We start from the raw sequence: 57,671 nt of genomic DNA on the forward strand, positions 1-57,671 counted from the left end.
CCGACGCCACACTCCCGAAAAGGCGGCCCCCACACCAGAAACAACCACCGCCCCCGCCACACCAACGCCCCCGCAACCACCCCCCACCCCCGACCACCGCACCGACCCCAGCCCCCCACCCGCAGCCCCCAGCCCGGCCCGTCAGTCCGGCCTCCGCTCCTCCACGTTGCGCATCATGCGGCGCAGGACTCTGACCGTCGTGGCGTAGTCCCCGTCGTCGATGCCCGCGTGGATCGTGGCGCGCACGGCCGGTACCTGTTCCTTGACCCGGGCGTGAGCCGCCACGCCCGCCTCGGTGATCGTCAGGCGGCCGGCCTCGTCGCGGGAGAGCAGGCCCCGTACGACCATGTCCTCGGTATCCGGTCCGAGGTCGTCCTGCGGCGCCAAATAGTCCCGCATCGCCTCGGTCAGCTCTTCGACCGTCCGGCCCGAGCCGTCCTCGGACAAGTCATCGACCGACAGGTGGCGCAGCGTCCAGTACTGGGGCTGAGAAAGGCCGACGGCCGCCAGCTCACCTCGTATGAAAGCAACGACCTTCTCGTGCGCCACATGCGTCCAGTAGGCGATCGGCTGTTGCGCCAGTTCAGCCTCGGAAAGTGTCTCCGAAAGCCCTTCGGACGGTGCCTTGACCTGTGCCTTCACTGCTGCCGTGACCAGCGTCTCGGAAGTCATAGCTGTGCGTCTCCACCTCTGTATCGACTCCGGTGCGTTCGGTGTCCTTCGCTGTCCTTGTGCCGTCCTTCGCTGTCCTTCGCTTCCTTCGCTGTCCTTCGCTCTTCGGAACGACAGCGGTGAAGCTACGACCTCAACTTCAGTTGAGGTCAACGCCCGCCCCCGCCGCCCGCCGGATCCCCAAAGCGTTTGTCCCGGCCCTTCCCGCGACGCCAGGATGGTCCCTGAGCACACACAGGCACCGAACCGTCACCCGGAGGTTCCCCCATGGCCACCCAGGCCCCGTACGCCACCACCGTCGAGCGGCGTGAAGGCCCGCACGGTGAAGTCGTTCTGCGGGAACGCGGAGAGCACTTCGAGATCATCGCCAACGGCTGCTTCCTGATGGACACCTCCGACGGACGCTCCGAGCGCCTCCTCGTCGATGCCGCCCTCGACGCCCTCGACGCCCCAGCCCCAGCCATAGCCCCAGCCACAGAGCCAGCCCCCGACCCAGCCGCAACCCCCCATCCGGCCCCCGCCGTCCTCATCGGCGGCCTCGGTGTCGGATTCTCGCTCGCGCGGGCCGCCTCGCAGAGGCGGTGGGGGCGGATCGTCGTCATCGAGCGTGAGCAGGCGATCATCGACTGGCACCGCGACGGGCCGCTGTCCCGGATCTCCGGTGAGGCGCTCGCCGATCCGCGATGCGAGATCATTCACACCGACCTGGTGGATTACGTCGGCGAAAACCGGATCGGGAGTGATGGTACGTACCAGGACACGTACGACGCGCTCTGCCTCGACATCGACAACGGGCCCGACTGGACCGTCACCGACGACAACGCCAATCTCTACTCTCCGCAGGGACTTGCGGGGTGCATGAGGCGGCTGAGACCAGGAGGAATCCTCGCCGTCTGGTCGGCGCAGCCGTCCCCCGCCTTTGAGGATGCGTTGCGGAATGCCGGATTCAACTTGGTTCGGACGGAAGAGATCCAAGTTGCCCGGGGCGTTCCTGACGTGGTCCATCTCGCGGTTCGCCCTGCGTAGCCGGGACGCAGTCGGTGCATCTACGCTGCTGCCCTACACGTGGGATAGAAGAGAACTCCCAGGGGCGGGGCAATGGAGCAGACACACACCAGCCACAACGGCCTCGCGGCCACTCCGGGCGCTCAGCGCCGGGTGCTGGTCGTCGAGGACGACGCGACCATCGTCGACGCCATTGCCGCGCGACTTCGCGCCGAGGGCTTCCAGGTGCAGACGGCCGTCGACGGCCCCGCGGCGGTGGACGCCGCCGAGGCGTGGCAGCCCGACCTGATGGTTCTCGACATCATGCTGCCGGGCTTCGACGGCCTGGAGGTCTGCCGCCGCGTGCAGGCGCAGCGGCCGGTGCCGGTTCTGATGCTCACGGCGCGCGACGACGAGACCGACATGCTGGTCGGGCTCGGGGTCGGCGCCGACGACTACATGACCAAGCCGTTCTCCATGCGCGAGCTGGCGGCCCGGGTGCACGTCCTGCTGCGCCGCGTCGAGCGGGCGACGATCGCCGCCTCGACGCCGCGCAGCGGCATCCTTCGCCTCGGCGAGCTGGAGATCGACCACGCCCAGCGCCGGGTGCGGGTGCGCGGTGACGACGTACACCTGACGCCGACGGAGTTCGACCTGCTGGTGTGCCTGGCGAACACGCCGCGCGCCGTGCTCTCGCGCGAGCAGTTGCTCGCCGAGGTGTGGGACTGGGCGGACGCGTCGGGCACCAGGACCGTCGACAGCCACATCAAGGCGCTTCGGCGGAAGATCGGCGCGGAGCGGATCCGTACGGTCCACGGAGTGGGGTACGCACTGGAGACTCCGCCGGCATGACGCGGCAGGGGAACGGGCTGCGTCCCTTCTCGATCAAGACCAAGCTCGGCACGCTCGTGGTCGTCTCGGTCTTCATCACCACCGGTCTGATCCTGGTGGCACTCCGTACCAAGACGGAGCTGCGTTTCATCACGGTCTTCTCGGTCATCGCCTCGATGCTGATCACCCAGTTCGTGGCGCACAGCCTGACCTCCCCCCTGGACGAGATGACGACGGTGGCCAAGTCCATCGCGCACGGCGACTACACCCGGCGGGTGCGCGGCGCGGGCCGCCGCGACGAGCTGGGCGACCTGGCGGCCACCATCAACCGCATGGCGGACGATCTGGAGGCCGTGGACCGGCATCGCAAGGAATTGGTCGCGAACGTCTCCCACGAGCTCAGAACCCCCATCGCGGGGCTGAGAGCGGTACTGGAGAACGTCGTGGACGGGGTGTCCGCCGCGGACCCCGAGACGATGCGTACGGCGCTGAAGCAGACCGAGCGGCTCGGCCGGCTGGTGGAGACGCTGCTCGACCTGTCCCGGCTCGACAACGGCGTCGTACCGCTGAAGGCGCACCGCTTCGAGGTCTGGCCGTACCTCTCGGGGGTGCTCAAGGAGGTCAACGTGATCGCCTCGCAGCGCGGTCTGGCCTCCGGGTCCGGCAGTCATACGCGTACGGACGTGCATCTGCACCTGGACGTGTCGCCGCCCGAGCTGACCGCGCACGCGGACGTCGAGCGACTGCACCAGGTCGTCGCGAATCTGCTCGACAACGCCGTCAAGCACAGTCCGCCGCACGGCCGCGTCACCGTGCGGGCCCGGCGGGGCCCGCAGCCGGAGAGCCTGGACCTGGAGGTCCTGGACGAGGGGCCGGGCATACCCGAGTCCGAGTGGCACCGGGTCTTCGAGCGTTTCAACCGGGGCAGCCTGCCGGCGCCGCACGGTCCCGGCAGCGACGGCGGCACGGGGCTCGGCCTCGCGATCGCCCGTTGGGCGGTGGATCTGCACGGCGGACGGATCGGTGTGGCCGAATCCGCGCGCGGCTGCCGGATCCAGGTCACTCTTCCGGGGAAGCCCGTTACTCGTCAGTTGACGTAGGGTCGAACCGGAAGCACACGTTCTGCGTGTCATCCATTGGGGGTGCGGCCCAAAGTGGGCCGTAACCACGGTCCGTCCTACCCGGACCACAGCGGACTGCACCGGAACCCCGCTTGTTTCCCGCCATTCCAGGCGACGAAACCAGCTCTCCGATGTGACTTACGCGACGGAAGGCCCGCCCGGCCTGCACCTCCCGGCCGGGGAGGCGTAGCCTTTATTTCCGCTGTCCATCACCTTGCGAAGCGGAAGAGGGCGGTTAACGCCGTGTCGTCTCAGTCCCCCAGTAGCCCGAGCGTCTCGACCGACCAAGACGGGCAAGGGAAGAACCCTGCCGCTGCCTTCGGTCCCAATGAGTGGCTCGTCGACGAGATCTACCAGCAGTACCTCCAGGACCCGAATTCGGTCGACCGCGCCTGGTGGGACTTCTTCGCCGACTACAAGCCCGGTTCCACCCCCGCGGCGGAGAAGACCGCCACGCCCGAAGCCGAAGACGTGACCGGGGCCGCCGCACAGCCGGCCCAGGCCGTCCCGGCCCCCGCCGCGCCCGCCACCCCGGCGAAGCCCGCGGCCACCGCGCCGGCCCCCGCCGCGGCGAAGCCCGCGGCCCAGGCCGCGCCCGCCACGCCGGCCCCCGCCGCCAAGCCCGCCTCCGCCCCCGCACCGGCCGCCGCACAGCAGGCCGGCGCGAAGGCGAAGGCCGAGCCGAAGGCGGAGGCCGCCAAGGAGGCCCCCGAGGGCCCCGAGCTCGTGACGCTGCGCGGCCCGTCCGCGGCCGTGGCGAAGAACATGAACGCCTCGCTGGAGCTGCCCACGGCCACGTCCGTGCGCGCCGTCCCGGTGAAGCTGCTGTTCGACAACCGCATCGTCATCAACAACCACCTCAAGCGCGCCCGGGGCGGGAAGGTCTCCTTCACGCACCTCATCGGGTTCGCGATGGTGCAGGCCCTCAAGGCCATGCCGTCGATGAACTACTCCTTCGCGGAGAAGGACGGCAAGCCGACCCTGGTCAAGCCCCCGCACGTCAACCTGGGCCTGGCCATCGACCTGGTCAAGCCCAACGGTGACCGCCAGCTCGTCGTCGCGGCCATCAAGAAGGCCGAGACGCTCAACTTCTTCGAGTTCTGGCAGGCGTACGAGGACATCGTCCGCCGCGCCCGCGCGAACAAGCTGACGATGGACGACTTCACCGGCGTCACCGCGTCGCTGACGAACCCCGGCGGCATCGGCACCGTCCACTCCGTGCCCCGCCTGATGCCCGGACAGGGCCTCATCATGGGCGTCGGCGCGATGGACTACCCGGCCGAGTTCCAGGGCACCTCGCAGGACACCCTGAACAAGCTGGGCATCTCCAAGGTCATGACCCTGACCTCGACGTACGACCACCGGGTCATCCAGGGAGCCGCCTCCGGCGAGTTCCTGCGGATCCTCTCCAACCTGCTCCTTGGCGAGGACGGCTTCTACGACGACATCTTCGAGGCCCTGCGGATCCCGTACGAGCCGGTCCGCTGGCTGAGGGACATCGACGTCTCGCACGACGACGACGTCACCAAGGCCGCCCGCGTCTTCGAGCTGATCCACTCCTACCGGGTCCGCGGCCACGTCATGGCCGACACCGACCCGCTGGAGTACAAGCAGCGCAAGCACCCCGACCTGGACATCAACGAGCACGGCCTCACGCTCTGGGACCTGGAGCGCGAGTTCGCCGTCGGCGGTTTCGCCGGCAAGTCGATGATGAAGCTGCGCGACATCCTCGGTGTGCTCCGCGACTCGTACGTCCGGACCGTCGGCGTCGAGTTCATGCACATCCAGGACCCGAAGCAGCGCAAGTGGATCCAGGACCGCGTGGAGCGCCCGCACGCCAAGCCGGAGCGCGAGGAGCAGCTGCGCATCCTGCGCCGTCTGAACGCCGCCGAGGCGTTCGAGACGTTCCTGCAGACCAAGTACGTCGGCCAGAAGCGCTTCTCGCTCGAGGGCGGCGAGTCCGTCATCCCGCTGCTGGACGCGGTCATCGACAGCGCGGCGGAGTCCCGGCTCGACGAGGTCGTCATCGGCATGGCGCACCGCGGCCGCCTGAACGTCCTGGCGAACATCGTCGGCAAGTCGTACGCGCAGATCTTCCGCGAGTTCGAGGGCAACCTCGACCCGAAGTCGATGCACGGCTCCGGCGACGTGAAGTACCACCTGGGCGCCGAGGGCACCTTCACCGGCCTGGACGGTGAGCAGATCAAGGTCTCGCTCGTCGCGAACCCCTCGCACCTGGAGGCGGTCGACCCGGTCCTGGAGGGTGTCGCCCGCGCCAAGCAGGACGTCATCAACAAGGGCGGTACGGACTTCACCGTCCTGCCCGTCGCGCTGCACGGTGACGCGGCCTTCGCCGGCCAGGGCGTCGTCGCGGAGACGCTGAACATGTCGCAGCTGCGGGGCTACCGCACCGGCGGCACGGTCCACATCGTCATCAACAACCAGGTCGGCTTCACCGCCGCCCCGGAGTCGTCGCGTTCCTCGATGTACGCGACCGACGTGGCCCGCATGATCGAGGCGCCGATCTTCCACGTGAACGGCGACGACCCGGAGGCCGTGGTCCGCGTCGCGCGGCTCGCCTTCGAGTTCCGCCAGGCGTTCAACAAGGACGTCGTGATCGACCTCATCTGCTACCGCCGCCGCGGTCACAACGAGGGCGACAACCCGCAGTTCACCAACCCGCAGATGTACACGCTGATCGACGTGAAGCGCTCGGTGCGCAAGCTCTACACCGAGTCGCTCATCGGTCGCGGCGACATCACGCTGGAAGAGGCGGAGCAGGCGCTCCAGGACTTCCAGGGCCAGCTGGAGAAGGTCTTCGCGGAGGTCCGCGAGGCCACCTCGAACCCGGCTCCGGCCCACACCCCGGAGGTCCAGGCCGAGTTCCCGGTGGCCGTCGCCACGGCGGTCTCCCAGGAGGTCGTCAAGCGGATCGCCGAGTCCCAGGTCAACATCCCCGACCGGATCACCGTCCACCCGCGCCTGATGCCGCAGATGCAGCGCCGCGCGGCCTCGGTGGAGGACGGCACGATCGACTGGGGCATGGGCGAGACCCTCGCCATCGGCTCGCTGCTGATGGAGGGCGTCCCGGTCCGGCTGTCCGGCCAGGACACCCGCCGCGGTACGTTCGGCCAGCGCCACGCGGTGCTCGTCGACCAGAACACCGGCGAGGACTACACCCCGCTCCAGTACCTCTCCGAGGACCAGGCCCGCTACAACGTCTACGACTCGCTGCTCTCCGAGTACGCGTGCATGGGCTTCGAGTACGGCTACTCGCTCGCCCGGCCCGAGTCGCTGGTCATGTGGGAGGCCCAGTTCGGTGACTTCGTCAACGGCGCGCAGACCGTCGTCGACGAGTTCATCTCCTCGGCCGAGCAGAAGTGGGGCCAGACGTCCGGCGTCACGCTCCTGCTTCCGCACGGTTACGAGGGCCAGGGACCGGACCACTCGTCGGCCCGTCCCGAGCGCTTCCTGCAGATGTGCGCCCAGGACAACATGACGGTCGCGATGCCGACCCTGCCGTCGAACTACTTCCACCTGCTGCGCTGGCAGGTCCACAACCCGCACCACAAGCCGCTCATCGTCTTCACCCCGAAGTCGATGCTGCGTCTGAAGGCGGCGGCGTCGAAGGCGGAGGAGTTCACCACCGGCGGCTTCCGCCCGGTGATCGGTGACACGGCCATGGACCCGGCGGCCGTCCGCAAGGTCGTCTTCTGCGCGGGCAAGGTCTACTACGACCTGGAGGCCGAGCGGCAGAAGCGCGGCGTCACGGACACCGCGATCATCCGCCTCGAGCGCCTGTACCCGCTGCCGGGCAAGGAGCTCCAGGAGGAGATCGCGAAGTACCCGAACGCCGAGAAGTACCTGTGGACGCAGGAGGAGCCGGCGAACCAGGGTGCGTGGCCGTTCATCGCGCTCAACCTGATCGACCACCTCGACCTGGCGGTCGGCGCCGACATCCCGCACGGCGAGCGGCTGCGGCGCATCTCGCGCCCGCACGGCTCGTCCCCGGCGGTCGGCTCGGCCAAGCGCCACCAGGCGGAGCAGCAGCAGCTGCTCAACGAGGTCTTCGAGGCCTGATCAGCGCCTGTACGCCGAAGGGCCCGGCACCGCGACGATGCGGTGCCGGGCCCTTCGGCGTACTCCTGGCACAAACCGGAATCACCCCAGGTACGCCTCGAAGTCCCAGTACGGGCGGGTCCGCTGGCGTGCGGACAGGGTGTGCGGGTGCTGGGCGCCCAGGGTGCGGGTGAGGGTCAGCAGGGCGTCCGCCTCCACCTTGTCGGCCTCCTCGTGCTCGCGCAGGGCCCTCAGGTCGGCGGCGAGCGCCGTCTGGCAGGACAGGGTGAGCGGGTGCTCGTCGCCCAGTACCTGGCGGGACCTGCGCAGCGTGTCCCGGCTGAGGTCGGCGGCGTCCGCGACCCTGCCGTTGAAGTTGCGGCCGCCGGCGGCGTTGAGGGCGCAGCCCAGTACCCAGGGGTGGTCGGCGCCGAGGGTGGCGGTCAGGCCCGCGAGCGCGGACTCGAACATGGACATGGCCTCGCCCCGGTCGCCGGCCGCCTGCATCACCAGTCCGGTGTTGGCGAGCATGCCGGTGGCGACGGGGTGGGCGGGCCCGAGGAGCGCCCGGTACCCGGCTTCCGCCTCGGCGATCAGGTCCTTGGCCCGGTCCAGGTCGCCGTGCTCGCGCTGGAAGTTCCCGTAGTCGTTGATGAAGGACAGCGTGGTGTAGTGCGTGCGGCCCTGCACCTGCTCCATCTGTTCCATCAGGCTGTCCATCAGCATGCCGATGTCCTGCGGGAAGCCGCCTTCGCGGCGCCGGGCGAGGGCGAGCTGCTTGCGCGCGGACAGGGTCTGCGGGTGCAGCGGGCCGAGGATCTGCACATGGAGGCGCACCACCGGCTCCTGCCGGGCGACGGCGTCGCGGTACAGGCCCAGCAGCCGCAGGCCGTGGGCGATGGCGTTGCCGGAGTTGAGCGTCGTGATGTGCCGGGCGCGCAGGACGTTCTCGCGGCGGCTGAGGGTCTCCTGGTCGAGTTCGTACGCTTCCCGGTAGCGCCCCAGCAGGCGCAGCCCGACACCGAGGTTGTGCCGTGCGCTGAGGGAGATCAGCTCGTTCTCGCCGAGCAGCCGTTCCGCGTCCTGGAGCACCTGGCGCTGGAGCTCCAGCGCCTCGTCGTACCGGCCCAGCCGGCGGAGGCTGCCGGCCAGGCCGCTGTTGACGCTGAGCTCGCCGAGTTCGTCACGCGGCTCGGCGGCCCGCAGCCGCTCCCCCAGGGCGCGGCCCAGTTCGTACGCCTCACGGTTGCTGCCCGCGGCGAGCAGCAGGTTGGTCTGCTGCGTCGTCAGGTCGATCATCTGCTGGTCCAGCGGGTCCATGAACGCCGTCCAGTAGTTCCGGATCTTCTCGGCGAGCCGGGTGCCGGCCGTGAACTCCCCGCTGCGCACGCAGTAGCGCAGGCAGTTGAGTACGGCGGCCTGGACGCGGCTGTTGCGGCTGCTGAGCGCGCCGGACGGTTCCAGGTGGGGCAGCAGCTCGGCGTACTGGGACCACTGCCTGCTGTCGAGCGGGTTGCCGGGGTCGGCCTCGGCGAGCAGGCTGCGCACGGCCTTGCGGTGGGCGTCGCGGTGCTCGTCGTTGGTGAGGCGGGAGACGATGTCGTGGACGAGCCGGTGCATGTGCACGGACTCCTGGTGCGGTCCCATCTCGGTGTTGAGCGGTCCCCGGCTCTCCCGGGTGAGCACCGAGTAGTTGACGAGGGTGTCCAGGGCGCGGGTCCAGGCGGGCAGGTCGGTGCTCATCCACCGCAGGTCCTCGGGGAGCTCGGCCTGCGGGTAGGCGCGGGCGAGTCCGAGCGGGATGCGGCCCGGGGCGAAGGACGCGCACAGGCTGAGCACTTCGACCGCCTGCGGCTGGGTGCGGCGGAGCCGGTTGATGAGGATCGACCACGAGGTCAGCGAGGAGTGCGGGAAGCCGTCGCCGACGGGCTCGTCGACGGCGGACAGCCTGCCCTCGCGGACCATGCGCAGGTACTCGGGGACCTCCATCCGGGACTCGCCGAGCCAGGAGGCCGCCTGGACGAGCGGCAGGGGTACGTCGCTGAACTCGGCGGCGACCTCGTCGGCCTGGGCGGAGGTGATGTGCGGGGCGCGGCGCAGCAGGTAGGCGGTGGACTCGGCGCGGTCGAAGGAGGGCACTTCGAGTACGTCGGTGTGGTCGCCCCAGCCCCGGTTGCGGGAGGTGACGATGGTGTGCCCCGGTCCGTGCGGCAGCAGGACGCTCGCGCCCTCGGTGTCGTCCCAGCCGTCGAAGATGACGAGCCAGCGGCTGTACGGATCACCGCGCCGCAGCGCGTCGCGCACGGCGCGGATGCGCTCGCCGGGTTCGCTTCCGCTGTGCAGGCCCAGTTCGGCGGCGAGCTCGCCGAAGCGGTCGCGCTGGATGTTGCGGTCGTCGGAGTTGACCCACCAGATGACGTCGTAGTCGGTGCTGAAGCGGTGGGCGTACTCGGCGGCGATCTGGGTCTTGCCGATGCCGGACATGCCCAGCAGGGTGCAGGCGGAGTCGCCGCGTTCGGCTTCGGTCAGGCGTGACTGGAGTTCGGTGAGGAGGTCGTCGCGGCCGGTGAAGCGGCCGTTGCGGCGAGGGACCTCTCCCCAGATCTCGGGGGGCGTGTTCGGGAACCGGGAGCTGGTGGCCGGGGAGCGGCGGCCCGTGCTGCGCCGGTACTCGATGCCGAGCCGGCCGAGGAGCCGCTCCTCGGCCTCCTCCTCACCGGTGCCCCACAGGCTGACGGGTTCGAGGACGGCCGTGGCGGGCGGCAACTGGCGGTTGGTGAGGTTGACGGCGGCGAACCGTTCGGCCTGGTCCGCCACGTACCCGCGCAGGACGTCGTTCCACTCGCCCGGGGCGCGGGGGCCCAGCTCGAAGAACCAGTCGTTGAGGACGAGCAGGATCCGGCCGGAGGACAGCAGGAGGTCACCGAGTGCTTCCTCCAGCGGCGTCTCGCGCGGCGGGTCCCAGCGCTGGAGCGTGACCCGGTGGCCGTGCGTCTCCAGGCGCTGCGCGATCCAGTTGGCCCACGGCCGGTGGTACCCGGGGAAGACCACGAGGAAATGCTCCGGCCCGTTGGGGCCGCCCCGGTCCGCCGCACCGCCCCCGCCCGACCGCCGCTGATCCGCCATCTGCACGTCTCCCTGTCTCGCGCCCTGTCCGCGCCCGCCGACCAAGCGTCACGGTCGCTTGACACAGTGTCACTCAAAGGCCGGTGGCGCCGCACCGAGGCTCGCGTAATGCTCTTGCATCCCTCCGGTGAACTGCCTTCCTTCGTTGGTCAGTTCATCTGATTCCTGGAGTATCGACAAGGCTTCCGCGACCTGTTCGCGGTGCTGTGCGAACTGCTCGCCCGCCCGGCGGCGCCAGGCGTCCGGGGAGGCGGGGCCGGTCGCGGCCCGCCGCCACAGGTCCATCAGGGCGAGGTGGGCGTACGCGCCCTGGAGCACGCCCACCACCGGCCTCGGGTCGGGGCGCCAGCCGACCCGGTGCAGCCCGTCGCCGCCCGGCCGGTAGAGCGGTACGCGCTCGTGCAGCGCGGCCATCTTGGTGTGGTGCGTCTCGTGGACCAGGACCTCGGCGAGTTCGCGGGGCCCGGCCGGCAGGGACGTCAGCACACCGCCCGGCGCGGCCCGCAGGGTGGCGCTCATCGGGTGCCGTCGGTCGTACGCCGTCGTGGTCACGGGGACGAGCGGCACGAGGACCCGCTGCATGGCGCGGATCTCGGCGGCCCGCCCGGGGTCGGTTCCGTCGATCAGCGCGAGGGCCCGCCGCCACAGGCACGGCCAGGGTTCCCGGGCGACGGTGGTCCGGTCGGCGGCGTGCATGGCGGCGGCGCCCATGCCGTGGGGCGGCACGCGGTAGGGGTGGAGGTCGTCGAGCACGGCGGTACCGCCGGCCAGGACCCGCAGGGCCGACCAGCCGGGCCCGCCGCCCGTCGGCCGGCCGCGCCCGGTGGTGGACCGCAGCAGGAGAGCGCCGGCCGGCCCGCCGCCGGTGATGCGCACGACGTGTCCGCGTGCGTGCAGTTCGGCCCGGTGGGCGGGGCAGCGCAGGTTGCCCAGGCCGGGCAGGGAGAGCAGCCCCGCCGGGGCGTCGAGGGTGATGCGCAGGTCGCAGCCCGCCCGCAGGGCCGCCGTGGCGGCGATGCTGCCGAAGTACGCGAGGTGCCGGTCCAGGGCCGGGCCCTCGGGGGCGGTGAGGGCTCCGGCCAGCCAGGCGCCGGTCAGCGGGTAGTCGAGGACCTCGCGGACCGGGGCGGGGTCGCGCCGCTCCGCGTGCTCCAGCAACTGCCAGTGGCGGGCGAAGCGCGCCCGCGCGGCGGGAGCGGCGGCGGCCGCCTGCCGGTCGAGGCGGGCCAGCAGCGACTTGAACAGCAGGAGCCGCCTGGCGTGCAGCCCGGCCCGCAGCGCGGTGGTCGCGGCGGCATCGGGCCGGGTGCGGGCGAGCCGGTCGACGAGGGCCGCGGGGACGGGCGCCCGGGTCATCCCGGTCCCCCTGCGGCGTTCCTGCCCATGTGGCCCGTGTGGCGACGCCGACCGGTTGGCAGTGCCACGCATCTGACCGGAAACCGCCGCTGCCCGGCGTCAGATCGGATCCGGCTCCGACCACCACGCCTCGGCGAGCTCCCACGGCTGGTCCAGCACCTGCCGGACCGCCTCAGCAAGTCCCGGGTCGTCCATGGTGCGCAAAGTCCGCAGGTCAAGCTCGGTGAGGTCGGGCACGGCCGGTGGCTGTCCGGCGTCCCGCCCCTGGCCGGCAACCACGGTGTTCCTGTGCGACACGCCCGACTCCCTCCTGCCGGCACCCGTCCCGCACGGCCGCAGCGGCTGCCCAGTTCTTCCCGACACCGGCGAAACAGAAACATGTTCGACCGCACTCCGGTCAGCCGGCCGTCGTCCCGGTGAACGGCCACCACGGCGGGGCCGGCCGGCGCGGGTCCGCCTCGGCGGTCCGCCGGTCGTCCGCCGGGCCGCCCGGCCCGTCGTCCGGTTCGGCCAGGCGCTCGATCCACTGCCGCGGCGCCCCGGCCTCCGCCCAGTCCACCGCGACGGCGGACGAGATCAGGCGCTGCCAGCGCTCGTGGGCCTCCTCGAACGCCCCGCGTGCGGCGCCGGTACGGCCCATGGACTGCAGGACGCAGCCCTGCGCGTACAGCGCCCGCGCCGCCGTCCGGGAGCCCGGCCGGTCGCCGTGCGCCTCGTCGGCGTCGCGGCGGGCACTCTCGTACGCCTGGAGGGAGTCGGACAGCAGCGTCGCGGAGGACACCTGGGCGAGTGCGAAGCGCACCCGGCCGAGCACCAGCCACGCCTCGGCCCGTACGGCGGTGTCCGTCAGCCGCTTCGCGGCCTCCTCCAGCAGGTGGCGCCCCTCGTAGAGGTCGGGGAGGAAGCCGATCCGCTGGAAGCGGAGCGCCAGCGCGCTGCCGAGCAGCAGGTGCAGTGCGCTGCGGGACGGCGAGCGGGCGGGCATCCCGGCGAGCGCCTCGCGCAGGACGCTCTCCGCCCGGCCCACGGTGTCCTCCCCGGCGGCCCCCGGGCCGGCGGTGGCGCGGCGCAGCAGTGACTCGCCCCATTCGGTGAGGAGTTCGCAGCGGCGGGTGCTGTCGGGAGGGGCGAGGCCGGAGGCGCTCTCGTACGCGCGGTCGGCGGCCTCGCGCTCTCCCTCCGCGTCGTACAGCCGGGCCTGGGCGGTCAGGCAGCGCAGGCGCAGCGCCGGGTCGTCGCCGGCGGCCCGGGCGGCGGCGGTCAGGACCTCGGCGGTGCCGGCGTACGGGGCGTGCGCGGCGCGCAGGGCCTCGGCGAGGTCGAGGAGGGCGGGGCAGCGGAGGCTGTCGGGGGCGTCTTCGGCGTCCAGCAGGTCACATCCCGTGCGGAGTTCTCGTACGGCGTCCTCGGCCCGGCGCCAGGCCAGCAGCAGCCGTCCCCGGCGCAGGTGCAGCGTTCTGCGGGACGCGGCCGGCCAGCCGGAGGCGTCGCCCGCGAGCGTCTCCAGGCCCGCGGCGAGGTGCGCCGCGTCGCGCGTCTCGCGCCACAGGGCGTGGTGTGCGGCGGCGAGTTCCAGGCAGGCGTCGGCGCGGCCCTGGGTGCCCTGGCCGGCTCGGTCGCGGGCTTCGGCGAGCGTCCGGGCGGCGCGCAGCAGCAGCTCGCGGCCCTGCTCGGTGCCGCGGACCGCCGGGGCGCCCGCTTCCGCGAGCAGCACCCGGCCCAGCACCAGCCCGGCCCGCGCCGCCCCGGTGCCGCTCCCGGGCGCCGGGGCCAGGTCGGGGCCGCCGGTGCGCAGCGCGGCCTCGGCGCGTTCGCGGGCGCGGCGCAGCAGGGACGGGTCGGCCTGGGAGCGCCACTGGCCCAGGAGGCGTTCGGCCTCGGCCAGCGGTACGGGGGTGATCAGGTCGGGCTGGTAGAAGCGCAGTACGCGGGCGGGGATCTCCGCGAACAGTTCGGGTTCGGCGCCCGGCCCGTCGTCCTCCCCGGGTGCCCTGTCGGGGCCCTGTTCCCACGGCAGGTCGGGGGCCGTCGCGTCGCCGCGCTCGGAGAGCCGGGCGGCGGCGAGCGCCGAGAAGTTGCGCGCGCCCTTGCCGAAGTGGCGTTCGACGTACGAGGAGCAGTGCTTGAGCACGAGCGCCGCGGCGTCCTGCCCCAGCGAGTTCAGCAGCAGCTCCTGCACACCGTCGGCGTAGACGTAGCAGGGCGACCCGGAATCCGGGTCCGGCCCGGGGAGCTGCCGCAGCAGCCCGCCGAGCAGGACTTCGGCGAGTTCCATCGGGCCGGTGTCGGGCAGCATGGCCCGCTGGACGAGCTGCATCACGGGCAGGGTGAGCGGCGCGGCCGCCAGGTGGACGGCGAGGCGGACGCCGCCGGGCGAGGCGTTCGCCCGGAAGGCGCGCAGGAGTTCGTCGGGGCCGCGGCCGGGCGGGAGGAGGGGCGGCGGTGCGAGTTCCCGCGCGGAGGGTCCCGCCGGTTCGTCGGCGGCGGCCCAGGCCGCCCAGCCGCGCACGGTGCTGCCGCCGTGGTCGGAGAGCAGCCGTGCCCAGGACGCGAACGCCTCGGGGGTCGGCGTCAGGACGGGCACGGGCCGCGCCGTCGCCTCCACGGGCTCCCACGGCTCCTCGTCGGGGACGAACGCCGTACGGCCGCCGGAACCCGCCGCCCGTACCAGCAGCCCCGGCTCGGCGGGCAGCGCGGTGCGGGCCCACAGGCGGGGCGGCAGGGGCTGTACGACGGCCAGCGGCGAGCTGCGCGGCCACTGGTGGATGAGGCGCTGGGCCCGGCCCTGCTGCCACAGCGGGCCGACGCAGTCGCTGACGACGAGGGTGAGCCTGCGGCCGGTGGGGTCGTGGAACTGGTCGGCGGGGCGCAGCCGCGTGTGCCCGCCGGGCCCGGTCGTCGTGCCGACGAGGGGCGGGCCGCCGTCCCCCGCGTCGTACAGCTGATGGACCTGTACGTCGCGGAAGACGCCGGACTGCTGGCAGGCCTGCCGCAGTTCCTCGACCATCCGCTCCCAGACGGCCATGGCGGGTCCGGCGTCCATGAGCAGCTGGATGTCCACCCGGCGGCGTTCGGAGGGGCGCAGCACGGGGCACAGGACTCCGGACATGGCGCTGCGTTCGGCTGTGGCGTCCTCGTCGAGACGCCCGTCGGCCGCCGGGCGGGTGGTGGTGGCCGTGTAGTGGCGCAGGGGCCGCAGGGCGCGTTGCAGGCCGAGCAGCCCGGGCAGCGCGGCGGCCGCCGGAGCGCGTACGGGGAAGGCCGGTCCGGCGTTCGCGGAGCCGCCGCCCGTCCGGCCGCCCCTCGGGCCCGGGGTGTAGAGCGACACGGGGCCGGGGCCCGGGGAGAGGCCGGGCGCACCGGCGTCGGCCGCGTCGGCGCCGGATTCGGGGCCGGCCGGCGCGGGCGGGAGGGCCCGCCCGTCACCGCGTGCGGTGTCCCCGCCCGGCTCCGCGGGGTCGCCGGGGACGCCCGTCGGCGTACGGCCCGACGGGAGCCACCGCGCCAGCCAGACGGCGTCCGCGACCTCCTCGGCCGTCGGGTCGAGGCCGCCGCGCCTCAGCCTGCCGACGAGTTCCCCCAGGTCCATCCGGCGCTCACCTCGGGCGGTCGAGTGGTCGCATGAGCATGTCGGCGATGCGCTCGCGGGTGACGCGCTCGGCCCGCGGGGCGTGCTGGGTGAGGTAGAGGGCGTTGAGCAGCTGGTCGGCGGCGATGATCTCGCCGGGTTCGCGGCCGAGGAACCGCTCGATCAGGTCGCGTCCCTCGGTCGCCGCCGTGCTGCCGAGGTGCGCCTCGACCATGGCGGTGAGCTGCTCCTCGCCGGGCGGCTCCAGCTCCAGCTGGATGCAGCGGCGCAGCAGTGCGGCGGGGAAGTCGCGTTCGCCGTTGGAGGTGAGGACGATGAACGGGAAGGTGGTGCAGCGGACCCGGCCGCCGTGCACCGGCACCTTGCGGCCGTCGTCGGTCAGGACGTCGACGACCGGTTCGCGGTCGGCGATCCGCTCCAGCTCGGGGATGGCGAACTCGCCTTCCTCCAGGGCGTTCAGCAGGTCGTTCGGCAGGTCCAGGTCGCTCTTGTCGAGTTCGTCGACGAGCAGGACGCGCGGCTGCTCGGACGGCAGCAGCGCGGTGCCGAGCGGTCCGAGGCGTACGTAGGACCCGATGCTCGAAGCGGCCGGGGGAGCTGCCGGCGTCCCGCCCTGCGCACGCTCCAGCTGGACGTCCTGGAGGCGGCCGATGGCGTCGTAGCGGTAGAGCCCGTCCTGGAGGGCGGTACGGCTGACGATCGGCCAGCGCAGAACGCGGCCGAGGCCGAGTTCGTGGGCGACGGCCTGGGCCAGGGTCGACTTTCCGGTGCCCGGGTTGCCGGTCACCAGCAGCGGGCGGCGCAGGTAAAGGGCCGCGTTGACGGCGTCGACCTCGGCGGGCCTCGGGTGGTGGTTCTCCACCAGGCGGCGCTGGACGCCCAGTCTGCGGGCGGCGCTGGGGTCGGTCGCCGAGGGGTCGGAGCTGTCGGCGTCCGGTCCCACGGCGGCGAAATCGCGCCACGGAGGCGGGCCGGGTAACCGCTGCACACCGTCGTGCGGCAGTCCCGCGCCGCGATAGATCCGCCAGTCTGTCACTGAGTCTCACCTCGCGGGTGGATGGTGGGGACGGAGCCGGGCCCGGCGGTCCGCAGGCTGACGTTACCGCTCAAGTCCCTTTCTGCCGACCCCGGTTCAGGCCCGGCCCCCGGGTTTCCGCCGGGCATTCGAGACACCCCCCGACGCGCCGTCATGTGCGGGGTCCGGGCAGCCGCGGCGGCACCTGGAGGGGCACCTCGTCGTACGGCGGACGGTCGGGCGGATCGAAGAGTACGGCGACGGAGGCGGCCCAGGCCGCTTCCGACACCGTGTCGGGTGTCGCGTCGGGGTCCATCGAGATGATGCGCAGCGCGCGTATGTGCCGGTGCAGGCCGTCCACGCCGTCGGCGCGCACCAGCAGTTCGTCCGCCCGCACCTGGAACTCCTGGCAGTCGGTGTGGTCCTGGCCGCACCTGCGCCACAGCGCGAGCGGGTGTCCGGCGGCGAGCGCGGCGGCCATGGCGTCGAACCCGTCGCCGCTGCCGACCGGCCCGCAGTACACGGGCACGGTGCCGTCCTCGGCGTCGGACAGCCTGGCGTACGCGGCCCTGCGGGACTCGCGGCGGGCGCCGGGTCCGTGCCCGGAGACAGGGACCTCGCCGCGCAGCGGTACGACGGACAACGGCCCCCGCACGGCGGCCTTCCAGCGGCGGCGCCACTCGGGGCTCGCGGGGCGGTCGCGGCGCCTGCGGTCCCGTATGACGACGATACGGCGCTCTCCCAGCGCCATGCTGTGCTCGTCGAAGAGGTCGTCCTCGGGCGAGAGCCGCCAGGTGTCGAGGGGCTCGTCGAACAGCTCGCGCGGCAACAGCGCCTCGACGGCCGCCAGATGCTCGCCGCTGTCGCCGCGCCGCAGGGCGTCGGCGAGCGGCTCGCGCAGGGTCTCGCGGAGCTCGGCGCGGGGCACACCGCGGTCGTCGCCGGCGAGCGGGCTGACGGTCCGCCCGTCGTAGAGGAGCTTGACGCGCCACGGGTAGCGGTCGCCGTAGTGCACCGGGTCGATCTCGACGAGCACGTCGGCGCGGGCCTGCCCGGCCGGGTGTTCCCGTACGGAGGACAGGCCGAACTCCGTGGCGGGGGCGGTGGCCGCCGCCGGGGGCTCCAGCACCTGGGCGATCTCCTCGCGGATCGCCTGGTGCGCGGACTCGCCCTGCGTGGTGATCCACTCGGCGAGCCCGGTGAGGGCGGCGCTCTGCGCTTCGTCGCACCGCTGACGGCCCTGCCCGGCGAGGTGCCGGACGACCTTGGCGGCGTACAGCAGCACCGCGTCGACGTCCAGGTCGTGTCCGTTCTCGTGCCCGCGCAGGTCGTGCAGCAGGCCGACGCCGTCGCGCCAGGTGCGCGGGTCGTGCTCGATCGGTGACTGGTAATCGCTGTGCAGGACACGGCGCTTGACGTCGTCGACCAGCACCATGACCTCACCGGGCCCGCTGGGCGCCGGCAGTTCGGCGAACCGGCCGAAGAGGTGGGCGCGCGCGGCGGGCAGGAAGCCGGGCGCTCCCTTGCGCAGATCGGCCTGCGCCCTGGTCCAGCCGCCGCCGGCGGCGGTGGTGCTGCGGAAGCGGCGCAGGTGGTGGCGGTCGTGCTCGCGCAGGACGGTGTGGAGGATCTCGCCGCCCCGCAGGTCGTGCAGCTCGCGCAGCGCCGTGACGGGGACGGCGGCCCCCTCGTGCTCCGCGCGCCCCTTGTTCATACCGATGACGGCGCCGTGCCTCAGGTCGACGACGGGGCCGCCCGAGCAGCCCTCGACGGGCAGGCTGCCGCGCAGCAGCAGTGCCTTGCCGTCCGTGGCGTGCGCCTTGCCGACGCCGTGCCGGATGCCCAGGTCGCCGGTCTCCCTGGACCAGCCGTGCAGGCTCACGTCGGCGGGGATGGCCGGGGGGCGCTCGCTGAGCCAGACGCAGGCGGCGTCCCGCGCGTCCGGCACGTGGACGAGCGCGATGTCCGGGAACTCCCAGCGGTGCGGCGGCTCTTCGGGGTCGGCGGGGCGGGGCTTGGCGAGTACCACTTCACCCGTGGTCACACCGCCCTGCCAGGTGATGCCGAGCGCGCGCTCCCCCCTCCACACGGCGGCGTCCCCCTTTCCCACGACATGGGCGCAGGTCAGCACCCAGCCGGGGGCGATGAAGAATCCGCTGCCCCAGTAGTGGGCGCCGTGCGGGTCATACCCGCCTCCGGGCGCGGCAATGCGTACGAGCGAGGGGCGCACGATCTCGTCGAAGACGTTCACGGCGCGCTCATACCGGGCCGGGGGCCGCGGGGCCGGGCCCGGAACCGGGTCCGGCGGCCGGGTCCGCGGCCGGGTGCGCCCCCGGGGCGCCCGGCGGCCCGGCCGCCGGGTCCGCCGCCGGTCCGGCCACCGGTTCCGTCCAGGTCAGGGAGACGGTGACGGACGCCTTGCCGCCGCCGTCGGCGAGTACGCCGATCACCTTGCCGGACTGGGCGGAGAGCTCGATGCCGAAGGTCACGGCGACCTCGACGGGAGCGGCGGGCCGCAGTCCCGCGCGCAGCGACCGCACCACGCCCTGTACGACGTCGGTCAGCCCGCCCGCCATGGAGACGACCCGGTCGCCGATCCCGGTGTCCCGGTAACCGCCGCCCCGGTCGAGCTCCTGCGCCTCGCTGACCCGGGCCCAGACGACCGTCCCGTCGTCGAGCCGAACCTGTGCGATCCCCTTGGCCACAGCGTCCCCCGCTCCCCCACGCGATGAATGGTGAAGGTTAATCGCTGCTGGGTACGAGCGCGAGGTACTCGGGGATCAGTGCCTATCCTGGCTGGGAACAACCGCTGTCCACCCCCGTCGGCCCGCCGGTCAGGCACTCCGCCCGGCCACTGTCCGACCACCTGTCCGACCACTCGTCCCACCACGGAGCACCCCCTTGTACTTCACCGATCGCGGCATCGAGGAGCTGGAGAAGCGGCGCGGCGAGGAGGAAGTCACCTTCGAGTGGCTCGCCGAGCAGCTGCGTACGTTCGTCGACCTCAACCCGGACTTCGAAGTTCCGGTCGAGCGCCTCGCGACCTGGCTGGCCCGTCTGGACGACGAGGACGACGAGGAGTAGAGGAACGGCGGCGGCGCACCGCGGGCGCGGGGGCGCGCCGCCCGGCCCCGGGAGCCGGCCCGCGCGCGGCCGCGTCAGGCGCGGGCGCGCATCCGGTCGTACGCAAGTCCCAGTGCCCCCTGCGCCACCAGCACCCCGCCGGCGAACGCCCAGCCGCCGCCGCGTCTGCGCAGCCCCCACAGGGCGAGCGAGACGCCGGCCGCCAGCTGGGCGGCGTTCAGCAGGCGGGCCCGGGGGCCACGGAGCCAGGGGCCCGCCGGGCCGCTCTCGACCACGTCGAGCTCCGCCCGCACCGCGTCGCGCCAGCCCGACCACTCGACCGACTCCGCGCCGGGCCGCACCCGCGCCGCCTCCCGCAGCCGGTCGGCCGGTTCGCCGGGGGTCAGGCCGGCGGGCAGCACGAGGCCGAGCCGGGAGAGCACCGCGATCAGGCCGAGCAGCCTGGCCCGGCCGTTCGCGTCGGGGTCGGCGCGGGTGAGCGCCGCCAGATCCTCCACGTCCAGTACGGGATCGAGCCCGAGCCGCGCCGCGAAGGTGCGCATCGCCTCGTCCTCCCCCACCGGCGTGCCGTCCGCGAGCCACTCGTAACCGACTTGGCGCCGGAAGCCCGAAGCCAGCGTGAAGCCGGTCCGGTCGGCGTCCCACCAGAGGGCGAGAACCGGCCAGGTGACGCCGACGGCGAGCGCCGTGGCCCAGCCGGCCAGCACCCGGTCGACCGGTTCGCCGCCGTTCAGCCAGGGCTTGCCCTCGGGCACGACGACACTCCACCGCCCCTTGGAACCGGAACCGGAACCGGAGCCCGAGCCGGACCCGGGACTCGACGCGGCCCCGGAGCCCGCGCCGGTGTCGTCGGCCGGCGCCAGGAGCAGTCGCTCGCGCAACAGATGGGCCGCGGGCCGCACGGCCTCCGTCTCGGCCCCGCACAGCAGCAGTGCTCCCACCGGTCCGGAGCCGAATGTCGCGTTCATGCCCTCACGCTAGGGCACTTTGACCCGGTATGGCGCGTACGAGTGGGCCGCTCGCGCCACCGTCACCCCTTGACTTCGCCACTCCGCGATATATCGTGTTTACTCATAGACGCGATATGTTGCGTATGACACCGTCGCGTCAGGCCGACCAGATCGGGGAGAAGCATGACAGAGCCGACATGGACGGTCGCCGAGCCGCGGAAGCTCACGTTCGAGGACCCGGTGACCGCGCTGAGCGTGCGCATCGTCAACGGAACGGTCAACGTCGTCGGCGTCGAGGAGGGCCCCGCCCGGCTCGAGGTCTCCGCCCTCGACGGCCCGCCGCTCACGGTCACCCACGAGTACGGCACACTCACCGTCACCTACCAGGACCTGCCCTGGAAGGGCTTCCTCCAGTGGCTCGACCCCATGGGCCCGCAACGCAGCGCGGTCGTCTCGCTCGCCGTCCCCGCCGGCTCCTCCGTCGCGCTCGGCGTGATCGGCGCGGGCGCCGTCGTCTCGCGGATCGCGGGCCGTACGGACGTCCGCGGCGTCACCGGCGACATCACGCTCGTCGGACTCTCCGGCGCCGTGCGCGCCGACACCGTCAAGGGCGGCGTGGAGGCGCAGGGCCTCACCGGCGATCTCCGCTTCCACTCCGTGTCCGGGGACCTCACGGTCGTCGACGGCTCGGGATCGTCCGTACGGGCCGACTCGGTCAGCGGCGACATGGTCGTCGACGTCGACCCGGCCGGGAAGCCCACCGACATCGCTCTCACCTCGGTCTCGGGCGAGGTCGCCATCCGGCTGCCGCACCCGGCCGACGCCACGGTCGAGGCCAACACGGCGACCGGTTCGGTCTCCAACGCCTTCGAGGACCTGCGGGTCACCGGCCAGTGGGGAGCGAAGAGGATCACCGGCACGCTGGGGACCGGCAGCGGCCGGCTCCGGGCGACGACCCTCTCCGGCTCCATCGCCCTGCTGCGCCGCCCGCCGGCCGGCGGCGACGACCTGTACGACGCGGACGCCCCGGCAGACAAGAAGGTGCTCTGACATGCCCCCCGTATTCGCCCACGGCCGTCTGCGCCTGTACCTCCTCAAGCTGCTCGACGAGGCTCCGCGCCACGGTTACGAAGTGATCCGCCTGCTGGAGGAGCGCTTCCAGGGGCTGTACGCCCCGTCCGCCGGCACCGTCTACCCCCGCCTGGCCAAACTGGAGGCGGAGGGCCTGGTCACGCACGCCACCGAGGGCGGCCGCAAGGTCTACTCGATCACCGACGCCGGCCGCGCCGAACTGGCGGGACGCGGCGGCGAGCTGGCCGACCTGGAGCTGGAGATCCGCGAGTCGGTCTCCGAGCTGGCCGCCGAGATCCGCGACGACGTACGGGGCGCGGCGGGCAACCTGCGCCGCGAGATGCGGGCGGCGGCGAGCGAGACCCGCCACAGGACGGCGCCGCCCCAGGCCAACGGCGCCGAGAAGGGCGTCGACTGGGAAGCGGCCTTCGGCGACAGCGAGGCATGGCAGGCGGCGAAGGAGGAGCTGCGCAAGGCCAAGCAGGAGTGGAAGGAGCAGGCGCGCCGCGCCAAGGACGAGAGCCGCCGCGCCCGCGAGGACGCCCAGGAGGCGCGCCGCCAGGCCAAGGAGGCCCAGGACAGGGCGCAGGAGAAGGCGCGCGAGCAGATGCAGCGCATCGCGCAGCAGGTGCAGGAGCAGGTGCAGGACCAGTTCGCACGGGGTGACTGGCCGAAGGGCGTACGGGAGGGCCTGGCCGAGATCACCAAGCAGTTCGGCTTCTTCGGCCGTCAGCCGCAGCCGGCCGAACCGGCGGCGGAGCCGGTGGACGTCAAGGTCGAGCGTACGGACACGCCTCCTGAGCCCGAGTGGGCCGAGGAGCCCCCGTCCGGCGACCCGGCCCGCGACCTGGACCGCCTGCTGGACCGCTTCCGCGACGACATCCGCGACGCGGCCCGCGACCACGGCGTGACCCCGGCCCAACTGGGCGAGGCCCGCCGGCGCCTGTCAACGACGGCGGCCCACCTGTCGGCGCTCCTGCGAACCGGGCCGAAGGACTGAGCACGGCGGCCAGCGACGGCGGCCCGGCGGCCCGAGGGCAAGCCGCCGGGCCGCCGGCTTCCCCGCCCAGCCCCGGTGCGGTGGCACGGGCACCGCACCGGGGCCCGTGCCACCGCAACCCGGACCGGGGTCGATTCACCCCGTCAGCCCGCCACCCGTCAGCTCGCCGCGGCCGCGTCGGGGCCGAACAGAGCCCGCTCCACCGCCCCGTACGTCGCGCCGTACTCCGTCAGTACGTCGGCGACCGCCCCCGGCTGCGCGATCAGCGCCAGCAGCAGGTGTTCGTCGCCGATGTGGCGGTCGCCCCGCCCCAGCGCGACCCGCAGCGACTTCTCCAGTACGCCCTTCGCCTGCCGGGTGAACGGGCGGTGCCCCGTCAGCAGACCGCGCCGCGCGCCGCCGCGCCCGGACCGCATCGCGCCCTCGCCGTGCGTCTCCTCCACCTTCGAGACGATCTCCGTGACGTCGATGCCGATCCCGGCCAGCGCTTCCTCGTCCGCCTTCGACAGCCCGCCCCGGCGCCGCACGTGCGCCAGCGCGTCCGCCACCGCTCCCCGGCGGCCGGTGATCCCCAGGGAGGCGAAGGCGAAGGACGAGCGCGTGCCCTCCTGGTCGAGCAGGGCCAGCAGCAGGTGCTCCTCGGTGACCGAGTCCGCCCCCGCCCGTTCCGCCTGGACGACCGCGCCCTTCACCGCACCCCGGGCACTCTTCGTGAACCGCTCGAACATCAACGCCTCCCGTACTTCTTGTGGACGGCCTGCCGGCTGACGCCCAGTTCGGCCGCGATCTCCTGCCACGACCAGCCCTTGGCGCGGGCACTTCTGACTTGCACGGCTTCGAGCTGCTCCAGCAGCCTCCGCAGTGCCACGACGGCGCGCAGTCCCACTCGGGGGTCCTGGTCGCCCGCGCGCTCGGCGAGATCCGTTGCATCGGTCATGACTGTCAACCTACATTGACAGCCATGGCCTGTCAATCACAGTTGACAGCCGCGAACGGTCCGGACTGCCGCGCCCTCAGCGCCCCACCCCCACCGGAGCGACCGTCACCGAGACCCGCGCACCCGCCCGCGCCCAGATCCGCCCGTCCCGCACCCACGCGGCCCCGGTCACCCGCACCCGCCAGTCGCGGGCACGCGAAGGCAGCGACAGCTCGGTGACTCCGCGCCCGGAGGCGACGTACGACAGACGGAGAACACGGGTCCGCGGGTCGTACGACTGGGCGCGCACCCGCCCCGCCACGGCCCGCGCGTACGGGGACGCCGTCTGCTCCTTGTTCGTACGGAACTCCCCCGCCGCGTCCACCGCGCAGTAGCCACCGCCGTAGCACCACACGTAGCCCGCCCACCCGGAGCTGTAGCGGTCCATGGACGCCAGGGCCTCCCGGTAGAAGCGCCCCATGTTCGGCAGCGCGTTGTTGAGCGGCCCCCACTCCCCGACGACCACCGGCACGCGGTGCTCCTTCGGATACGCCGTGACGGCCGCCTCGTACGCCTCGATCCAGCCGGCCGCCGGGTCGTAGTCGGCGCCCGCCTCCATGGCGGCGTTGTAGAAGTGCGGGGCGTACACGACCTTGGGGTCGTCGATCCTGCCGAGACCGGTCGGCACGCCCTCGCCCACGATCGGGGTCGGCTCGACGAACACCCAGTTGTCGCGGTCGACCGCGCGGACGGCGTCGGCCAGGCGGTTGTGCATCGGCGTGATCTGCTCGCGTTCGATGCGGCGCGCGGCCGTGGGCAGGTCCTCGCCCTGCCCGAGCTCACCCATCGGCTCGTTGATCAGGTCGTACCCGAGCACCGCCGGATGGTCCCCGAACCGGTCGGCGAGCACCCGCCACATGGCGGCCTGGGCGCGCTGGAGGTCCGGGTCCTCGTAGAGATGGGTGAAGGCGCGCTGCACGGCCGGCTGGAAGTACTCGGAGAACCAGTCGTCGGGGTTGGGCGTGAACGGGAGCCCGTCGGTGCGCGTCGCCCACTCCGGGATGCCGCGATGCCCGAAGGCGGGGCCGAAGACGTCCTGGTGGGCATCGATGAGCACCTGTACGTCGTACTTCGCGGCCCAGTCCAGGATCCGCTCGATCTTGCGGAGGTACGCCGCGCTGTACCGTCCGCGCCGGGGCTCCAGGTCGTCCCAGAAGACCAGCAGCCGGGCGAAGTTGAAGCCGCGGGCGTTCAGGTCGCGGAAGTGCTTCTCGGTGATGGCGGACAGCGCCTCGGCGCCGCGGTGCGTCTTGTCCTCGACGTTCCAGCCACGCAGGGTGAGGACGCGTCCGCGGTCGTCGGTGAGCCGGGGGACCGCGTCACCCCCGCCGGCTTCCCTCGCGCCGGCCGCCGGGGCCAGGGCCCCGGCCGCCAGCGCGGCCGTACAGAAAGCAGCGGCGAGTTTCCGGACCGTTCGGGCTCGCACGGACACCACAGACACCACGGACACCCCTCCAGCAGCACGTCGTCGTCGCGTGCCGGAGAGCACATCAGCAGAACTGACGGTCCATCAAGAGGTCGTCAGCACGATCTTTCCGAAAAGGTCGCCGCCCGCCATCCGCTCGAAGCCCTCGCGGGCCCGGTCCAGCGGCAGCACCTCGTCGACGACCGGCCGTACGCCCGTCGCCGCGCAGAAGGACAGCAGGTCCTCCAGCTCGTCCTTGGAGCCCATCGTCGAGCCGACGACCTTGAGTTCCAGGAAGAAGATCCGGTTGAGTTCGGCGGACGGCGGGTTCGGGCCGCTGGTCGCGCCGGAGATGACCAGGGTGCCGCCGGGCCGCAGGGACTTCACCGAGTGCGACCAGGTGGCGGCGCCGACGGTCTCGATCACCGCGTCGACCCGCTGCGGCAGCCGCGCGCCCGGCTCGAACGCCTCCACCGCGCCCAGCTCGACCGCCCGCTTGCGCTTGGCCTCGTCGCGGCTGGTGGCGTACACCCGCAGGCCCGCCGCCTTGCCGAGGACGATCGCGGCGGTCGCGACACCGCCGCCGGCGCCCTGCACGAGAACGCTGTCGCCGGGGCGTACGCCCGCGTTGGTGAAGAGCATCCGGTACGCCGTGAGCCAGGCGGTCGGCAGGCAGGCGGCCTCCGCGAACGACAGCTCCCTGGGCTTGGGGAGCACGTTCCAGGCCGGGACGGTGACCTGCTCGGCGAAGGTCCCCTGGTACTTCTCGGTCAGGATGGACCGCTTCTCGCGCGGCCCGACGCCGTGGCCGGTCTCACCGATGACGGAGTGCACGACGACCTCGTTGCCGTCGGCGTCGATTCCGGCCGCGTCGCAGCCGAGGATCATCGGCAGGGACTCCTCGCCGAGGCCGACGCCGCGCAGCGACCACAGGTCGTGGTGGTTGAGGGAGGCGGCCTTGACGGTGACGGTGGTCCAGCCGGGCCTCACCTCGGGCGCGGGGCGCTCGCCCAGCTCGAGGCCGTTCAGCGGGCGGTCGCGGTCGATGCGGGCGGCGTAGGCAGCGAACATGACCATGACGATAGGGCGACAGGATGCGTGGCGGAACCACGCACGGGTGTGACACGCGTCGCTCACACGAGCAGGTCCGTGCCCGCCCCTGCGCAAAGGCCGCGCCGCCCCCTCGGCAGAGGGTGCGGCGCGGCCCGTACGGCACGGTCGGAGCACTACCGTCGCGCGACACCCTCCGCGCGAGCCGCCGCCGCCACGGCCGCCGTGACGGCCGGAGCGACGCGCTCGTCGAACGGGGACGGGATCACGTAGTCCGCGGCCAGCGCGTCACCGACGACGTCGGCCAGCGCGTTCGCCGCCGCGATCTTCATGCCCTCGGTGATCCGCGACGCCCGCACCTGGAGCGCACCCGCGAAGATCCCGGGGAAGGCCAGCACGTTGTTGATCTGGTTCGGGTAGTCGCTGCGACCGGTCGCGACGACCGCCGCGTACTTGTGCGCGACGTCCGGGTGGACCTCCGGGTTCGGGTTGGCCATGGCGAACACGAACGACTGCGGCGCCATCGACGCCACCGCCGGCTCCGGCACCGTGCCGCCGGAGACACCGATGAAGACATCGGCCCCGACCAGCGCGGTCTCCAGCGAGCCGGTCAACCCGGCCCGGTTCGTGATCTCGGCCAGCTCGCGCTTGACGTCCGTCAGGTCCTCGCGGTCCCGGCTGACGATGCCCTTGCGGTCGGCGACGGCCACGTCGCCGAGCCCGGCCGCCAGCAGGAACTTCGCGATGGCGACCCCGGCCGCACCCGCGCCCGAGATCACGGCACGCAGGTCGCCGAGCGTACGGCCGGTGAGCCTGGCGGCATTGCGCAGCGCGGCCAGAGTGACCACGGCCGTGCCGTGCTGGTCGTCGTGGAAGACCGGAATGTCCAGCTCCTCCTGGAGCCGGCGCTCGATCTCGAAGCAGCGGGGCGCCGAGATGTCCTCCAGGTTCACGCCGCCGAAGGACGGGCCGAGCCGCACGACGGTCTCGATGATCTCGTCCACGTCGGTCGTCGCGAGCGCGATCGGAACCGCGTCGACGCCGCCGAACTGCTTGAAGAGGATCGCCTTGCCCTCCATCACGGGGAGCGAGGCCTCGGGGCCGATGTCACCGAGCCCGAGCACCGCCGTGCCGTCCGTCACGACGGCCACGACGTTCGATTTCCAGGTGTAGTCGTTGACCAGATCGGGCTGCTCCGCGATCGCGCTGCACACCTTGGCGACACCCGGCGTGTACGCGAGGGACAGGTCGTCCTTGTCGCGCACCGGCACGGTCGCCTGGATGGCCATCTTGCCGCCGCGGTGCAGGGCGAAGGCCGGATCGAAGGGCTCCTCGGGAGCCCCTTCGGCACTGTTGCCCGTATTGCTGTCCATAGTCCTGTCCGCACTGCTGTCGCTGCGAGGATTGACGATCTCCGCTGCCATTCGTTTTACCCCTTAAGTCTTCATCAGTTGAGGGTGGCCGCTCCTGGTTGAGGAGGGGTGGGCGGGCACCGCGTCCGTTCTCTGCGCTGGGCGGTTGGCCCGCCCTGACAGAGAGGAGGTACGTACGCGCGGGCGCGCCGCACACGCGCCCTGAGCCCCGGATGAGGGGTGTAACCGTCTTTTCTACCTGATCGGCGGCATCGACGACGAGCCCGTATCACCGTGGTGGTACGACTCATGCCCGCATGTGCGGACAAGTCCGTTTGGTGGCATGAATCGGTTCCAAATGGCGAGACGAGCCGGAGATTTTCCGGCCGAAAAGGCGGTACTCAACAGAAGGTCCGGCCGCGATGTACCGGCCCGTTGAGATTCGGGGGTCACCCGTTACCCGATTTTGACATGACTGGAGCCCTGAATGGGCTAGTCCGAATGGCAAGATGCCGTAATCACACGAGGTCGCGATACTCGAAGTAGTGTGCCCGACCTCCCAGGCCACTCCCCTTTCTCGCCGGAGGAACCAACCATGACCGCACGCACCACCCGTCGTACGACCGCCACCCAGTCCAGGACAGCCGCGGTCGGCGCGATCGCGGTCGCCGGTGCCCTGCTGCTCGCCGGCTGCGGCGACCAGACCGGGTCCGGCTCGGGCAGCGACGAGACCAAGGGCACCAAGTCCTCCAGCGCTCCGCTCTTCGACCAGCTGCCGAAGAAGTACCAGGACGCCGGCAAGATCAAGGTCGGCACGGACGCCGCCTACGCCCCGATGGAGTACGAGGAGGGCGGCAAGATCGTCGGCATCGACCCCGACATCGCCGCCGCCCTCGGCAAGCAGCTCGGCGTCGAGTTCGAGTTCACCAGCGGCACCTTCGACGGCCTGATCACGTCGCTCAACACCGGCCGCCAGGACGTCGTCATGTCGGCCATGAGCGACACGAAGGCCCGCCAGGAGGGCCTGGACGACAAGGGCAAGAAGGCCGGAAAGGGTGTCGACTTCGTCGACTACTTCAACTCGGGCGTCTCGCTGCTGGTCAAGAAGGGCAACCCGGAGAACATCAAGTCCCTGGACGACCTCTGCGGCAAGAAGGTCGCCGTCCAGCGCGGCACGATCTACGAGGACACCTTCAAGGACCAGGCCAAGAAGTGCGGCAAGGAAAAGCTTGAGATCGCCCCGTTCGACACCGACGCCGAGGCGCAGACCCGCGTGAAGATCGGCGCCGCCGTGGCCGACCTCAACGACTACCCGGTCGCGGCCCACATCGCGAAGACCGCGGGCGGCGGCAACGACTTCGAGGTCGCCGGCGGCCAGATCGGCGCCGGCCCGTTCGGCATCGCCGTGAACAAGGACAACCCGGAGCTGCGCGACGCGCTCAAGGCGGCTCTGGACGCGATCATCAAGAACGGTGAGTACGAGAAGGTCCTGGAGAAGTGGGACGTCAAGGACAGCGCCGTCACCGAGGCGACCGTCAACGCCGGCAAGTAAATCCCGGCGTTCCTCGCCCCGAGCTTCACTGAAGGGCAGTCACAGTGACTGACAAGTTCGACAAGGCGCCCGCCGAAGAGCCCCCCGAGGACTCTCCGGTCGCCAAGGCGGAAGCCACCCCCGCTTCCACCCCTCCCCCCGAGCAGATCAAGGCCATCCCGGTACGGCACTGGGGTCGCTGGGCCTCCGGCGTGATCGTGGTCGCGCTGTTCGGCATGTTGATCTACGCGTTCTCGCAGGGCAACGTCCAGTGGGGCACGGTCGGGGACTTCATCTTCGACGACCGGATCCTGGCCGGCATGGGCCGTACGCTGCTGATCAGCGTGCTGTCGATGGCCATCGGCCTCGTCCTGGGTGTTGTCTTCGCGGTCATGCGGCTGTCGAAGAACCCCGTCACCGGGGCCGTCGCCTGGCTCTACATCTGGTTCTTCCGCGGCACACCGGTGTTCGTCCAGCTGCTGCTGTGGTTCAACCTCGCCCTGATCTTCCCGATCCTGAACATCGGGTTCTACAAGGACGAGATGATCGACGTCATGACGCCGTTCATGGTCGCCCTGCTGGGCCTGGGCCTGAACGAGGGCGCCTACATGGCCGAGATCGTGCGGGCCGGCATCCAGTCGGTCGACGAGGGCCAGACCGAGGCGTCGCACGCCCTGGGCATGAACAACAGCAAGACCATGCGCCGCGTGGTGCTGCCGCAGGCGATGCGAGTCATCGTGCCGCCGACCGGCAACGAGTTCATCAACCTGCTCAAGACGTCGTCGCTGGTCGCGGCCGTGACGTACGTGGACCTGACACGAGCGGCCCAGAACATCGGCTCCACGTCGTTCGCCGTGATGGAGATGCTCCTCGTGGCCTCCGTCTGGTACCTGGTCCTGACCAGCATCTTCAGCGTCGGCCAGTACTACCTGGAGCGCCGTTACGCCCGGGGTTCGCTGCGGACACTGCCGCCGACTCCGTGGCAGAAGGTCAAGCGCAACCTGTCCCTGTCGTCCTTCTCCAGCCCGAGGGGGGCATGACATGACCGCCATGGTGAAGGCCGAGGGCGTACACAAGTCCTACGGCGCCGCGCACATCCTCAAGGGCATCGACCTGGAGGTCGCGCCGCGTGAGGTGTTCTGCCTGGTCGGCCCGTCCGGCTCCGGCAAGTCCACGTTCCTGCGGTGCATCAACCACCTGGAGCAGATCAACGCCGGCCGGCTCTCGGTCGACGGCCGGCTCGTGGGCTACCGCGAGAAGGGCGACAAGCTCTACGAGCTGAAGGACAGCGAGGTCGCGGCGCACCGCCGGGACATCGGCATGGTCTTCCAGCGCTTCAACCTCTTCCCGCACATGACGGCGCTCGAAAACGTCATGGAGGCCCCGATCCAGGTCAAGGGCGAGGCGAAGGCGGTGGCCCGCGAGCGTGCCGAGCGTCTGCTGGACCGGGTCGGCCTGGGCGACAAGTCCAGGAACTACCCGTCGCAGCTCTCCGGCGGCCAGCAGCAGCGCGTGGCGATCGCCCGCGCGCTGGCCATGGAGCCGAAGCTGATGCTCTTCGACGAGCCGACGTCGGCGCTCGACCCCGAGCTGGTGGGCGACGTGCTCGACGTGATGCGCGGTCTCGCCGAGGACGGCATGACGATGATCGTCGTCACGCACGAGATGGGCTTCGCCCGTGAGGTCGGCGACGCGCTGGTCTTCATGGACGACGGCGTGGTCGTCGAGGCGGGCAACCCGCGCGACGTGCTCACGAACCCGCAGCACGACCGAACGAAGGCGTTCCTGTCGAAGGTGCTGTAGCCGGACACGACGAAGGCGGTGCGGACCACCCGGTCCGTACCGCCTTTTCGTGTGCCGTCCCCCGCCCGCTACTTCACCGCCAGCACCAGCGCGTCCGAGGGCGAGCTCCACACCGCCCGCGCCTCCCCGAACCCGCCCGCCTCCCGCAGCGTCCGCGCGTGCCAGTCGAGGCCGGGGGTGTCGCCGTCGGCGTGCTCGCCGTAGATCTCGAAGCGCCTGGCGGTCGGCTCGGCGAGTACGGGGTCCTTGGCGGCCAGGTCCCACCACTCGGCCCAGTCGACCGCGCCCAGCGCCTTGGCGCGGTCCATCCGGGCGTGCCGGTGGGCACGCTCGGCCGCGTTGATGCGCGGGGTGCTCTCGTCGATCATGTGGTCGGCGTTCATGAAGACGCCGTCCGCCCGCACCAGGCCGCCCAGCTGCCCGTACAGGGTGGTCAGGTCGTCGCTGTGCAGCCAGTGCAGCGCCGTGGCGGTGAGGACGGCGTCGTACGACGCGTGCGGCAGCGCACGGGTCCACTGCGGGTCCTTCAGGTCGGCGGTGACGAAGGTGACCCGCTCGTCGCCGTCGAAGTACCCCCGCGCGATGGCGAGGAGCGCCGGGTCGAGGTCGACGCCGGTACTGGTCGCCTTCGGGAACCGCTTGAGCAGCCGGTCCGTGATACTTCCCGTACCGCACGCCAGATCCAGCACCCGCGGCTCGCGGCCGACCAGGGCCTCGACCATGTCCAGCATCACCCGGAACCGCTCCTCGCGGTCCGGCATGTACCACTCCTGCTGCCGGTCCCAGCTCTCCTGCCAGGCCGCCCAGTCCGTCCCCGTCGCCGACCCCGTGTACGTCTTCGCCATCAGGACTCCTCCGCCGCGTTCCGTAATACCCTCGAAGCACAAACAGCTATTACTGAGACCCTAGACCGCCCCCGTAAGGACTACAAGTGGAACTGGCCTATTACTCGGACTACGCCGTGCGCCTGGTCAACAGCGAGGAGCCGGCCCGCAACAAGGACACCCTCACGTCGGTGGACGCGGTCAGGGCGCTGTTCGGCGGCAACACGTCGGCGGCCCGCCGCGCCACGGACGCGGACGTCACCCGCTTCCGTGCGGTACGGGCCCGCCTGCGCGCGATCTTCGAGGCGGCGGACGGGGGCGACGAGACGCTCGCGGTCGACCTGCTGAACTCGCTGCTGATGGAGTTCCCGGTCAGCCCGCAGATCTCCGGTCACGAGACGCGCAAGGAGGACGGCCGCCCCGACTGGCACATGCACCTCGCCGACCACCCGTCCAACGCGACGGCGGGGTACGCCGCCATCGCCTCGATGGGCCTGGCCTTCCACCTGACCGAGCACGGGGCGGACCGCCTCGGCCTGTGCCAGGCGCCGCCGTGCCGCAACGCCTACCTCGACACCTCGACCAACCGCTCGCGCCGCTACTGCTCGGACCGCTGCGCGACCCGCGCGAACGTCGCCGCCTACCGGGCCCGCAAGCGCCTGGAGACCGACCGGTCGGCGAGTACGGGCCGTACGGCGGACACCAGCCAGGAGAGCACCACCACGGCCGACCGCTGACGCCCGGCCCGGATCGGGCGGTAGCGCGCCCGCACCCGCCCCAGCACCAGCTCGGCCGGCACGACTCCGAAGGCCCGGCTGTCCACGACCTCGGCGTCCGGGTTGTCGCCGAGGACCCACCAGCCGGCGCCCCTGCGGTCCACCAGCCGCTTCACGATGAGCAGATCCTGCTGCAGGGGATGGCGCAGTACGGCCACGTCCCCCACACGCAGGCGCGCCCCGTAGTGCACGAGCAGCTGATCCCGGTGCCGCAGCGTCGGCACCATGGACGGGCCCGTCACCTCGGCGGCCCCGAACACCGCTGTCGGCTCCCACCCCTGCTCGACCATCCGGCACCTCCCGGTCCGATCCTCCACCAGTCCCATCCTCGCCCTGGACTTTTGACCTAAGCCCATGGGGGCACCCGCGAAAAGCGGTCTCTCACGGAGTAATGTCCCACCTGAGAAGACGATCACGAGGAAGGAAGCTCTTACATGCTCTCCCGCCTGTTTGCCCCCAAGGTGAAGGTCAGCGCTCACTGCGACCTGCCCTGCGGCGTGTACGACCCGGCCCAGGCCCGCATCGAGGCCGAGTCGGTCAAGGCCACGCAGGAAAAGATGCAGGCCAACGACGACGCGCACTTCCAGGCGCGCGCCACGGTCATCAAGGAGCAGCGCGCGGAGCTCGCCAAGCACCACGTATCGGTGCTGTGGAGCGACTACTTCAAGCCCCCGCACTTCGAGAAGTACCCGGAGCTGCACCAGCTCGTCAACGACGCCCTCAAGGCGCTCAGCGCCGCCAAGGCCTCGACCGACCCGGCGACGGGCCAGAAGGCGCTGGACTACATCGCCCAGATCGACAAGATCTTCTGGGAGACCAAGAAGGCTTGATCTCAGATCATGCCCTCTGACCTGCGGTTTCCTTGATCGCCTGGTCTTCCAGTCCGCACCCGGTCCGCAGGCCGCCGAGCACGGCGTCCATGACGGACCGGGTGCGGTCTTCTTCGCCCGGCCACAGATGGGCGTAGATCCGCAGCGTGATGACGGCGGACGCGTGGCCGAGGACGAGCTGGACCTGCTTGACGCTCGCTCCGCCGGCGATGAGCGCGGAGGCGAAGAAGTGGCGCAGGTCGTGGGTCACCATGTGCGGCAGCTCGACCGGCTTGCGGTCCTCACGCTCGGCCGCCTCGTTCTCCGCCGCCTGGAGCGCCCTCCGGGCGCAGTTCCACTCAGTCTTCCAGCGGCGGTAGTTGAGGGGCTCACCCTCTTCCATGGTGAACAGCCACTCTTTCGAGGGCCGTGCGGCGAGATGCGCCAGCAGGGCGTCGATGACGACCTCGCCGACCGGGACGGTACGCCGCGATTTCGCGGTCTTCGGCGGGCCGATCTTCCCGGACTGGAGGCGCTGACGTTCGACGCGGATGGTGCCCGCCTTGAAGTCGACGTCCGACACCTTCAGGCCGAGCAACTCACCTATGCGCAATCCCGACCCCGCCAGGGTGACAATGGCCGCGCGTATGTACGGCGGCATCACACGGTCCATGGCCTGGACCTGCTCGACCGTGGGCGGGGTGACCTCCTCATCCGGCATGGGCGGCAGGGTGATCCGGCGGCACGGACTGGAGGCGATGACCTTGTCCTCGACGGCCGCGGTCATGACGCGCACGAGGACGTCGTAGACGTTGCGTACGCTGCCGGGGCCAAGCTGCTCGGTCAGGTTCTTGAACAGCACCTGGATGTCGTTGCGGCGGATCGCCGCCATACCGCGGGAGCCAAGCACCGGTACGAGATGAAGCCGTAGCGCGTTGTCGGTGATGCGCTCACCCGCCTCGCTCGCGATGAGCGACTCCTCCCACCTCTTCGCGTACGTCTCGAACGAGATCCGCCCGGCGCGCGGATCGACATACTGTCCGGTGACGATGCTGGCCGTGACCTCATCGAGCCAGCGCTGGGCGTCGAGCTTGCGATCGAAGTGACGGGCGTGCTCCTTTCCGTCCAGGTCTCGGTAGCGGGCCCGCCATTTGCCGGTGTCGGGGCGCTTCTGAATGTTGGCCAAGTGGCCTCTCCTTCAAGTCGGTTATCAGTAGTAGCCGCCGCCCTCGATGTGCCCTGTGAGGGCACGGGCGTCGCGCTCGTCGCCCATGAGGCGAAGGCACTGCTCGTGAATGGCCCGTGAACTATCCGGGTGGGCCTGGATGTGGTCGGCAATGGCGGTGACGGCGCGGTGCAGACGGTCCTGCGCGTCGCGCGTCTCATAGAACGCCTCTACGGCCTCATGCACGAGCCGCCGACCGTCGATGTCGAGCCCCTCCAAGGGAGGGGACATCAGCTCCTCAAGGGGCAGCTCGAAGACGCGAGCGAAGGCCAGGGCCTCGTCAAGGTTGATACGGCGACGGGGGGTGCCGTTCTCGATGCGCCAGACCGCCGTCTGATTCATCTTCACGCCCGCCCTGGTTACCCGTTCCGCCAACTCGGTCGTACTCCACCCCCTGACCTCGCGCTCCAGGGCCACGCGCGCAGCCACGTTCCCCTCGCTGTAGAGCAGCGGGACCTCGCCGCCCTCGGGCTTGTCGCCTGCCATCGCGCCTCCATCACAACCGTTGCTATCCAAAGTGAAACATGACCTTCCCGATTTGGCTAACCGGTGATCGTCGGGTACAACCTATGCAGATCGAATCGCCGCCTAGCCGAATGGGAATGCATGTGATACCTGACCACCGCCGAGGTCGCCGAGCGCTACCGCACAGCCGAAAGCACCGTCCGCTACTGGCGACAGATCAAGAAGGGTCCACGCGGCATCAAGGTCGGCAAGCGGGTGCTGTACCCGGAGGCCGAGCTGCTGCGCTATGAGAGCGCGCTGACCGAGGGCCAGGACGAGTGGGGGCTGGCGTCGTGAAATGCCGACAGCGCCGGATACAGCAGCGGCCCCCGGCGAACAACCGCCGAGGGCCAAGGACTCCCCAACTCATCACCCGTACGTGAACGAACGAGTTGGTGAGGGGCCGGACCTAGCCCGTCCTGCCTCTCACCAGAGAGGAACATCTATGGAGGACTCTACGTCCTCACGCGCTTCGAGTGCATCCGCCAACGCGGAAACCAGGCCCCAGGTTGTCTGGCCACCCGTGGCGGTCCCCGGGCAGGGGATGGTCCCGCGCAACGGGGACCGAGCCGAGTCACGGTCCCCTCTCCAGGGGACCGGAGACCAACCGCACCACGGCGTTGCTCCGCTGCCGCCGAAGGGCGCCGCCTGGTCCCACGATCAGGCACGGGCCACGGAGCAGATATCCGCTGACGGGGAAGAGATGCAGGCCCGCGGCGTGCGGATCGCACCACAGGATGCGGACCATGCCGGTCCGGGCGGACCAGTGCCCTCCCCGAAGGCGGACCATCAGCCTGGCCCCGGTCCCCTGGTCCCCAATGTGGGGACCGGTCCCCAGGGCGCGGGCATTGCACCAGGGGACCGTGCGGCACGGGACCGTGGCCCCCAACGGGCTGCGGGGACCGACGGTCCCGTGGGGACCGAGCAGGTACAGAGCGGGACCGTGGTCCCGGATGACGGTTCGGGGACCGGGGACCGTGGGGGTGTGAGCGTCGAGGCGACCGGTGACGGGGCCGTGCTGCTGGATGAGCTGCGGGCGGCGATCGGCCGGTACGTAGTGCTGCCGAGTGAGGAGGCGCTGACGGCGGTAACGCTGTGGGTGGCGGCCTCCCACATCCAGCCCGCCCTGCAGCATGCGCCGCGTCTGGCGGTGGTGGGGCCGACCAAGGGGTGCGGCAAGTCCCGTGTCCTGGACGTGCTCCACGAGACCGTGCACCAGCCGATGATGACGGTGAACACCTCCCCTGCGGTGGTCTTCCGCGTCATCGGCAAGAACCCGCCGACGCTGCTGGTGGACGAGGCCGACACCATCTTCGGCCCCAAGGCGGGCGATAAGGAGGACCTGCGTGGCCTGCTGAACGCCGGGCACCAGCGCAACCGGCCCGCCTGGCGGATCTCCGGGCCGGAGCACAAGCCGACGGCGTTTCCCACCTTCGCCATGGCCGCGCTGGCCGGGATCGGCGACCTGCCCGACACGATCACGGACCGCGCGGTCGTGCTGCGCATGCAGAAGCGCAAGCCCGGCGAGCGGATCACCCCGTTCCGCTCGAGGTACTCCGTGCCTGAACTGCATGCGGTGCGCGACCGGCTGGCCGCGTGGCTGACGCCGCTGCGTGGCACGGCTGCCGGTCTGGTGCCGAAGATGCCGGTTGAGGACCGGGCTGCGGACACCTGGGAGCCGCTGGTCATCGTCGCCGACCTGGCCGGCGGCCACTGGCCCACCAGCGCCCGCGCCGCCTGTTTGGCGATGACTCAGCACGAGGCCGTCCAGGACGAGCAGACGACCCTGAAGACGCGGCTGCTGCGTGATATCCGCCGCATCTTCGAACAGGAGGGCAACAAGGAGGCTCTGCGCTCGCAGGATCTGCTGGCCTCTCTACTGGCAGACGCTGAATCTCCGTGGCCGGACTACGGCACCAAGGGGCTGACCGCCTTCCACCTGTCGGCGCTGCTCAAGGACTTCGGCATCCGCCCAGCGAACTATCGCTTCGAGCAGGGCCGTCAGGCCAAGGCGTACGCCCGCAATCAGTTCCTCGACGCCTGGGCCCGCTATTGCCCCGACCCCGCCCAGCCGGTCCCCGCAGTCGGGCACGAGTTCGCGCCCGTACGTCCAGCCCAGGGCAAGCCGCCCGCCCCTCCGAGCGGGTCGCTGCCCGTCGGCCCGCCCGGCGGCACCGCAGGCCCCAAGCCCGCCCGCTGACCCACCTTCCCCTGGGTCCGTCTCAGTCCGTCCCATCCGTCCCCGCGCAGGTCAGCGCGGGGACGGACTTCCTCGCCGGGACGGAGTTATCCGTACCTGCAGCCGAGTCCGTACCTGTCCTGACCAGCAACGGGACGGATGCGACGGACGTGACGAAGCCCTGCCCACATGCCACCGGAGCACTACCATGCACGACAACCCCACACACGAGGCCCCCTCCCGCCACGGCAAGGGCTTGATCGGCCTGGCCCGCCGAACAGCAGCAAGCTGGAGCGTTCGAGCCCCTAACGGGGCTTCGTCCGCGCTTGCCCCCGCCCCAGGGGTGGCGGAGGTGGAGGCCGGGCGCCAGCGGGCGCCCGAGCCGGGGGAAAGGACGACCGAGCCCAACGCCTCGTCCGTCGCCAATGCCCCCGCCACACACGACGAGCTGCCCGCCGACAGCACTGCCCCGCAGCCCGAGTCGTCTGCCCACACTGCGTCGCCCATTGAGCTGCCCTCGTGGCGTGAGCCCGACGCCCCCACGCTGCCCGCGCGGATGAACCGCAAGCGCACCACCGAGAGGCGCGACCAGGAGAAGAAGATCCGCTTCACCCCGACCGCGGTCCACACCATCGACGAGGCAGCCAAGCGCCGCCATAAGAGGTTCGCCGGGTTCGTCGGCGACGCCGCCCTCGCGGTCGCGCTCGGCAAGGCGAGCATGACCGGCAGCCCGGAAGACGACCCCAGCCGGGCACTGGTGGAAGCCGTCGAGACACACACCAAGGCGCTGAACCGGATCGGCACCAACCTCAACCAGATCACCATGGCCATCAACAGCGGTGCCCTGCCCGACCAGGCCGAGGCCGTACTCGACCACATCGACCAAGCCGTCAAGCGCAGCTACGAGTTGATGGACAAGCTCGTGGCGGAAGGCGGCAGCCATGGTTCCTGACGTCTCCACCGGCTCCGACACCCTCGGCCTGATCAACTACCTCTTCGGCAAGGGCCGCCGGGACGAGCACACCGACCCGCACATCGTGGCCGCCTGGGACATGGCCGGCGCACCCGACCCCGGACGCAACCCCGAAGCCACCTACACCCAGCTCGCCAAACGCCTCGACCACCACGTCGACCTGCGCACCCGCGAGCTCGGCGGGAAGAAGCCGCCGAAGCACGTATGGCACTGCCCGGTGCGCACCGCACCGGGCGACCGCTACCTGACCGACGCCGAGTGGGCCGAGGTCGCCCGCCGCGTCGTCGCCGCCACCGGCATCGCCCCCGAGGGCGACGACCAAGCGTGCCGGTGGATCGCAGTGCGGCACGCGGACGACCACATCCACATCCTCGCCACCAGCGTCCGCGCCGACGGCCGCCGCCCCCGCACCAACCGCGACGGCTGGCGGGCACAACAGGAGTGCCGCAAGATCGAAGCCGAGTTCGGGCTGCGCCGCCTCAAGTCCGGCGACCTGACCGCCCCGCGCACACCGACCGGGGCCGAGCGTGCCAAGGCCGAGCGCCAGGGCCAGAACGTGACGGCGCGGGAGTGGCTGCGCGAGCAGGCGTACGCGGTCGCCGCCGCCGTACGCAGCATCGATGACTACTTCACCGTCCTCACCTCGCTCGGCATCCACATCAAGCCGCGCATCGGCCCCGAGACAGGCGAGGTGACCGGCTACAGCCTGGCCGCCCCCGGCGACACCGCCCAAGGCGAACCGGTCTGGTACGGCGGCTCAAGCCTCGCCCCCGACCTGTCCATCAACCGCCTGCGTGAACGCCTCCCCGGACAGGACGTGGCCAACCGTCCACAGCATGTGGCGGACCCGACCGAAACGTGGCGCCGCGCCGAAACCGCCATCCGCCACGCCCACACCGTCCTCGACTCGAACGACGATGACGTGGCCCAAGGCCACCTGGACGCCTTTGGCGACGCCCTGCACAACCTGGCCCTTGCCACACGCGGCCCGCACCAGGCAGAACTGCAAGCGGCGGCCCGCGCGTTCAACCGTGCCCGCCGATCGGCCACCCGGGCCGACCACCAGGCCGCCACCGCCCTGCGCGAAGCCGCCAAAGAACTCGCCTACGCCTCCCACGATCCGGGCGGTCTCGCCATCGCGCTGATCTTCGCCGCCCTCCACCTGGCCCGTGCCGCCGCCAAATGGCATGGGCAACGCGGCCACGAACAGCAGGCCGCAGCAGCCGAGCGAACCTTCCGCCACCTACAGGCCAGCTACCATCAGACCGCCGAGCCCGTCCTGGCGGACCTCGCCCGACGCGCCCCACACGCCACAACCATCCGCCGCTTCGAACAGGACCTTTGCGCCGCCCTCCCCGACCACGCCGACCGCATCCTCGCCGACCCGGCCTGGCCAGCCCTCACCACCACCCTCGCCCGAGCCGAAACCGCCGGCCACAACCCCCGACGCCTCCTGGCCGAAGTCGGCACCGAACGCGAGCTCGACACCGCCGAGCGCCCCGCCGAGGTCCTCAACTGGCGCATCACCACCCAGCCCGACAGGCATGCACAGGCAGCACGCAGGCGAAGCAGCATCAGGGGCACATCGTCCGTGCCTGCGGCGCCACAGCGCCCGGCCACATCAGTGCCCATTAGGCCCGAAGAGCGCGGTCGGCACCGCTAAACCAGAGCAGTTGCCCCCGCCACGCCTCGTGGTGATGGGGATTCCTGAACTCGGCCGAGATTGCTCGTCGTTCCCAAGTCTGTTGCCTCGGCCAACAACGGCTCCGTGCCGTGTCCCGGCATACTCTGGATCATGATGCCTGACATGTCCTCGACCGACTCCGCTGGTGAACCGGATACCTGGCTGCTGACGGCGGGTCGGGAAGACGACGACCGCGCCGAGCAATGGATCATGGGTGGGTACTGCGCCACGAGCTACCACGACATCGGCTACGTCGAGCCGGCCGAGGACCCGGCGCCTTTGCGGCGTGCCTTCGAGAGCCGGTTCCCCGAAAAGAAACCCGGCACGATCACCCAGTGGACGACGCAGCTCCACGCCTTCCTGTGGAAGGTCCAGGTGGGTCACTGGATCGCCGTCCATGACCGTGCGAATGGCGTCGTCTACGTGGGCGAGGTCATCGGTGATCCCACGTACGAGCCGTGGCACGACGACGGGTTCCCGCGCCGCCGTCGGATGCGGTGGTTCACCTACCTGAACCGTAGCGAGCTTCCGCCCAGCGCGCTCACGATGCAGGGCACCATACGGCCCATCAAGACGCACCGCGCCGAGTTCCGCGAGGCCGTCGCCGACCTCCTTGCCGAAGAGGGCGCCCTGGAGTTCCCCGTGACCGAGCAGCCGTCCCCGCCTGGCGCGACGTACCGGCGGCAGGGCGACAGACCGCCGCCGAGGGAGGCGGAGCTGAGCAGGCCGGACCCGGACCTCACCGCGGCAGGCTGGTTGGCACACGGCATCCTGCAGGACCGTCTTGCCGATGAGGCAATAGTCCGGGGCATTCACCCTCTGTCCCCGACGGGTGCGCCCGCATACGACCTTGCATGGACCGACACCGAAGGGAACTTCACCCTGGTGGAGGTCAAGTCCTTGAACGACCACAACGCCACCGCTCAGTTGCGGGCCGGCCTCGCTCAGCTCCTCGACTACGCCGACCACTTCCGCGACCGCCCCGTGCGCCGGGTGCTCTGGGTGGAGCGGGCCCCCACAGAGAAGGAACGGTGGCGACGGATCTGCGAGAACGCCGGTGTCGTCCTCGCGTGGCCGAACGAGGAGGCACGAGTGTTTCGCCCGTTCAACGGGAGGGCGCACTGAAGGTGGGGAGCCAGGCTGAGCAGATCTGAGGAGCCACCGAGTGCTGGGTGGGGAGTTGAGATATCGCCACCAGTGGGCGAGGGCAACTGCTCTTTTGGCACGGGTGCCCGTCAGGCTCCCTCGGTTCCGCTCGCAGCAGCAGGTGCGCCGGTCCGCACGGGCAGCCGCTCCATCCACGCTCGGGCCTCGGCCAAGTGTTCAGCCTGGAGCCCGATGTGGGGGTCGGGCTGGACGAGGAGGGTCGCCATGCCGCGAGTCGTGCGTTCCGCGGCCCAGGTGTGGTCGAGGCTGGTGAAGTCGTCGTCGATCCAGACGGCGGGCACGTCGCCCAGCCAAGAGTCGACGTGGTCACGCTTCCACAGGTAGCCGCCCGGGTGGCTGGTGGTGATCTGCGGGCGGGGGAGGTCAACGTACGGCAGGGGCGGGAGGCCGAGGAGCGGGCCGATGATGGTGGTGGCATCCTGCCGCCAGCTGGTGCACCAGACCGGCGTGACCAGGCCGCTACGGACGACGTCCATGAGCAGGCGGCCGTGGTCGGCGTCGAGCCAGACGGCGACGGGGTTGTCGGCGCTGCGGCCGGTGGGGACGACGTCGTGGCGAGCGTGTGTGGACGGGGTGGTCCCGTCGGCGTCAGGGAAGGGTATGAGGACGCCGTCGACGTCGAGGAGCAGGTAGGGCAGGCGCATCGGTCCTCCAGGGTGAGCCGGGGCGAGGGCGGCTGTCAGAGCTTGCGGGCGCGGATCAGCAGCGTGGTGGGCCAGTGGCCCATGCGGGAGTCGTGGAACTCCTGGGCCGAGGTGAGCCAGAAGCCCGCGTTGCTGAGGTGCTTCTCCCAGCGACCCGTATCGAACTCCCAACGGGCGATGGGCAGTCGCGTGCGGTCGGGGAGAGTGACGAAGTCGCGGCGAGGCCGGTCGTCGCCGGAGGGGCTTCGGCCGCCGCGCTGCGGGTGAGGGACGGAGAAGGAGAGAATCCGACCGGGCTTGAGGTGCGCCGCGATGGCCGGCAGCAGGAGCTCTGGGGCGACGAGTCCGACAGCGCCGAAGACGGAGTAGATCGCGTCGAACTGCTCGTCGGAGGCTTGCAGGTAGTGCAGGGCGTGGCCGGCGACGAAGGTGAGGTTGTTCAGCCGTCCGTAGTGGGAGCGGGCTCGGCGGACCTGCAGGCCGACCAGGTCGACGCCGGTGACGTGGGCGCCGTGGCGGGTGGCCAGGTGAGCGGCGTTGTGACCGGGGCCGCAGCCGAGCTCCACCACCTGCTTGCCGCGCAGGTCCGCGCCGAGACTCTCTGCACCGGGTCCTTGGCCGGGCCGAGTGGTCCACTCCATCCGCGCGGGTACGGACAACGGTTCGGTGAGTCCGACGGCGGTGCGCTGGACGGCGTGGACGTGCCACGGGGAAGCCTGGGCGAGCACGTCAGATCTCCAGGAGGTGGAGGACGTCGGTGAGGTGGCGGCGGACGGCCTTGATGTAGGCGGGGTCGGTAGCCGGGTCGTCGATCCAACGGATGGACTGCTCCATGAACCACTCGACCGCCCACATGCGGTGCCAGCCCAGGGCCCAATTCTCGGCGGTGAGCCCGCCCCGCGGGGCGAGGGCGTCGGGGGTGCCGCCGGCGGTGACGTACTGCTCCAAGAAGACGCGCAGACGTACGGGGTGTGGGGGCTCGATGGTGCCGTGCCAGCTGGCGAGGTCGAGCAGGCCGGGGCCAGTGAAGGCGCGGGCGAAGTCGAGCAGCCGCCAGCCGCCCTGCTGTCCGATGTGGAGGCTGGTGGGGTGGAACTCGGAGTGCACCCAGCCGAACGGCGCCAGGGTCGCTCCGGCCGAGCGGGCCTCGGCAGCCTGGTCGATCCGGTCGAGCGCGTCCTCGACGTCGTCCGTGTCCTGCCACCGCTCGGCCTTACGGAGCTGTCCGAGGTGCTCCAGTGCCCTGGCCGGCAGCATGCGCAGCCGCTCATGGTCGAGAACGGGCAGGGCGGGAGCGGTCCGGGTGCCGTGCAGGACCACGGCTGCGGCGACGCCGTCGAGGTCGTCGGCCTCGCGGACGGCGGGACCGAGGTCCTCCATGATCATGCCGAGCCAACCGTCCAGGATGGCGGAGGCATGGACCTGGGGGACGGGGACGCCGAGAGTGTGGGCCAGACGGAGGGCTTGGTCTTCGCTGTCGAACGGCTTCTTGGCGTACTTGAAGATGGCCGTGGCGCCGTCGGGGAAGGTCACGCGCTCGACGCCGGACATGGACCACACGCGCACCTCCTCACGCGTGCCGGTGGCCTGGCCGACCACGGTGAGCAGGTTGTCCAGGAGTTCGGCGGTGGGATTCGGGCTCATGGGGGCTCCGGTGAGGTGGAAGGCGTCCGGGGCGGGCGAGAGGTGCCAGCCCGCCCCGGAGCCTGGTCGGGTGGGTTACGCGGCGGGGTTCACGCGGTGGGAGTAGACCTGCTTGATCCAGCCCGCCTTGAACGCGGAGAGGTCGTCGCGGAAGTTGGCCAGCGAGGCACCGTAGGGCGCGACGACGCCGCCGGTCTGGTCCGGCACGGACTGGCAGCCGTGCACGAGCCGACCGCCGAGGGCGGCGTGGGCCTTGATGGACTCGATGCGGCGGTGCTCGTTGAACCAGCCGCCGTGGTAGACCTCGTCGAGCATTCCGCCCATCTCGTCGTCCAGGTCGAAGACGACGGAGGTGGCGGCGGGGAAGAACCAGCACGGGCCGACGTTGGAGATGTGCCCGTCCAGCTCCACCTTGTTGAGCGCCATGAGCGTGGCTGCCTCGCGGAGCATCCGCAGGTGGTCGGCGGTGATCTGCGGGAGGCCGAGGCCGGCCAGGTGCTCCTCGCGGAAGAGGTACGCGTACACCTCGTACGCGGTGGCCAGGACGCGGGCCGCGTCGGAGGTGGAGTCGCTGTGCTGCTTGATGAAGTCGAGCGCGAGCTGCTCGACCGCGCTCTCGGTCGTCTCGTCCACGTCCAGGAGCTGCGCCTTGACCAGCTCCCAGTCGGCGATGAGCCACGTGTTCGACTCGAAGCGGAAGAAGTACTCGGCCGGGTCGATGGTGATGCGCCGGCCGTCGACCTGGATGCCGGGCAGGCGGCTCCAGCGCGGGTCGAACGCCTTGGGCAGCTCGACCGTGATGGCCGTGGTGTCGATGGTGGTCACCGTGTCTCCGTCTCTGTTCGTCCGGGTCCGGGCACAGGAGGGCCCGAACCCGGTGTGGGCGTACGGAACTTCGGGGTGCCGCCCGGACCAAGGGGGACCTGGATCGCGGTCGTGCCGTTCCGGGCGGCTGCTGATAAGTGAACCGGTGGTCACGCTCAGTGGGTACGGTGGGAGGCAGTTGAAGCGGTATACGCGGTTTACAGCTCCGGAGTGGAGGCGATCGTGGCAGCGCAGCGAGAACCCAACTCCCGCCTGCGCGATGCCATCGACGCGGTCGGCTGCACCTACGAGGCTCTCGCCAGGGACGTGCGGCGCATCGCCGCCGAGAACGGCGAGATCCTCCAGACCAACAAGTCGGCCATCTCCCACTGGGTGAACGGCACCCGCGCCCCTTCAGGCCGGGTAGGCCAGTACCTCGCTGAGGCACTGTCCCGCCGGGCCGGTCGGACCATTACTCAGACCGAGATCGGCCTTCGCACGGCCGAGGCCGAGGAGCCGGCGGAATCCGACCCCGTCCTCGCTGTCACCGACCTGGGCCGCGCCGACGTCGAGCGCCGCCGCTTCCTCGCCATCGCAGCCTTCACCACCGCCGGCGTCGCCATGCCTCTCGGCTACGACCACGAGGCCACCGCCCGCATGCTCCGAGCCCGCACCGGCACGTCCGTGGTCGGCGTGGAGGACGTGGACGTCGTACGGCAGATCACCACGGCCTTCAGCGCCGCTGACGAACGCCTCGGCGGCGGCCACGGCCTGACCACCGTCACCGCCTACCTCGCCGACACCGCCGCACCCATGCTCCGGGGCCGATTCCCAAGCGAAGCCTTACGCAGGGCAGCCTTCGGCGCGGTCGCCGAACTCGCCTACCTCGCAGGATGGAAGCACCACGACCTCGGCCAGGAGGGCGCCGCCCAGCGCTACTACCAGGTCGGCTACCAGCTCGCCTGCGAAGCCGACCCGCACGGCCATGCCGCCTGGATGATGCGTGCCCTCGCCCACCAGGCCCTCAGCCTCAAACAGCCCCACCACTGCGTCGACCTCGTCGAAGGCGCCCTCCGGACAGGTCTCGGCCACGTCGACGGCCAGACCGAGGCACTCCTCCACATCACCCACGCACGCGCCTACGCCGCCGTCAACGAGCACCCGTTGGCCGCACGTGCCCTGCTCGCCGCCGAAGACGCGCTCCTTCGAGACGACAGCCCGCAGCCCAGCTTCTCCCGCGTCAGCGGCCCCGCCGCCGGCACCGTGGCCAGCCACACCGCCCGCACCCTGACCGACCTCGCCGACCACATCGGCACCGAACAACAGCACCGCGACGCCCTCACCCGCTGGGACCCGAAGAAGTACAAGCGCGTCCATGCCCTCACACACGCCGACCTCGGAGACAGCCTCGCCGCCCAGGCCCGCGCCGACGAAGCCGTCGCCGCTTGGACCCAGGCCCTGGTCCTCATGGAGGGCATGACCTCGGACCGCACTCGCAAGGCGATCACCTCGGTCCGCTCCACCCTCGCGGTCTACCAGCGGCGCAAGGTACCCGGCGCCGCCGATCTCGCCCGCCGCGCCCGCGAAGCCCTCGCCTAACATGCCCGACAACCCGCCCAACGAAGGGATGACCGTGGTTCAGCCGAAGACCGACGACCAGCCGAAGGCCCTCAAGCCGGCCCTGGAATCCATGACCCTGCTGGTCGCCGCCGTCATCGTCCACGACAAGGCCACCAATCGCGTGGTCCTCCTCCAGCGCAGCGAGAACGCCAAGTTCGCCCAGGGCATGTGGGACCTCCCCGTCGGCAAGAGTGAACCCGGCGAGGCCATCACCGAAACCGCCGTACGTGAGCTGTACGAAGAAACCGGCCTGACGGTGAAGCCGGAAGCCCTGAAGGTCGCCCACGTCATCCACGGAGCCTGGGGCGTCGAAGCCCCCAACGGCTTCCTCACGGTCGTCTTCACCGCCCACGAATGGACCGGCGAACCCGAGAACCGCGAACCACGCAAGCACGCCCAGGTCGGCTGGGTCGACGCCGACGCCATCCCCAAGAACTTCGTGGACACCACCTCATGCGCCCTCCACCGGTATCTCGCGGGAGGCCCGGAGGTCTCGCTCGACGGCTGGCGATAGAGGCACCAATTGCGGCCCGCCCGGTTGCCCGGGCGGGCCCTTCGCCATTCGTACTCGGTAACCGAGATCGACCGCATGATGATCGAACCAGCCACCAGGAATGTTCCCGCCCCATGCCCGACACCACCGCCCGCGTACGAGAGCTCAATCTCGACCGCCAATACTTCGACCGCGTGGCCGCGGGCACCAAGGTCATCGAAGTGAGGGGCAGATACACGCGCCTCGCCGACCTCGCCGCTGGCGACACCATCCGCTTCCGCATCAAGGCACCGACAAGACCTGCGATGTGGCGGTTCTCCGCGTCACCGAGTACCCCAACTTCGATGCCCTCCTCGACGGCGAAGGCTCGGCGAACGTCAAACCCACCGCCACCCCGACGAGCAGCTCGCCAACATCCGCCCCTGACCACCCAGCCGACGAATACCTGACCGCCGATCAGACCACTGATCTCGTCGCGGGCTCGCCCACCTCTTCGTCCACCACTCCCGTCACCGTCGTCGACATGATCGAGCACCTGGACTTGGGGGAAGGCACCGCGTGCTGGAGATCGGCACAGGTACCGGCTACTCCTCCGCGCTGATGTGCCACCGCCCCGGCGAAGACAACATGACAACGATCGAGGTGGACCCGGCGGTGGCGGCCCGTGCAGATGCCGCGCTGGAAACGGCCAGGTTCTCAACATGGACCGAGACCGGGGACGGGCTACTTGGATACCCGCGCCGTGCTCCGTACGACCGAGTAATCGCCACCTGCGCCGTCCACCGTATCCCTACACCTCTATCAAGGCAGACCAAGCCCGGCGGGACCGTCCAGGCCACCGTCGGCGGTGCATGGTCGTACGGCACCGGCCTCGCGAAGGTCACCGTCGGCAAGGACGACACCGCCGAAGGCCGGATCATCGGCCGCCCCTCGTTCATGCAGGCACGCTCCCAGGCCAGTGGTCCCGGTGTCCGGTGGCCTCTCCGCCCGCACCGTCTATGCCGACAGTGAGCGGCAGATGAAGGTGTCGCCCCTACTCCTGGACGAGTGGATGCCCGCCTTCCTCGCTCAACTCGGCGCCCCGGGCGCACAATTCGTTCGCGCAGCGACGAGCGACGGCGCCCAGCTCCTGTACGTGTTCGATCCGGAGCGCGAGTCCTTCGCCGAATTCACCTCTGACGGCGAAGACTGGACCGTCCGGCAGGGCGGCCCCGCGGCCCTGTGGGACGACATCGAGCAGGCGCTCACCCCATGGCAGGACGCGGGAAGCCCCGACAACACCGCCGTACAGCTCCACATCACCGCCAATACCCACACGTACTGGATCGGCGCCAACCCGGCACTGCGCTGGCAGCACTGTCTCGCGTGACCGTCCCTGCCTCTATCAGCCCTCTGCTAAGCCCCAGCGACGCTAGGCTTGGCGGGGTGGGCGACGAATCTCTGTCGGAGTGGGCGGAACGCCGGGACACCAAGATCGGCCGCCTGCGGGCAGTGCCGATCGTCTCGGGCGACGGCCCCAAGGGGGCGCACCTTAACCCCGACGCACCACGCGCCATCGAACGGTGGAACGGGCACGCCTGGGAGCCTTACGCGTTCGCTGCCAACCTCGCTGAGGCCAAGCGCATCCTGTACCCCGAGGCCAACAAGCCTCCGGCCCGGGCCCCCGGCCCGGCACCAAAACCGCTCGGCTCAGGCACCGGAAAGCACCGCAGGCCACAAGCGCCGCCATCCAACCAGCGCTGACTCTCAGGACTGCCCGGCTCGTTCTTCACTGGGCCACTCCCTCGACAGTCCGAAGCCGAAGGGCCATCAGCAAGCCGACGGCCCTTCGCAAGGCATCCAAGCTAATAAAGCTGGCTGGCTCTGCACTCACCTCATCACCAAGGCGAGACACGAGGCTTACGCCTCCACCACCCCCTCGCGTTGCCCTCGCTCGGGGGGCGAACCCAAGGGCGCAACTCGCCCTCCTCGTCAGGGACAGTATGAGCATAAAAGATCGCATCGAGACTTTCGAGAAGCGGCCTGACGGCTTCTTTCGCCTCCACCGAGATGCTCTCGACCGCGTCTTCCAGGAGATCTCGAGTTTCTAGGGCGTTCGGATATGCACTAATCGGGTAAGTACCGGAGGGCATCCACTGAGCCTCCATTCGACGTACGAGACGCTCCCAATCAGTGAGCATATTCCTGATCGAGCACATGGGCTCATTCATCCGCGCTCGAGCCTTCGGGGGGAGCCTGTCCAACTCAACTTGGAGTCTGCGCTCATCCCAGGCTTGAATTCCCTGAAGTTGCTCTTTCGATAGATTCTCCCACAGCGACAAAGTCGCCGGAGCCTCATCTGATCCGCTTTTTGCGTCGGCCCTACCCATTCCTGCTACTCCTTCAATTGGTCCATATAGTAATCGTGCCCTCGACTGGGCTGCATAAATGTTCCGTTGTTTCCTTCACGAATAAGCATTGTTCCGGTCTCGTCATCCCACCATGCCCAACGAGGGGTGCCACTTTGCGTGTCGCGAAGTTTCCGACCCTCGGAACCCGCCATCATGTCCTCCAAGTACTCGGCGACGTCCTCATCGTCCACCCCTGGAATTCCTCGCTTGTTGATGTCTCCATGAGCTGCAATCTTATCCGCCAGCAACGGAAGGTTCCCTTGCTGACTGGCAGGGTCTGCATCCCCAATTTTCACGCACATAAGGCCGAGCGGATCGGTCCCAGCGTAAGGGTTGGGAACGTACGCGTGGTGGTTGTCTGCAGGTCCAAGTCTGAGGGGGTCGGGCGTGAGGTAGCGCGCGGTTTCGGGGTCGAAGTAGCGCTGATTGTTGTAGTGCAGGCCAGTTTCTGGGTCAGCGTATTGGCCAGGAAAACGCAGGGGGCAGTCGACGTCGCTTCGGCCGGTCGGCGCCGGTAGTGGACTACCCCAGAGAGCGGTCCGGTAGTGCCAAACGATTTCGCCGTCGGCGTTGAGGAGTTCGGTGGGGGTGCCGACGAGATCAGTGATGATGGCGTGAAAGCGGCTGTCATACTCGTCTTGCGACGTTTCCCCTGCAGTCAGCCATTTCAAGCGAGGGTCGATGGCTCTAGGACGTCGCTCGGTCTGCACCAAAGGGCGATGAGTTCCTGGGGTGTAGTCCCAGCTCGTGACGGTGCCGTCGGCGGCCGTCTGTTCGGCGAGGCGGGTCCCCTCCCAGGTGAAGTGAATGCACTCCGCTGCCTCGCCGACGGGATCCACTCGATGTTTGGCGATGCGCCGACCAGTGGGGTCGTAGATGTAGCGCCAGCGGGTACCGTCCGGGGTGGTCGTTTCGGCGAGACGGTCTTCGGCGTTCCAGCTGTAAGTCCAATGACGCGTTTGACCGCTGAGGAGTCGGCGCGTTCTGCGAACCAGGCGGCCTTGCGCGTCGTAGGTGAAGCGGGTGCGGCCGGCACGGTGAAGCAGGGTTCCGGAAAGCTCGCGAGGACCGTCAGTGTCCGCGGTGGTGGCGGTGATGGCTGAGGTTACATTGCCAGTGGTGTCGTAGGCGTAGGACTCGGACCAGTCGCTGCCAGTCACGGTGGTGACGCGGCCTGCGCTGGAGAGTGTGAAGCGGCGGGTGCCAGTGGTGTGTTCGATCAGCTGGGTCAAGTAGCCGTCGGGACGGTAGGTGTACTGGCGGTCTTGGACCGGGTCGGCAGCCGAGTTGCTGTTTCGGATGCTCTGGCTGGCCAGGCGGCCGCCTGCGTCCCAGGTCTGAAGAAGGAAGGCGTTGTCGTCGAAGATGCGGGTTATCTCTTGGCCAACAACGTTGTAGCCGAAGTCAAGGCGATGGCCGGCCGAGTTGGACAAGGCCAGTGGCTGAGGTCCCGTGCCGTAGTCCCACGTGGAGATGAGTCCGCTGGGTGTAGTGCGTGAGGTACGCCGGCCTAGCGCATCGTAGGTGTAGCTGGTGGTGCGGCCATTGATTGTTTCCGACAGAAGGCGACCAAGCGGATCGTGGATGTGGTCCACGACCGCATCAGGGTTGGTCATCGCGGCGATCTGGCCGGTCGGGGCATAGGCGTACGTCGAGACGCGGTTGTCGCTGAAAGCGTGAGCGGTGACACGGCCCAGAGGGTCGCGGGTGAAGGTCTCGGTCTCTCCAGCCCCGTTGGTGCGGGATACGAGGCGACCTGCCGGATCGTGGATGTACTTGAGGCTGCGGCCGTTGAAGTCGGTCTCGGCCGCTAGATGTCCGGCCTCGTCATGCGTGTATGACCAGGTCAGGCCAGCAGGGTTGGTCACGCTCGTGAGCTGCAGCTCGGTGTCGTAGCTGAATCTGAACTCGGCGCCGTTCGGGTCGGTGCGTGAAGCCGGGAGGCCAAAGTGGGTGTATGTGCGGCGGGTCGTGTTTCCGGCCTGGTCGGTGTACGTGAGGAGGTTGCCCTCGCCATCCCACGTCCACGACTCCAGGGAGCCGTCGTTGTATTCGCGTCGGAGGGGTTTGCCTTCGACTGTCCAGGAGAGGCGTGTGATGCTGCCGAGGGCGTCGGTGATACTGCAGGTGCGACCGAGGGAGTCCCGGGTCACGCAGATGGAGTTGCCGTCCGGGTTGGTGACGACCATCGGGAGGCCAGCCGAGTTGCTCTGGATCCAGCGGGTATGGCCCAGGGCATCAGTCACAGCAGAGAGATGACCAGTCTCGTTGTAGTCATACGCCGTGGTCGCCCCGGTGGGACCAGTGGTGGAGAGCCTGTTGCCGACCTGGTCGTACGTGTACTGCCAGGTGATGCCTCCCGGTTCGGTGACAAGGACAGGCAGGTTCAGCTCGTTGTAGACGGCCGTGGCGTGGGATCCGTCGGGCATGAGCACAGCGGTGAGGTTGCCAACGTCGTCGCGCTCGAAGCGGGTGGTGTGGCCCAGCGCATCTGTGATCGAGGCGAGGTGGCGCCCGTCCCGTGTCCACTGCTGCGTGGTCCTGTTGCCGAGCGGGTCAGCGGTGTGAGTGAGTTTGCAGTGTTCGTCGTACTCGTAGACCGTGGCGTGGCCGAGGGAGTCCGTGTAGGTGGTGCGTCGGTCGGCCGGTTCGTAGCGGAAGCTGCCGGACCACATGCCGTCGGGGCCGAGGGTGCGCAGGACGCGGCCGGTGTGGTCGTAGACGTAGCCGAAGCTTGAGCCGTTGCTGTCTGTCCAGGTGGTGATGCGGTCTGCGTCGTCGTACGTGAACCGGTGTGGCTGGTCAGAGGAGTTGGTAACGGTGGTGAGGTTGCCGAACTCGTCGTAGCCGTACGAGATCAGCAGGGTGTCGTCGAGCCGCAGGGCGGTGATGCGTGGCAGCTCGGGGTGGGTGTCGATGTCGACGCGGTAGCCGCCGTAGTGGCGGACTGCGGTGGGGCGGCCGGTCTCGGCGTCGTAGTCGATGTCGATGCGGTGGCCGGCGCGGTTCTCGATGGCGGTCAGCGGGTGGCCTGTGGCCGGGTGCGGAGCGAAGTGGAGGGTGCGGCCGGTGGCGGGATCGGTGATGCGGTAGGCGGCTTCGTCTGTGCCATCCCGGTGTAGTGGCCACCGCGGGCCGTATGACGGGTAGACGGCGTCGAGACTGTCCGGGCATGGGTAGGCGAGCAGCATGCCGTCCGCGCCGGCGAAGAGGATGTCGTTCTCGCCGACTTCCAGGTGCTGGTCGAGGGTGGCGGCCCAGGACGGTCCGAACCAGCCACCGGCCCCGTAGTTGGACAGGTGGGTGCGCTGCAGGATGAGGGGGAAGGCGCCGGGCAGGGTGAGGTCGGTGCGGGTGAGCGACATCTCGCCGGTGGCGATGTCGACAGGCTCACCGGTCTTGCACTTGTCGCCGTCCGAGCGGCATACGTCGTCCGGTCGGTTGTGGGCGTCGTCGCGACCCCGGCCTTCCTCGCGCAGGCGGCGGGCGCGTTCGGCGATCCGTCTGGCGGCGCTGCTGCTGCGGGTCGCCGCGGCGCCGGCTCCGCCGGTAGCGAGGCCGAGGAGCACGTCGGGACCGAGCCGGCCGACCCAGCGGGCTGGTTCGTTCTTCATCGTGTCCCAGTCAGCGATGGACTTCGCGAACTCGGTCGGGTTCTGGACCCCGTACATGAGGCCGTCGGCCACGCTGGCCAGTTGCATCCCCCAGCGGGAGGGATGGGTCAGTGTGTCGGTAAGGCTACCCAAACCGTCGAGTCCTTCGTAGAAGCCTTTGGCCAGGTTCTTGCCGCCACCCAAGAGCTGCTTGAACCAGCCGGGCTCGTCCGGCGCGGCTCCGGCCGCCGCGTCCAGCTTCGGCTTGGCCACCCGGGCGGCCTCGTCCACCTGGGCACGCAACGCATTGAGCCTCGAGACGCAGCCGCCCATCGCCGCGCCGCCCGGGTCGGTCTCCGGCGGGCGTTGAGGAAGCGGGTCGTCACGGCGCTCGACGGCGGCGTTGTAGTCATCGACGTCACGCTGGTAGTTCTTGGACGCCTGCCGGGCCTCCGCCGCGTCCTCGATGATGGGCTTGGCTTTGCGCTGCGCCTCCTCCAGGACCTCGGAGTAATCGCGTACCGCCTTAGCAGCCTTGGCGAATTCGTCGTGTGCGGTGTCGAGAGTGTCGGGTATGTGGCGCACCTTGGAGCGGAAGTCCAGGGCGGTGGTGCCCTGCCACTCCTCCTCATCCACCGTCTTCAGGCGCATCTTGGCATCCTGGAAGGCGTCCGCATAGACGCTCAGCGTGATGTCCAGCGTCTGCAACTGCGTCACGTTGCCCGGTATCAGATCCTTGGGCGTGTCGTTTGCCCCGATGGTCTCGCTCATCCGAATGCCCAGTCCTCGAAGTCCTGCTGCCAGCCGTCGGCCGTCTGCTCCCAACCGGGTTTCTCACTCGGCAGGTCGGGCTTGGTCTGCTCGTACACCCAACTGCTCGCTGCCCCGGATGGCAAAGAGGCCAGGTTCTCCTCGGTGGGTGTGAAGTTCTCGATCCCAAGCTTCTCGGCCTGCTCATAGGCGGCGATGGTCTCGTTGAGCTTCTCGACGATGATCTCGGCGAAGTCCACGAGCTGTCCCATGCCGTACTCCCAAGAGGAGAGGAAGCCCTCCACCGCGCCCTGGACCACGTCCGAGCCCGCGTGCTTCGCGCAAGAGGCGAGATCGCCCTTCTTGTCCCGGACGTCCTTGGCCGCGAGCATCGAATCCTCAAGTGGGTAAACGACTCGGCGCAGCGCCGATATCTCGACCTTGTAGCCGTCACTCATCGGCGGCATCTTCCACACGGAGCGGAGCAAGCATCTCCGCGGGCAGCAGCTGCGGGTTCGCTCCAGCGAGGTCCACAACGAGCCCGTGTCCCTCAGGCAGGAGGGTCATCAAGTCCTCGCCCGTGGTGGAAAACCATTCACACGCCCCGGCGAAGCGTGCCAACTCCCCCGGCGACGAGAAAGCCGGTATCACCGCTGACTCCGGCTGGCCGATCGCCATGAAACCGGGACGCTCCGGACGCTGGAAGTACCAGCGCCCCCGCAACAAAGCCTCTCGCACAGCATCAGGAAGCTCCCCCGCCCCCGTGTCCTGATCACTCATGCAAAGCATCGAACATGATCGCGAGCAGGGCAGTCAACATGGCTTTAAGGCGCCCAAGGTCTGGGCCAGTCGGCACTTCGATGCGGCACTACCAGAATTACGACATAGACACCTGCACGCGCTGATAGCGCTTGAACGGCGTCATTCTGTGACTACTGCGGGCCTGCAGCCAACGGTGGGCCGTGCGGGTGCAGACCAACCGTACGGGGAAGCCATGCGCCATGGAACAGCCCATGCCAGTCCGCACACAGTCCGCAAGACACCCGGTCAAGCCCGTCGCACCCCATCGCCAGCAATCGAGAAAAGACCAGGTCAGTGACCCACAGAAGAGATCACTGCAGGTCACCAACCCGGCTAATTACTAGGAGACCAAGAAGGCCTGACCCACCCGGTCGCCTTCCCGGCACACCCGACAGCACCCGGCATCCGCGCGGAGCCGGGTGCTGTCGTCGTCCGCGAGCGGTCCGGGGGCCGGGGGTTTCCCGCGCGGCGGTCCCGTGCGGGTGATTTCCGGGGGCTCCGCGGCGTGTCCGGGTGACAGGTGCCGCTAGCACTGGTCCGTCCGTACGAGACGGAGGGACCCGTATGCGCAGGCTCAGCTTCCTCGTGTCCACACTCCTCACCGCCACCGCCACCGCCACCGTCGTGGTCGTCGGAGCGGCGCCGGGCGCCGGCGCCGCGCCCGGTGACACGGTCAGCACCACCGTCGAGCAGGCCATCGAGAAACTGCCGGTCGCCGCCGAGGACAGCAGCGGGTACAACGCCGCGAGGTTCCGGCACTGGACCGACCCCGACCAGGACGGCTGCGACACACGGGCCGAGGTGATCATCGCGGAGGCGACCACTCCGCCCGCCGTCGACGGGCGGTGCACCATCACGGGCGGCGCGTGGCACTCGTACTACGACAAGCGGGACCACTCCGGCGCGGGCGCCCTCGACGTCGACCATCTGGTGCCGCTCGCCGAAGCCTGGCGCAGCGGGGCGTCGGCCTGGACCGCCGAGGAGCGGGAGCGGTTCGCGAACGACCTGGGCGACCCGAGAGTGCTCGCCGCCGTGACGGCCTCCGAGAAGCGCCTGAAGGGGGACCGGGACCCGGCGCGGTGGGAGCCGTCCGACGACAGCGCGGACTGCCGGTACATCGCCGAGTGGGCGGCGGTGAAGGGGCGGTGGAAGCTGTCCCTGGACCCGGCCGAGCTGGCGGCGTTGCGGAACATGGTGGCGGAGTGCCCGACGGAGGAGATCTCGTACGAGATGGCGCTCTGACGCGGCCCCGGCCGGGCGTCCGGCGGTGGTACGGGCCGGGCGCTCAGGCCGTCAGTTCCTCCTCCAGCCACGTCTTGCCCCGCGTCCGCGCCGTCAGGCGTACGCCCGCGAGCAGCGGGGCGAGGCGCTCCGCCTCCGCGCGCACGGCGGCCTTCGCGTCCCGGCCCACGTCCTCCAGGTAGCGGCAGACGATCGCGCCGGTGGCGTCCTGGGCCCAGCCGCCGACGATCCGGCCGTTCCACCACACGGAGGGGCCGATGTTCCCCGCACGGTCGAAGAGGCGGGGCGCGTGCTCGCCGAGGTACCAGTCGCGGGTGTGCCAGCCCATCGGCGTCGAGTCGAGGGCGGGCAGCAGCGCGGCCCACGGCTCGGGCGCCGGCGGCGGGTCGAGGTCGTCGGGGAGCAGCAGGCCGGTGCCGCCGCCCTCCAGGTCGGCCTCCACCGCGCGCAGTGCGGCCAGGGCCCGCTTGACCTGCGTCTTGGTCCAGCCCGTCCACCAGCGCAGATCGTCCGCCGTGCCGGGGCCGAAAGCCCGTAGCCAGCGCCTGGCCAGCTCGGTCTCGGCCTCCAGGGTGTCCCACTCGGCCAGACCGTCGGGACACCACCGGGTCAGCGGTGACCAGCGGTACTGGTGGGACGTCCACGAGCCGCGCGGCCTGCCCCGTACGGCGAGCCCTTCGGCGGCGAGCAGGAGCAGCAGGCGGCTGGCGACCTTCTGGCGGCCCTCGTACGCCTTGCCCCGCGACAGGACGATCTCGGTGTTCAACCGGGGGTCGGCCGCGGCCAGTTCCGCCGCGGTGAGCTCGCCGCCGGCCTCCAGCGCGCCGAGCGCCGCCCGCTCGGCCCCGGCGAGCCACCGCGCGACGCCGGCCGCGTCGGCGGCGACGCCCGCGTCGGCCAGGACGTCCAGCAGCCTGCGGCGCTCGCGGGCGGCCACCTGGCGCGAGCACGCCGCCTGGACGACGGGGGCGACGTCGAGGGAGGTGACGAACACCGTGCGGCGCATGGCGAGCAGCCGCAGCAGCGAGCGGTCCTCGTACAGCGCGCGCTCGACGTCCGCGACGGTGCCCGCCCGCATCCGCACCAGCGCGCCGAGGTGGACGGACGAGGGGTCGGTGCCGTGCAGCGCCACCAGGTCGCGCGCGACCTCCTCCGGGCCGTCCGCCCGTGCCTCCACCGCCAGCCGGTGCCGCCACGCCAGACGCGCTCTGCGCTCGGCCGTGTCCACCCGTGTCCGCTTGCCCATGGACCGGACCCTAACCGGCCAAGTGCCGGTGACTGTCCGGGTTCTCGCGGAGGAAATCGGCGAAGGCCGTGGCCGGGCGGCCGGTGAGGCGCGGCACGGCGTCGGAGACCTCGGCCAGCTCACCGTTCGCCATGGCCTCGTACGACGAGATCCACCCCTGGACCTGCCACGGCTCGGCGTGGAACCGCTCCCGTGAGGCGTACGCCTCCTCGCGCGTCTCCGGTGCGTAGGTGACCGTGCGGCCCGTGGCCCGGCTCAGCTCCTGGGCGATCTCGGCGAGCGACAGGGCCGCGGGACCGGTGAGGTCGTACGTGGCGCCGTCGTGACCGTGTTGGTCCTCCAGCTCGGCGAGGAGTACGGCGGCCGCCGCGTCCGCGATGTCGTCGTGCGCGACGGCCGAGACGCGCCCGTCCCCGGCCGGGCCCCGGATCACGCCGTCCTCGCCGGCCATGGCGGGGAACTCGGCCTGGTAGAAGCTGTCGCGCAGGAAGGTGTGGCGTACGCCGGTGGAGCGGATGTACTGCTCGGTGTGCCAGTGGTCGCGGGCGAAGGTGAACGTCGCGTCGGGCGACGCGCCCAGGAAGGACACGTACACGATCCGCTCGACGCCCGCCGCGAGGGCCGCGTCCACGGCGGTCTTGTGCCTGCGCACCCGGTCGGGGTTCTCGTGCGCGGAGACGAGGAAGAGCGTTCCCGCGCCGTCCACCGCCGCGCGCATGGCCTCGGCGTCGGCGTAGGAGGCGGGCGGCGCCTTCACCGCGCCGGGCAGGGCGGGCAGCCGGGCGGGGTCGCGGCCGAGGAGGAGCTGGGAGACGCCGGCGCCGGCGAGGCGGCGGGCGACGGCTCCGCCGATCCGGCCGCTCGCTCCGGTGACGGCGATTGCTGGGGTCATGGGGCGTGTCCTTTGCTGCTGCGTGCCAAGTCCTGCGGTGCCGGCGGACGGCGGTGGCGACCGTCCTCTACAGCGTCAAGGGGACGCGGCCGGGGAGCATTCCTTCGTACGCCCATTGGCACCAGCGCGCCCGGGCGGTCACCACGGCGGCGAGGCGGTCACCGGACCGGCGGGCGGGCGCGGGCCGCGCCGGGGGGCGGGGCTTCGGCAGTGCGCGAGCGGCCGCGCCGCCCGGGTTCGGCCGGGCACCTCGTGGCGGGCGGGGGTCCCGGCGTGGTGCGGGAGGCCCCCCGCCGCCCGGGCCCGGCGGCGCACCTCGTGGCGGGCGGGTACCCGGCCGGCGGCGGCACCCCGGGCGTCACGCCACCGCGCCGCTGCCCGCGAGCAGGGGGCTTTCGTTGCGCAGGAGCCACTGCCGGTATCCGGGGGCCCGCAT

At 70.7% G+C, this 57,671-nt stretch carries 48 protein-coding genes and 3 pseudogenes (1 of these 51 running past the window's edge); 23 read left to right on the forward strand and 28 right to left on the reverse strand.

Annotated features, from left to right (window positions below; all coding sequences use genetic code 11):
* Positions 1–141 precede the first annotated feature (141 nt).
* The gene (locus IE185_RS26155; protein WP_229843701.1) at positions 142–672 is read right to left on the reverse strand and encodes a winged helix DNA-binding protein; all 531 of its coding nucleotides are present in this window, start codon (positions 670–672) and stop codon (positions 142–144) included.
* Between the two features lie 267 nt (positions 673–939).
* Between IE185_RS26155 and IE185_RS26160 the strand changes: the two genes are divergently transcribed.
* From IE185_RS26160 to IE185_RS26175, 4 genes are all read left to right on the forward strand, one after another.
* Positions 940–1,698, forward strand: a complete 759-nt coding sequence (locus IE185_RS26160; RefSeq protein ID WP_189716116.1) for a polyamine aminopropyltransferase — start codon at positions 940–942, stop codon at positions 1,696–1,698.
* Between the two features lie 72 nt (positions 1,699–1,770).
* A complete protein-coding gene (locus tag IE185_RS26165; protein WP_138899046.1) occupies positions 1,771–2,508 on the forward strand; it encodes a response regulator transcription factor in 738 nt (245 codons plus the stop codon).
* Entirely contained in the window at positions 2,505–3,587 is a 1,083-nt protein-coding gene (locus tag IE185_RS26170; protein WP_138899045.1) for a HAMP domain-containing sensor histidine kinase, read from the forward strand. Before IE185_RS26165 ends, IE185_RS26170 begins: the two co-directional genes overlap by 4 nt.
* A 264-nt stretch (positions 3,588–3,851) precedes the next feature.
* A complete protein-coding gene (locus IE185_RS26175; RefSeq protein WP_189716117.1) occupies positions 3,852–7,688 on the forward strand; it encodes a multifunctional oxoglutarate decarboxylase/oxoglutarate dehydrogenase thiamine pyrophosphate-binding subunit/dihydrolipoyllysine-residue succinyltransferase subunit in 3,837 nt (1,278 codons plus the stop codon).
* A gap of 81 nt (positions 7,689–7,769) precedes the next feature.
* On the opposite strand, the gene fxsT is transcribed toward IE185_RS26175, so the two are convergent.
* From fxsT to IE185_RS26210, 7 genes are all read right to left on the reverse strand, one after another.
* Positions 7,770–10,793 (reverse strand): FxSxx-COOH system tetratricopeptide repeat protein, encoded by a 3,024-nt coding sequence (fxsT, locus tag IE185_RS26180; protein WP_189716119.1) that lies wholly within the window; start codon positions 10,791–10,793, stop codon positions 7,770–7,772.
* A 69-nt stretch (positions 10,794–10,862) separates the two neighbouring features.
* Positions 10,863–12,149: an aKG-HExxH-type peptide beta-hydroxylase gene (locus tag IE185_RS33735; RefSeq protein WP_170198312.1), complete on the reverse strand. Its 1,287-nt coding sequence runs from the start codon at positions 12,147–12,149 to the stop codon at positions 10,863–10,865.
* A gap of 99 nt (positions 12,150–12,248) precedes the next feature.
* Complete coding sequence (gene fxsA / locus IE185_RS26190) at positions 12,249–12,446, reverse strand: FxSxx-COOH cyclophane-containing RiPP peptide (protein WP_138895876.1); 198 nt, start codon at positions 12,444–12,446, stop codon at positions 12,249–12,251.
* A gap of 100 nt (positions 12,447–12,546) precedes the next feature.
* Positions 12,547–15,738: an SAV_2336 N-terminal domain-related protein gene (locus IE185_RS26195; RefSeq protein WP_189716121.1), complete on the reverse strand. Its 3,192-nt coding sequence runs from the start codon at positions 15,736–15,738 to the stop codon at positions 12,547–12,549.
* A 7-nt stretch (positions 15,739–15,745) separates the two neighbouring features.
* On the reverse strand, positions 15,746–16,774 hold the full coding sequence (locus IE185_RS26200) for an AAA family ATPase (protein ID WP_138895874.1): 1,029 nt from the start codon (positions 16,772–16,774) through the stop codon (positions 15,746–15,748).
* A 151-nt stretch (positions 16,775–16,925) separates the two neighbouring features.
* Positions 16,926–19,004 (reverse strand): VMAP-C domain-containing protein, encoded by a 2,079-nt coding sequence (locus IE185_RS26205; RefSeq protein ID WP_138895873.1) that lies wholly within the window; start codon positions 19,002–19,004, stop codon positions 16,926–16,928.
* Between the two features lie 7 nt (positions 19,005–19,011).
* Positions 19,012–19,458: a CU044_2847 family protein gene (locus tag IE185_RS26210; RefSeq protein ID WP_229843702.1), complete on the reverse strand. Its 447-nt coding sequence runs from the start codon at positions 19,456–19,458 to the stop codon at positions 19,012–19,014.
* A 196-nt stretch (positions 19,459–19,654) separates the two neighbouring features.
* Between IE185_RS26210 and IE185_RS26215 the strand changes: the two genes are divergently transcribed.
* On the forward strand, positions 19,655–19,837 hold the full coding sequence (locus IE185_RS26215) for a DUF6104 family protein (protein ID WP_005312030.1): 183 nt from the start codon (positions 19,655–19,657) through the stop codon (positions 19,835–19,837).
* 74 nt (positions 19,838–19,911) lie between these two features.
* Here the strand turns inward: IE185_RS26215 and IE185_RS26220 are convergent, their stop codons facing one another.
* Positions 19,912–20,805: a hypothetical protein gene (locus IE185_RS26220; protein WP_138895872.1), complete on the reverse strand. Its 894-nt coding sequence runs from the start codon at positions 20,803–20,805 to the stop codon at positions 19,912–19,914.
* Positions 20,806–20,970: 165 nt separating this feature from the next.
* On the opposite strand from IE185_RS26220, the gene IE185_RS26225 reads away from it, so the two are divergent.
* Positions 20,971–21,837 carry a DUF4097 family beta strand repeat-containing protein gene (locus tag IE185_RS26225; RefSeq protein ID WP_138895871.1) on the forward strand — a complete coding sequence of 289 codons (867 nt, stop codon included), beginning with the start codon at positions 20,971–20,973 and terminating at the stop codon, positions 21,835–21,837.
* A gap of 1 nt (position 21,838) precedes the next feature.
* Positions 21,839–22,858, forward strand: a complete 1,020-nt coding sequence (locus IE185_RS26230; RefSeq protein WP_138895870.1) for a PadR family transcriptional regulator — start codon at positions 21,839–21,841, stop codon at positions 22,856–22,858.
* A gap of 158 nt (positions 22,859–23,016) precedes the next feature.
* Here IE185_RS26230 and IE185_RS26235 read toward each other — a convergent pair whose 3' ends face one another.
* The 5 genes from IE185_RS26235 to IE185_RS26255 all read right to left on the reverse strand — a co-directional run bounded on the left by IE185_RS26235 (position 23,017) and on the right by IE185_RS26255 (position 27,713).
* Positions 23,017–23,586, reverse strand: coding sequence for a Clp protease N-terminal domain-containing protein (locus IE185_RS26235; RefSeq protein WP_138895869.1), 570 nt, complete (start codon positions 23,584–23,586; stop codon positions 23,017–23,019).
* Positions 23,586–23,795 carry a helix-turn-helix domain-containing protein gene (locus IE185_RS26240; protein WP_138895868.1) on the reverse strand — a complete coding sequence of 70 codons (210 nt, stop codon included), beginning with the start codon at positions 23,793–23,795 and terminating at the stop codon, positions 23,586–23,588. The genes IE185_RS26235 and IE185_RS26240 overlap by 1 nt, the downstream gene beginning before the upstream one ends.
* Positions 23,796–23,871: 76 nt before the next feature.
* Positions 23,872–25,269 carry a cellulase family glycosylhydrolase gene (locus IE185_RS26245; protein ID WP_373303761.1) on the reverse strand — a complete coding sequence of 466 codons (1,398 nt, stop codon included), beginning with the start codon at positions 25,267–25,269 and terminating at the stop codon, positions 23,872–23,874.
* A 75-nt stretch (positions 25,270–25,344) separates the two neighbouring features.
* Positions 25,345–26,310: a zinc-binding dehydrogenase gene (locus IE185_RS26250; protein ID WP_138898212.1), complete on the reverse strand. Its 966-nt coding sequence runs from the start codon at positions 26,308–26,310 to the stop codon at positions 25,345–25,347.
* A 155-nt stretch (positions 26,311–26,465) separates the two neighbouring features.
* Complete coding sequence (locus IE185_RS26255; protein ID WP_138898213.1) at positions 26,466–27,713, reverse strand: NAD(P)-dependent malic enzyme; 1,248 nt, start codon at positions 27,711–27,713, stop codon at positions 26,466–26,468.
* A gap of 523 nt (positions 27,714–28,236) precedes the next feature.
* Between IE185_RS26255 and IE185_RS26260 the strand changes: the two genes are divergently transcribed.
* From IE185_RS26260 to IE185_RS26270, 3 genes are read left to right on the forward strand one after another with little or no spacing between them, the layout of a single operon-like run.
* Positions 28,237–29,193, forward strand: a complete 957-nt coding sequence (locus IE185_RS26260; protein WP_138898215.1) for an ABC transporter substrate-binding protein — start codon at positions 28,237–28,239, stop codon at positions 29,191–29,193.
* A gap of 44 nt (positions 29,194–29,237) precedes the next feature.
* Positions 29,238–30,212, forward strand: coding sequence for an amino acid ABC transporter permease (locus IE185_RS26265; protein WP_373303760.1), 975 nt, complete (start codon positions 29,238–29,240; stop codon positions 30,210–30,212).
* 10 nt (positions 30,213–30,222) lie between these two features.
* On the forward strand, positions 30,223–30,975 hold the full coding sequence (locus IE185_RS26270; protein ID WP_138897347.1) for an amino acid ABC transporter ATP-binding protein: 753 nt from the start codon (positions 30,223–30,225) through the stop codon (positions 30,973–30,975).
* Positions 30,976–31,043: 68 nt separating this feature from the next.
* Here the strand turns inward: IE185_RS26270 and IE185_RS26275 are convergent, their stop codons facing one another.
* Positions 31,044–31,820 (reverse strand): class I SAM-dependent methyltransferase, encoded by a 777-nt coding sequence (locus IE185_RS26275; protein WP_138897344.1) that lies wholly within the window; start codon positions 31,818–31,820, stop codon positions 31,044–31,046.
* A gap of 86 nt (positions 31,821–31,906) precedes the next feature.
* Here IE185_RS26275 and IE185_RS26280 point away from each other — a divergent pair, with 86 nt between their 5' ends.
* Positions 31,907–32,536, forward strand: a complete 630-nt coding sequence (locus IE185_RS26280) for a CGNR zinc finger domain-containing protein (protein WP_138897343.1) — start codon at positions 31,907–31,909, stop codon at positions 32,534–32,536.
* On the opposite strand, the gene sodX is transcribed toward IE185_RS26280, so the two are convergent.
* Positions 32,440–32,865, reverse strand: a complete 426-nt coding sequence (gene sodX, locus IE185_RS26285; RefSeq protein WP_138897342.1) for a nickel-type superoxide dismutase maturation protease — start codon at positions 32,863–32,865, stop codon at positions 32,440–32,442. The two genes, IE185_RS26280 and sodX, sit on opposite strands and share 97 nt — an antisense overlap.
* A gap of 144 nt (positions 32,866–33,009) precedes the next feature.
* Here sodX and sodN point away from each other — a divergent pair, with 144 nt between their 5' ends.
* Complete coding sequence (gene sodN / locus IE185_RS26290; protein WP_069926993.1) at positions 33,010–33,405, forward strand: superoxide dismutase, Ni; 396 nt, start codon at positions 33,010–33,012, stop codon at positions 33,403–33,405.
* 7 nt (positions 33,406–33,412) lie between these two features.
* Here the strand turns inward: sodN and IE185_RS26295 are convergent, their stop codons facing one another.
* The gene (locus tag IE185_RS26295) at positions 33,413–34,570 is read right to left on the reverse strand and encodes a tyrosine-type recombinase/integrase (protein ID WP_138897341.1); all 1,158 of its coding nucleotides are present in this window, start codon (positions 34,568–34,570) and stop codon (positions 33,413–33,415) included.
* 24 nt (positions 34,571–34,594) lie between these two features.
* Positions 34,595–35,095 (reverse strand): helix-turn-helix transcriptional regulator, encoded by a 501-nt coding sequence (locus tag IE185_RS26300; RefSeq protein WP_138897340.1) that lies wholly within the window; start codon positions 35,093–35,095, stop codon positions 34,595–34,597.
* A gap of 129 nt (positions 35,096–35,224) precedes the next feature.
* Between IE185_RS26300 and IE185_RS26305 the strand changes: the two genes are divergently transcribed.
* From IE185_RS26305 to IE185_RS26325, 5 genes are all read left to right on the forward strand, one after another.
* Positions 35,225–35,410 (forward strand): helix-turn-helix domain-containing protein, encoded by a 186-nt coding sequence (locus tag IE185_RS26305; protein WP_229843710.1) that lies wholly within the window; start codon positions 35,225–35,227, stop codon positions 35,408–35,410.
* Between the two features lie 646 nt (positions 35,411–36,056).
* Complete coding sequence (locus IE185_RS26310; RefSeq protein WP_189716146.1) at positions 36,057–37,313, forward strand: DUF3631 domain-containing protein; 1,257 nt, start codon at positions 36,057–36,059, stop codon at positions 37,311–37,313.
* A 322-nt stretch (positions 37,314–37,635) separates the two neighbouring features.
* Positions 37,636–38,244 (forward strand): plasmid mobilization relaxosome protein MobC, encoded by a 609-nt coding sequence (locus IE185_RS26315; RefSeq protein WP_229843704.1) that lies wholly within the window; start codon positions 37,636–37,638, stop codon positions 38,242–38,244.
* Positions 38,234–39,928, forward strand: coding sequence for a relaxase/mobilization nuclease domain-containing protein (locus IE185_RS26320; RefSeq protein WP_138898790.1), 1,695 nt, complete (start codon positions 38,234–38,236; stop codon positions 39,926–39,928). The genes IE185_RS26315 and IE185_RS26320 overlap by 11 nt, the downstream gene beginning before the upstream one ends.
* Positions 39,929–40,072: 144 nt before the next feature.
* Entirely contained in the window at positions 40,073–41,074 is a 1,002-nt protein-coding gene (locus IE185_RS26325; protein ID WP_138898791.1) for a DUF8426 domain-containing protein, read from the forward strand.
* 110 nt (positions 41,075–41,184) lie between these two features.
* Here IE185_RS26325 and IE185_RS26330 read toward each other — a convergent pair whose 3' ends face one another.
* The 4 genes from IE185_RS26330 to IE185_RS26345 form a co-directional block, all read right to left on the reverse strand.
* Positions 41,185–41,760 carry an HAD domain-containing protein gene (locus tag IE185_RS26330; protein WP_189716128.1) on the reverse strand — a complete coding sequence of 192 codons (576 nt, stop codon included), beginning with the start codon at positions 41,758–41,760 and terminating at the stop codon, positions 41,185–41,187.
* 35 nt (positions 41,761–41,795) lie between these two features.
* Positions 41,796–42,488, reverse strand: coding sequence for a class I SAM-dependent methyltransferase (locus IE185_RS26335; protein WP_138898182.1), 693 nt, complete (start codon positions 42,486–42,488; stop codon positions 41,796–41,798).
* Between the two features lies 1 nt (position 42,489).
* Positions 42,490–43,404, reverse strand: a complete 915-nt coding sequence (locus IE185_RS26340) for an aminoglycoside phosphotransferase family protein (RefSeq protein WP_138898183.1) — start codon at positions 43,402–43,404, stop codon at positions 42,490–42,492.
* A gap of 75 nt (positions 43,405–43,479) precedes the next feature.
* Complete coding sequence (locus IE185_RS26345; protein ID WP_138898184.1) at positions 43,480–44,229, reverse strand: hypothetical protein; 750 nt, start codon at positions 44,227–44,229, stop codon at positions 43,480–43,482.
* Positions 44,230–44,451: 222 nt separating this feature from the next.
* On the opposite strand from IE185_RS26345, the gene IE185_RS26350 reads away from it, so the two are divergent.
* The 5 genes and pseudogenes from IE185_RS26350 to IE185_RS26370 all read left to right on the forward strand — a co-directional run bounded on the left by IE185_RS26350 (position 44,452) and on the right by IE185_RS26370 (position 48,064).
* A complete protein-coding gene (locus IE185_RS26350) occupies positions 44,452–45,807 on the forward strand; it encodes an NsdA family TPR-like regulatory protein (RefSeq protein ID WP_138898185.1) in 1,356 nt (451 codons plus the stop codon).
* A 1-nt stretch (position 45,808) separates the two neighbouring features.
* Positions 45,809–46,342, forward strand: a complete 534-nt coding sequence (locus IE185_RS26355) for an NUDIX domain-containing protein (protein ID WP_138898186.1) — start codon at positions 45,809–45,811, stop codon at positions 46,340–46,342.
* A 113-nt stretch (positions 46,343–46,455) separates the two neighbouring features.
* Positions 46,456–46,747, forward strand: a pseudogene (locus tag IE185_RS26360) (ASCH domain-containing protein).
* A gap of 10 nt (positions 46,748–46,757) precedes the next feature.
* Positions 46,758–47,690: pseudogene (locus tag IE185_RS26365) on the forward strand (methyltransferase domain-containing protein); the annotation flags it as partial.
* Positions 47,691–47,746: 56 nt separating this feature from the next.
* Positions 47,747–48,064 carry a DUF6087 family protein gene (locus IE185_RS26370; protein ID WP_138896534.1) on the forward strand — a complete coding sequence of 106 codons (318 nt, stop codon included), beginning with the start codon at positions 47,747–47,749 and terminating at the stop codon, positions 48,062–48,064.
* A gap of 631 nt (positions 48,065–48,695) precedes the next feature.
* Here IE185_RS26370 and IE185_RS26375 read toward each other — a convergent pair.
* Genes IE185_RS26375 through IE185_RS26385 form a run of 3 tightly spaced genes read right to left on the reverse strand, consistent with a single transcriptional unit; the run spans position 48,696 to position 53,834 of the window.
* Positions 48,696–53,075, reverse strand: coding sequence for a putative T7SS-secreted protein (locus tag IE185_RS26375; RefSeq protein WP_138896535.1), 4,380 nt, complete (start codon positions 53,073–53,075; stop codon positions 48,696–48,698).
* Positions 53,072–53,512 (reverse strand): hypothetical protein, encoded by a 441-nt coding sequence (locus tag IE185_RS26380; RefSeq protein ID WP_138896536.1) that lies wholly within the window; start codon positions 53,510–53,512, stop codon positions 53,072–53,074. Before IE185_RS26380 ends, IE185_RS26375 begins: the two co-directional genes overlap by 4 nt.
* Positions 53,505–53,834, reverse strand: coding sequence for an SseB family protein (locus IE185_RS26385; RefSeq protein ID WP_229843705.1), 330 nt, complete (start codon positions 53,832–53,834; stop codon positions 53,505–53,507). The genes IE185_RS26380 and IE185_RS26385 overlap by 8 nt, the downstream gene beginning before the upstream one ends.
* Positions 53,835–54,419: 585 nt before the next feature.
* On the opposite strand from IE185_RS26385, the gene IE185_RS26390 reads away from it, so the two are divergent.
* Entirely contained in the window at positions 54,420–55,097 is a 678-nt protein-coding gene (locus IE185_RS26390; protein ID WP_138896538.1) for an HNH endonuclease family protein, read from the forward strand.
* Positions 55,098–55,140: 43 nt separating this feature from the next.
* Here the strand turns inward: IE185_RS26390 and IE185_RS26395 are convergent, their stop codons facing one another.
* The 3 genes and pseudogenes from IE185_RS26395 to IE185_RS26405 form a co-directional block, all read right to left on the reverse strand.
* Complete coding sequence (locus IE185_RS26395; protein WP_189716130.1) at positions 55,141–56,343, reverse strand: winged helix DNA-binding domain-containing protein; 1,203 nt, start codon at positions 56,341–56,343, stop codon at positions 55,141–55,143.
* Positions 56,344–56,353: 10 nt separating this feature from the next.
* Positions 56,354–57,235, reverse strand: a complete 882-nt coding sequence (locus IE185_RS26400) for an SDR family oxidoreductase (RefSeq protein WP_138896539.1) — start codon at positions 57,233–57,235, stop codon at positions 56,354–56,356.
* A 358-nt stretch (positions 57,236–57,593) separates the two neighbouring features.
* Positions 57,594–57,671 (reverse strand): annotated as a pseudogene (locus IE185_RS26405) (LysR family transcriptional regulator) (it continues 888 nt past the right edge of the window).

The organism is Streptomyces chryseus, assembly GCF_014650755.1.
GTDB classification, from domain to species: domain Bacteria; phylum Actinomycetota; class Actinomycetes; order Streptomycetales; family Streptomycetaceae; genus Streptomyces; species Streptomyces chryseus.

Bases quoted from the DNA above. Each gene is read 5' to 3' on its own strand.
- IE185_RS26220 (WP_138895872.1), bottom strand. From the start codon at position 20,805: ATGAACGCGACATTCGGCTCCGGACCGGTGGGAGCACTGCTGCTGTGC.
- IE185_RS26330 (WP_189716128.1), bottom strand. From the start codon at position 41,760: ATGCGCCTGCCCTACCTGCTCCTCGACGTCGACGGCGTCCTCATACCC.
- IE185_RS26400 (WP_138896539.1), bottom strand. From the start codon at position 57,235: ATGACCCCAGCAATCGCCGTCACCGGAGCGAGCGGCCGGATCGGCGGA.
- IE185_RS26390 (WP_138896538.1), top strand. From the start codon at position 54,420: ATGCGCAGGCTCAGCTTCCTCGTGTCCACACTCCTCACCGCCACCGCC.
- IE185_RS26275 (WP_138897344.1), bottom strand. From the start codon at position 31,820: ATGGCGAAGACGTACACGGGGTCGGCGACGGGGACGGACTGGGCGGCC.
- IE185_RS26320 (WP_138898790.1), top strand. From the start codon at position 38,234: ATGGTTCCTGACGTCTCCACCGGCTCCGACACCCTCGGCCTGATCAAC.
- fxsT (WP_189716119.1), bottom strand. From the start codon at position 10,793: ATGGCGGATCAGCGGCGGTCGGGCGGGGGCGGTGCGGCGGACCGGGGC.
- IE185_RS26160 (WP_189716116.1), top strand. From the start codon at position 940: ATGGCCACCCAGGCCCCGTACGCCACCACCGTCGAGCGGCGTGAAGGC.
- IE185_RS26255 (WP_138898213.1), bottom strand. From the start codon at position 27,713: ATGGCAGCGGAGATCGTCAATCCTCGCAGCGACAGCAGTGCGGACAGG.
- IE185_RS26340 (WP_138898183.1), bottom strand. From the start codon at position 43,404: ATGAGCCCGAATCCCACCGCCGAACTCCTGGACAACCTGCTCACCGTG.
- IE185_RS26195 (WP_189716121.1), bottom strand. From the start codon at position 15,738: ATGGACCTGGGGGAACTCGTCGGCAGGCTGAGGCGCGGCGGCCTCGAC.
- sodN (WP_069926993.1), top strand. From the start codon at position 33,010: ATGCTCTCCCGCCTGTTTGCCCCCAAGGTGAAGGTCAGCGCTCACTGC.
- IE185_RS26240 (WP_138895868.1), bottom strand. From the start codon at position 23,795: ATGACCGATGCAACGGATCTCGCCGAGCGCGCGGGCGACCAGGACCCC.
- IE185_RS26260 (WP_138898215.1), top strand. From the start codon at position 28,237: ATGACCGCACGCACCACCCGTCGTACGACCGCCACCCAGTCCAGGACA.
- IE185_RS26380 (WP_138896536.1), bottom strand. From the start codon at position 53,512: ATGAGTGACGGCTACAAGGTCGAGATATCGGCGCTGCGCCGAGTCGTT.
- IE185_RS26385 (WP_229843705.1), bottom strand. From the start codon at position 53,834: ATGAGTGATCAGGACACGGGGGCGGGGGAGCTTCCTGATGCTGTGCGA.
- IE185_RS26325 (WP_138898791.1), top strand. From the start codon at position 40,073: ATGTCCTCGACCGACTCCGCTGGTGAACCGGATACCTGGCTGCTGACG.
- IE185_RS26270 (WP_138897347.1), top strand. From the start codon at position 30,223: ATGGTGAAGGCCGAGGGCGTACACAAGTCCTACGGCGCCGCGCACATC.
- IE185_RS26230 (WP_138895870.1), top strand. From the start codon at position 21,839: ATGCCCCCCGTATTCGCCCACGGCCGTCTGCGCCTGTACCTCCTCAAG.
- IE185_RS26395 (WP_189716130.1), bottom strand. From the start codon at position 56,343: ATGGGCAAGCGGACACGGGTGGACACGGCCGAGCGCAGAGCGCGTCTG.
- IE185_RS26250 (WP_138898212.1), bottom strand. From the start codon at position 26,310: ATGTTCGCTGCCTACGCCGCCCGCATCGACCGCGACCGCCCGCTGAAC.
- IE185_RS26155 (WP_229843701.1), bottom strand. From the start codon at position 672: ATGACTTCCGAGACGCTGGTCACGGCAGCAGTGAAGGCACAGGTCAAG.
- IE185_RS33735 (WP_170198312.1), bottom strand. From the start codon at position 12,149: ATGACCCGGGCGCCCGTCCCCGCGGCCCTCGTCGACCGGCTCGCCCGC.
- IE185_RS26355 (WP_138898186.1), top strand. From the start codon at position 45,809: ATGCCCGACAACCCGCCCAACGAAGGGATGACCGTGGTTCAGCCGAAG.
- IE185_RS26225 (WP_138895871.1), top strand. From the start codon at position 20,971: ATGACAGAGCCGACATGGACGGTCGCCGAGCCGCGGAAGCTCACGTTC.
- IE185_RS26300 (WP_138897340.1), bottom strand. From the start codon at position 35,095: ATGGCAGGCGACAAGCCCGAGGGCGGCGAGGTCCCGCTGCTCTACAGC.
- IE185_RS26375 (WP_138896535.1), bottom strand. From the start codon at position 53,075: ATGAGCGAGACCATCGGGGCAAACGACACGCCCAAGGATCTGATACCG.
- IE185_RS26165 (WP_138899046.1), top strand. From the start codon at position 1,771: ATGGAGCAGACACACACCAGCCACAACGGCCTCGCGGCCACTCCGGGC.
- sodX (WP_138897342.1), bottom strand. From the start codon at position 32,865: ATGGTCGAGCAGGGGTGGGAGCCGACAGCGGTGTTCGGGGCCGCCGAG.
- IE185_RS26235 (WP_138895869.1), bottom strand. From the start codon at position 23,586: ATGTTCGAGCGGTTCACGAAGAGTGCCCGGGGTGCGGTGAAGGGCGCG.
- IE185_RS26170 (WP_138899045.1), top strand. From the start codon at position 2,505: ATGACGCGGCAGGGGAACGGGCTGCGTCCCTTCTCGATCAAGACCAAG.